The organism is Streptomyces sp. NPDC043867 (assembly GCF_056435845.1).
Window position 1 is genome coordinate 85,877 of sequence record NZ_JBWKDS010000022.1, and the last position, 56,424, is coordinate 142,300.

Below are 56,424 nucleotides of genomic sequence, written 5' to 3' on the forward strand. Positions count from 1 at the left end.
AACCCACCCCCACCCCCCCCCCCCCCTCCCCCCCCCCCCCCCCCCCCCCCCCCCCCCCCCCCCCCCCCCCCCCCCCCGGGCCGGTCTTCGGGCGTCCGTACGCCGTCGGCCCACCGGCAGGTCCGGCGGGCCTACCGGCAGCAGTCCGGGTCCAGTCCTGACGGGAGGCGTTCGCCGCTGAAGACCGCGCAGGTCGGCTCGTCGCCGCCGAGCGCGGCCACCGCGAGGAGCAGCGAGCCGGCCGTCCAGCTCGTCAGCTCCTCGGGCCAGATGGCCCCGTCCTCGAAGACGTAACCCGTCCAGTACAGCCCGGTCTTCGGATCGCGCAGGTGCTGGATGGACTGGAGTATCTCCAGGGCGCGGTCGGACTCCCCCACGATCCACAGCGCCAGCGCCAGTTCGGCCGACTCACCGCCGGTCACCCACGGGTTGGGGACCACGCAGCGCACGCCGAAGCCGGGCACGACGAAGCGGTCCCAGCCCTCCTCGATACGGGACTTGGCCTCGGCGCCGGTCAGCGCGCCGCCGAGCACCGGGTAGTACCAGTCCATCGAGTAGCGGCCCTTGTCGAGGAACCGCTCGGGGTGCCTGCGGATCGCGTGCCGCAGCGCGCCGACCGCCAACTCCCAGTCGGGCTGGGGTTCTTCGCGCTGTTCGGCGACGGCCAGCGCGCAGCGCAGCGCGTGGTGGATCGACGAACTCCCGGTCAGCAGGGCGTCGTCGACCGGTGTGCCGTCGTCCTCGCGCTTCCAGCCGATCTGCCCGCCGGGCTGCTGGAGCCGCAGCACGTACTCCACGGCCGCGTAGACCGCGGGCCACATCCGGTCCAGGAACGTGTCGTCGCCGGTGGCCAGGTAGTGGTGCCAGACACCGACGGCGATGTACGCGCAGAAGTTCGTCTCGCGGCCGCGGTCGGTGACCTCGTCGTGCTTCCCGTCGGCGTACGCCGCGTACCAGGAGCCGTCGGGGTTCTGGTGCCGCGCGAGCCACTCGTAGGCGCGCTCGGCCGCCTCGTGCTCCCCGGCCGCGTCGAGGGCCATCGCCGCCTCGGTGTGGTCCCAGGGGTCCAGGTGGTGGCCGCGGAACCACGGGATGGCACCGTCCGGGCGCTGCACCGCGAGGATCCCGCGCACCGTGGCGGCGGCCTCCTCCGCGGTGAGGACCCCGGGCAGGACGAGGTGTTCTGTCCGGGGCGTCGTCACGAAGCGTCCACCGCGGCGCTGCCGACGGGCAGGTGGGGCTTGGTCGCGTACGCCACGAAGCTCTTGCCGATCAGCGGGTTCAGCGCCTGCTCGGCGATCCGGGTGGCCAGCGGTTTCTTCATGATGTCCCAGACCAGCAGCTTGTGGTACGCCCGCACCGGCAGCGCCTTGTCGTTGTCGACGCCGAACGCGCACTTGAGCCACCAGTACGGCGAGTGCAGCGCGTGCGCGTGGTGGGTGCCGTACGGGCGGAGGCCGGCTCCCCTGATCCTGGCGAGCAGTTCGTCCGCGCGGTAGATGCGGATGTGGCCGCCCTCGACCTCGTGGTAGGCGTCGGACAGGGTCCAGCAGACCTTCTCGGGGCCGTAGCGCGGGACGGTGATCGCGATGCGGCCGCCCGGCTTCAGCACCCGGACCATCTCCGCGAGGACGCCCTTGTCGTCGGGGATGTGCTCCATGACCTCGGAGATGATCACGACGTCGAAGGACTCGTCGGGGAAGGGCAGTGCGAGGGCGTCGCCCTCCATGGCGGTCGCGGTCGCGCCCGCCGGGGCCTCGCCGGCCTCCTTCATCGCCGCGAACCACTTGGCGACCTCGCGGATCTCCTCGGCGTTCTGGTCCAGCGCCACGACCCGGGCGCCGCGCCGGTAGCACTCGAACGCGTGCCGGCCGGCCCCGCAGCCGAGGTCCAGTACGCGGTCGCCCGGGGCGAGCGGGAACCGGGAGAAGTCGACGGTCAGCACGTGGCCCTGCTTTCGCGATCGAGGGTGTCAACGGAGGGCGCGCAGGCGGCGCCCGCGGCGGCGGTCCCGCGGCCCGGGGCGGCGCCCGCCGCGCCGGCGATCGCCTCGCGGTAGCGGGCGACGGTGCCTTCGGCGGCGCGGGCCCAGGTGTAGTGCCGCAGCACCCGCTCCCGGCCGGCCAGGCCGAGCCGGACGCGCAGCGCGGGGTCGCCCAGCACCCGGCTCAGAGCGGCGGCCAGGGCCCCGGCGTCGCCGGGCGGCACCGCGAGGCAGGTCTCGCCGTCGGGGCCCGCGACCTCGGGGATCGCCCCGCCGGTCGTCGCGACGAGCGGCGTGCCCGTCGCCATGGCCTCGGCCGCGGGGAGGGAGAACCCCTCGTACAGGGAAGGCACACAGGCGACTTCGGCCGACCGTACGAGGTCGACGAGTTCGGCGTCGGAGATGCCCTTCACGAACTCGACGGAGCCGGCGAGGCCGTACCGCTCGATGGCCTGGGCGACGGGGCCGTCCTCGGCACGGCGGCCGACGACGACGAGGTGGGCGCCGGGGTGCTCGGCGCGCACCTTGGCGAGCGCCTCGACGAGGAAGACGAGACCCTTGAGCGGGACGTCGGCGCTGGACGTCGTGACGATCCGTCCGGGCACCTGCGGCACCGCGGGGTCGGGTGAGAAGAGGTCGGTGTCGGCGCCGATGTGGACGACGTGGATGCGGTCGTCGCGTACGCCGAGGTGGTCGACGATCTCCTGGCGCGAGGTGCCGGAGACGGTCAGCACGGACGGCAGCCGGCGCGCGACGCGCTTCTGCATGCGCGTGAACGCGTACCAGCGGCGCACGGAGGCGCGGCGGCGCCAGCCCTGGGCGGCGTCCAGGTCCAGCCCGCGGTCCACGGTGATGGGGTGGTGGATGGTGGTCACCAGCGGGGCGCCGACGTCACCCAGCAGCCCGTAGCCGAGGGTCTGGTTGTCGTGCACGACGTCGAAGTCGCCGCGGCGGGCGCGCAGATGGCGCCGGGCGCGCAGCGAGAAGGTCAGCGGCTCGGGAAAGCCGCCGGTCCACATCGTGCCGACCTCGAGGGCGTCGATCCAGTCGCGGTACTCGCCGCGGCCCGGGGTGCGGAAGGGGTCGGGCTGGCGGTAGAGGTCCAGGCTTGGCAGCTCGGTGAGGGAGAGTCCGCGCAGGTCCTCGCCCTCGTCGAGCACGGGGTAGGGCTGCGAGCCGATGACCTCGACGCGGTGGCCGAGCCGGGCGAGCTCCCGCGAGAGGTGCCGCACGTACACGCCCTGGCCACCGCAGAACGGGTTCCCCTTGTACGTGAGGAGCGCGATGCGCAGGGCTCGGCCGCCGTCGGCGGCAGGGTCCTCCTGGGGACCCGCCTCCATGGCCTCAGCGGTCACTCCCGGCCCCCTTCTCCCTGCACTGTCCCGCGAGATTACGCCGGGACGCTAATCTAGAACAAGTTTCAGACTTGATCGTTCAAGGAGCACTGAATCTACCGGCAGGTAGGACCGGCGTGAGCGGTGGATCAGGTGATTCACGCCACGGCGGAGCGGCCCGGTCGGCCGACTCGCGCAGGTGACCGCCCCGTTGGGGCGGTGCCGGGCGCTTGGGGAATGTCCGGTGCCCTGCCATGCTGACTCCTCGCTGCCCCTCGCCGAATGTCACGGAACGGGACTTATGCCTGCGGAAGCCAAGGCGGATGCCACCACCGCGCGGGACCTCGCGCGGCCCGCGAACCCGCGCGCCGCCGCGCAGCCCGCCGCGCCCCCGCTCACGGAGCGGCAGGAGGCGCGCCGCCGGCGCATCCTGCACGCGAGCGCCCAGCTGGCCAGCCGGGGCGGTTTCGACGCGGTGCAGATGCGCGAGGTCGCGGAGTCCTCGCAGGTCGCGCTCGGCACGCTCTACCGCTACTTCCCCTCCAAGGTCCACCTGCTGGTCGCCACGATGCAGGATCAGCTGGAGCACATGCACGGCACCCTCCGCAAGAAGCCGCCGGCCGGGGACACCGCGGCGGAACGCGTCGCGGAGACGCTGATGCGGGCCTTCCGGGCGCTCCAGCGGGAGCCGCACCTCGCGGACGCGATGGTCCGGGCGCTGACCTTCGCGGACCGCAGCGTCAGCCCGGAGGTCGACCAGGTGTCCCGCCAGACGACGGTGATCATCCTGGACGCGATGGGGCTGGACGACCCGACGCCCGAGCAGCTCTCCGCGGTCCGGGTCATCGAGCACACCTGGCACTCCGCCCTCATCACCTGGCTGTCGGGGCGCGCGTCCATCGCCCAGGTCAAGATCGACATCGAGACGGTCTGCCGTCTGATCGACCTGACGGAGGTCAGGGGGCCGGGCTCGGTGTGACCGCGCCGCAGCCCTTGCGGAATCCGTAGAACGAGACGCCGCTGAAGTCGTCCACCTCGCCCTCTTCGGCCGTCTTGCGCGCCGTGGGCAGTTCGGAGGTGAGGGCGTCGGCGTCCGCGGTGCCCGCGACGAGACTCACGTTCCACCCGCCCTTCACGAAGGACGCGGCCTGACCGCTCCCGTCCCGCCAGGTCTTCGCCTCCTGCTTCCAGTGCCGTGCCTTCATCTCGGCCGCCGCCGCGTCGACGGGTTCCCGGCCGGGCTTCCTCGCCGTACGGATCGTGACGCTCAGCTCGCAGACGGCGCGGCGCCCCTGGGAGAAGCCCTCGCCGTACTCGGCCCGGCGGAAACCCCCGGCGGCGACGGCTGCCCGGATGTCCTTCTCCACCGCGCCGCGGCTCATCAGGGACCCGCCCGTCCCGCGGGCCGTCGCGCTCTTCCCGGCCGCGCCGTCGCCGTGCGCACCGCACCCGCCCACCAGCACCGCCGCCATCGCTGCCGCCAGCACGGCCGACGCCGCTCTTCCCGCCCCGCGCATCGGTCTCCCCGTCTCGTGTCTCCGCACGTGGCGGAGTGTCGCACGGGCGTCGGCGGCGTCATTCCTCGGGTGGGAACACCGGCTCTCCCGAGCCCAGGACGGTGATCATGATCGCTTCGACCGGGCAGCCCTCCGCCGCCTCCAGGGTGCGCTCGTCGGCGTCGGTCTCCGGGCCGGCGGGGTGGGACTGCCGGCCGGCGTCGAGGCGGAAGGCGTCCGGCGCGAGGTGCGTGCACTGGGCCGAGCCGATGCAGACGGAGCGGTCGACCTCGACGTGCCAGCGGTCGCCCATCCCTACGCCTCCCAGCCGGCGGGCAGGTGGATCATCTTGTGCTCCAGGTACTCGCCGTAGCCCTCGGGGCCGAACTCCCGGCCCAGTCCGGAGTTCTTGTAGCCGCCGAAGGGGCCGAGCATGTCGAGGCTGAAGGTGTTGACGGAGTAGGTGCCGGTGCGGACCCGGCGGGCCACGTCGATGCCGTGCTCCACGTCGGCCGTCCAGACGCTGCCGCTCAGCCCGTAGTCCGAGTCGTTCGCGATCTTCACCGCCTCGCCCTCGTCGCCGTACGGGAGCAGGCAGATGACCGGCCCGAAGATCTCCTCGCGGGCGATGCGCATGGAGTTGTCGACGTCGCCGAAGAGGGTGGGTTCCACGTACCAGCCGCGTTCCAGGCCCGGCGGGCGGCCGCCGCCGGTGAGGATCTTGGCGCCCTCCTCCTGGCCGATGCGGATGTAGTCGAGGCTGCGCTGCTGCTGGCGCCGGGCGACCAGCGGCCCCACCTGCGTCGCCGGGTCCAGCGGGTCGCCGACCACCAGCGCGCCCGCCGCCGCCGCGAAGGCGTCCGCGAACTCGTCGTAGCGGGAGCGCGGCACGAGGATGCGGGTCTGCGCCACGCACGCCTGGCCGTTGTTCATCCAGGCCGCCGAGACGATGCCCGGCACGGTGGTCGCGAGGTCGGCGTCCGGCAGCACCACCGCCGCCGACTTGCCGCCCAACTCCAGGGTGACGCGCGTGAGACGGCGCGACGCGACCTCCATGACGCGCCGGCCGGCGGCGACGGAGCCGGTGAAGGACACCTTGTCGACGCCGGGATGCCCGACCAGGTACTCGCTCACCTCGCGGTCCGCCGGGAGGATCGACAGCACCCCCTCGGGCAGGCCCGCCTCCCGCGCGATCTCCCCGAGCAGGTACGCGTCCAGGGGCGATTCGGGGGACGGCTTCAGTACGGCGGTGCAGCCGGTCAGCAGCGCGGGGGCGAGCTTCGCGGCGGCCACGAACTGCGGTACGTTCCACGGCGCCACGGCCGCGACCACACCCACCGGCTCACGCCGGACGAGGATCTTCCCGAGGACGCCGTCGCGCGTCTCCTCGTACGTGAAGTCCCGGGCGACGGTGATCGCCGCGTCCCAGACCATCATCGCGCCGAGCGCCTGCGCGAGGACGCTCCAGGAGTACGGGGAGCCGTTCTCGGAGGAGATCACCCGGGCGATCTCCTCGTGGCGCAGCGCGATCCCGTCCTTGATCCGGGTGACGACCTCGATCCGCTCACCGAGCGTCATCCGCGGCCAGGGTCCTTCGTCGAACGCCCGGCGCGCGGCGGCGACGGCCCGGTCGACGTCCCGCGCCGAGGCGTGCGGCACCCGCCCGATGACCTCCTCCGTGTGCGGCGAGATCACCTCGATGACGTCCTCGCCCAGGGGATCCGTCAACTCCCCGCCGATGAACAGCTGTCCGTGTTCCACGAGCTCGGTCATGGCGACTACCCCTCCGGAGGACGCTTCCTGACGAGTCATCAGATAAGAGAACTGATACCAGTTCCGGCCCGATGAGTCCACGGAGCCCACACTCCCGGATCTCTGCGAGACCCAACCAGGTCTCCGTGCAGTCGACTTGGGCCACCATTGGAACTGGTTCTAGTTATAGTGGCCGGGACACGGCGACGGGGGGAAGCCCATGACGCAGGTGACCGATCACGGCGGGGGCGTACGGTCGATCAGGGTCCCCATCCCGGACAACCCCCTCGGCCACACGCTGGTGTACGTCGTGGACACCGACCGGGGGCCCGTCCTCATCGACACCGGCTGGGACGACCCCGCGTCCCTGGACGTCCTCAGCGCCGGGCTCACCGGCTGCGGCACCTCCGTCGCCGAGATCCACGGCGTGGTCGTCACCCACCACCACCCCGACCACCACGGTCTGTCCAACGCGGTGCGGGAGGCGTCGGGCGCCTGGATCGCGATGCACGCGGCGGACGCCTCGGTCGTCCGGCGGATGCGCGAGTACCGGCCCGAGCGGTGGTTCACGTACATGGCGGACAAACTGACGGCGGCCGGCGCCCCCGAGGCGCACGTGGCACCGCTGCGCACCGCCCGCCCCCGGGCGCTGCCCGGCCTCTCCCCCGCGCTCCCCGACCGCGAGATCGTCCCCGGCGACCTCCTCGACCTGCCGGGCCGCCGGCTGCGCGCGATCTGGACACCCGGCCACACGCCGGGCCACGTCTGCCTGCACCTGGAGGAGGACCATCCGGCACGGCTCGCGGGCCGCGGGCGCCTGTTCTCCGGCGACCACCTGCTGCCGGAGATCACCCCGCACATCGGCCTGTACGAGGACCCGGACGACGCCACGGTCACCGACCCGCTCGGCGACTACCTCGACTCCCTGGAGCGCGTCGGCCGTCTCGGCGCCGCCGAGGTGCTCCCCGCCCACCAGTACGCCTTCACCGACGCGGCGGCACGCGTCCGGGCACTGCTCGCCCACCACGAGGAACGGCTCACCGGGCTGCTCGGCCTGCTCCGCGTCCCGCTCACCGCATGGCAGCTGGCCGAGCGCATGGAATGGAACCGCCCCTGGGAGCGCATCCCGTACTCCTCGCGGAACATCGCCGTCTCCGAGGCCGAGGCCCATGTGCGCCGGCTGGTGAAGCTGGGCCGGGCGGAGACGGTACCGGGGAGCGATCCCGTCACCTACCGGGCCGTGTGACCGGCGCGGGGCCGCCCGCCTGCCGCCGGGGGGCGTACCGGGCGGCCCTCGGGCCGTGGGAGACGGCCGGTAGAGTGAGCGCGTCGTCATCACACCCGTACGGGGGGAAGCCGGTGCAATTCCGGCGCTGACCCGCAACCGTGAACCGTCCGCCGGACGGTGAGCCGGATCGCCTCGCGCGGGACGTGACCGGCTCGTGCCTGCGGCAGCCCGCCGCCGGCCGGCACCGTCGAGGGATACGGAGCCGGAGCCACCCGGTACTCCAGCGTGCCCGGTGCCGCCCGGCTCCCCGCAGGGAGAGTCATGTCTGTTCGCCGCACCGCCGCGGTACTGGCCGTCACCGCCGTGATCGGTACGGCGGTCGCACCCGCCGCCCTCGCCGACGACTCGTCCCCGTCCCCGTCACCCTCGCAGGCGATCCCCTCCGGGCTGTACGGCTCCACCGACCCCACCTACGACGGTGTCTGGCGGCAGTCGCTCACCTTGCTCGCCCAGCACACCGCGGGCGTGAAGCCCGCCCGCAAGGCCGTCGACTGGCTGACCGGACAGCAGTGCGCGAACGGTGCCTTCGCGCCCTACCGCGCCGACACGTCCGCCAAGTGCGACGCGAAGACGACGGTGGACACGAACAGCACCGCCGCCGCCGTGCAGGCGCTCGCCGCGCTCGGCGGCCACGCCGCCGGGACGGACAAGGCCGTCGCCTGGCTGAAGTCGGCGCAGAACAAGGACGGTGGCTGGGGCTTCGCCGCGGGCGGGGCCAGCGACGCGAACTCGACCTCCGTGGTGATCGGCGCGCTCGCCGCCGCGGGTGACCGGCCCGGGGACGTCACCAAGGGTGGCAGGTCCCCGTACGACGCCCTGCTGAAGCTGGCGGTCCCCTGCGGCGACGACGGCGGCGGTGCCTTCGCCTACCAGCCCGACAAGAAGGGCGCGCTCACGGCCAACGAGGACGCCACCGCGGCCGGTGTGCTCGGCGCCCTCGGCAAGGGGTTCGCGGCGCCGGCGGGCAAAGCGGCGGGCGGCTCGGCCTGCGCGGACGCTAAGACACCCACGCCCCGGGACGCGGCCCGCAACGGCGCGGTCCACCTCGCCGGCGCCCTGCACGGCACCCCCTACCTGAAGTCGGCGATGCCCGGCGCCAAGGACCAGCCCGACTACGGCAACACCGCGGACGCCGTCGTCGCGCTCGCCGCCGCGGGCCGCACCGGCGACACGGACAAGCCCCTGGCCTGGCTGGAGAAGAACTCCGGCGCCTGGGCGGCGAAGTCCGGGCCCGCCGCGTACGCGCAGCTGATCTTCGCGGCGCACGCCACCGGCACCGACCCGCGCGACTTCGGCGGCGCGGACCTGGTCCGGCAGCTCGGCGCGACCGGTCCGGCGACGCAGGCCTCCGGCCACTCGGACGGTCCCGGCACGGACCAGGGCGACCAGGGAGACAAGAAGAAGGACAGCGACGAGGACGGCGGGCTCGGCGTCTGGTGGATCGTCGGCGTGGGCCTCGTCGCCGGCGTCGGCGTGGGCTTCCTGATCAGCGGCCGCAACAGGAAGCGGCGGCCGTGACCCGGCGCGGCGGCGTCGCCGCGGTCCTCGCCCTGCTGCTGCTCGTGCTCGGCGGGGCGGGCGAGGCCGGGGCCGCCGGCTACCGCTACTGGTCGTTCTGGGACCTGACCGGCGGGACGTGGGCGTACGCCACCCAGGGGCCGTCGACGGCGCGGCCGTCCGACGGTGACGTGCAGGGATTCCGGTTCGCGGTGAGCGAGGACTCCTCGCGCGCGGTGAAGCCGCGCGGGGACGCGGACTTCGGGTCCATCTGCGCCGGCACGCCCGCCCGTGACGGCACGAAGCGGATCGCTCTCGTCCTCGACTTCGGTACGGCCGCGGACGCGCCGTCCGGTGAGACGCCGCCGCGGCCGCGTACCGCCTGCGCGCGGGTCCGTCCCGACGCGACGACGGCCGACGCGCTCGCCGCCGTGGCGAAGCCGTTGCGCTACGACAGCAACGCGCTGCTGTGCGCCATCGCGGGCTATCCGCGGGCCGGCTGCGGCGAACAGGTCGCGGCCGACGAGCCGGGCGCCTCCGCCCGCCCCCGCTCCGAGTCGGAGTCCGGCTCCGGGACCGGGACCGGGACCGGGTACGGGCACTCCGGCCCGTCGGTCGGGCTGCTCGCGGGTCTCGCGGCGGTCGCGGCACTGGGGGCGGCGGCGGTCTGGCAGGCCCGGCGCCGCCGACACTGACGTGAGGTGGAACCTGTGACGACGGACGAGCACGACCGTCCCGCGCCTGCCCCACGGAAGGACAGCCGCCCCGCGGCCGGGTCGACTCCAGCCAAGGACAGCCGCCCCACGGACGGCCGCGCTACGGAAGGGGCAGCGCCGACCGAGGACAGCCGCGCTGCGGAAGGGGCAGTTCCGGCCGCGCACGGCCACCTCGCGGGACGGTCTGTCCCGGCCGAGGACAGCCGCGCTGCGGAACGGCAGGCTGCCCAAGGCGAGGTCGGCCGCACCCCGGGACAGCCGGCCCCGGCCGAACACGTCCGCACCCCGGGGCAGTCGACCCCCGCCAAGGACAACCGCACTTCGGGACAGCGGGGTTTCCGGGGCGGGGACGGCCGCCGGGCGGAACGGCCGATGCGGCCCGAGAACAGCCGCCGCATGGACAGCTGCCCGCCGGGACAGTCGGCCCCGGCCGAACACGTCCGCACCCCGGGGCAGTCGGCCCCGGCCGAGGGCAGCCGGCCGTCGGAACGGCAGGCCGCCCGGGGTGGCCGTCTCCGCGGGCACGGTGCGGCGGCCGCGCAGTCGCACGGCACCGGCACGACGCCGGGCGACCCCACCGGGGCAGGCGCCCTGCCGGGCGGTCTTCCCCGGGGGCAGGTCACCGGTCCGGGCGTGCTCCGCCGTCGCCTGACGGCGGAGGCCAACCGTGGCAACGCCCTGCACCCGGGCGCCTGGTGGATCTGGGCCCTGGGCCTCGGCACCGCCGCCTCCCGTACCACCAACCCGCTCCTCCTCGCCCTGCTCGTCGGCGTCGCCGGCTATGTCGTGGCCGCCCGCCGCACCGACGCGCCCTGGGCCCGCTCGTACGGCGCGTTCGTGAAACTGGCCGTCGCCGTCCTGGCCGTCCGGCTGGCGTTCGCCGTGTTCCTCGGTTCCCCCGTCCCGGGTACGCAGGTCGTCGTCACGCTCCCCGAAGTCCCGCTGCCCGACTGGGCGCAGGGCGTCCGTATCGGTGGCCGGGTCACCGCGGAGGGCCTGGTCTTCGCCCTGTACGACGGCCTGAAACTGGCCGCGCTGCTCATCTGCGTCGGCGCGGCGAACGCGCTCGCGAACCCGGCGCGGCTGCTCAAGTCGCTGCCGGGCGCGCTGTACGAGGCCGGCGTCGCCGTGGTGGTCGCGCTGACCTTCGCGCCGCACCTGATCGCGGACGTGCAGCGGCTGCGCGCGGCACGCCGGCTGCGCGGCCGCCCGGACCGGGGTCTGCGGGGGCTGCTGCACGTCGGACTCCCGGTCCTGGAGGGCGCGTTGGAGCGTTCCGTGGCGCTGGCGGCGGCGATGGACGCGCGCGGCTACGGGCGGACCGCCGAGGTGCCGGCCGCCGTCCGCCGCACCACGTCCGCTCTCACCCTGGGCGGTCTGCTCGGCGTGTGCGCGGGCACGTACGGGCTGCTGACCGCCGAGGGCGGGAGCTACGGACTGCCCGTGCTCCTCGCCGGGCTGGCCGCGGCGCTCGGCGGCCTGGGTCTCGGCGGCCGCCGCTCCCCGCGCACGCGCTACCGGCCGGACGTCTGGGGCGCGCGGGCCTGGCTGGTGTCGGCGTCCGGGGTCGCGGTGGCCGCGCTGATGATCGTCGCGGCCTCGCACGACCCGGCGGCGCTGCACCCCGGGGTGGTTCCGCTGACCGCCCCCGCCCTTCCCCTGTGGCCGGCCGCCGCGATCCTGCTCGGCCTGCTGCCCTCCGTCCTCGCCCCGACCCCCAAGGAGTCCTCATGATCCGCTTCGCGGACGTCTCGGTGACGTACGAGGGGGCCGCGGGACCGACCGTCCAGGGGCTGGACTTCGAGGTCCCGGAGGGTGAACTCGTGCTGCTGGCCGGGCCGTCGGGGGTCGGCAAGTCGACGGTGCTGGGCGCGGTCAGCGGTCTGGTGCCGCACTTCACCGGCGGCGCCCTGCGCGGCCGGGTCACCGTCGCCGGGCGGGACACCCGCACGCACAGGCCGCGCGAACTCGCCGACGTCGTGGGCACGGTGGGCCAGGACCCGCTGTCCCACTTCGTCACGGACACCGTCGAGGACGAGCTCGCCTACGGCATGGAGTCGCTGGGGCTGGCGCCGGACGTGATGCGCCGCCGTGTGGAGGAGACCCTGGACCTGCTGGGCCTGGCCGGCCTGCGCGACCGTCCCATCGCCACGCTGTCCGGCGGGCAGCAGCAGCGGGTCGCCATCGGCTCGGTGCTGACACCGCACCCCGCGGTGCTGGTCCTCGACGAACCGACGTCCGCCCTGGATCCCGCCGCCGCGGAGGAGGTCCTCGCCGTCCTCCTGCGTCTCGTCCACGATCTCGGGACGACCGTGTTCCTGGCCGAGCACCGGCTGGAGCGGGTCGTGCAGTACGCGGACCGGGTGGTCCTGCTGCCCGCCCCGGGGGCCGCGCCGGTCCTCGGCACCCCGGCCGAGGTGATGGCCGTCTCGCCGGTGTGCCCGCCGGTGGTGGAGCTGGGCCGGCTCGCGGGCTGGTCGCCGCTTCCGCTGACGGTGCGCGACGCCCGCCGGGCGGCGGGGCCGTTGCGGGAGCGGCTCGCGGCCCGCACGCCGGCAGTTCCGGCGCCCCGGCGGGTGGCGGCTCCCTCCGTGGTGTCCCGAAGCCCCGGCTTCCTGCGCGGGCGCGGTTCTCTCACCCCGGCCGCCGCCCCGGCCGTGGTCGAGGGCCTGGCCGTCCGCCGGGGCCGGGTCGAAGCCCTGCGGAAGGTGGATCTGACGGCCGCCCCCGGCGAGACCATCGCGCTGATGGGCCGCAACGGCGCGGGGAAGTCGACGCTGCTCGGCGCCCTGGTGGGCCTGGTCGAGCCGGCCGCCGGATCGGTACGGGTGGGCGGTTCGGTGCCGCACCGCACCGCCCCGCGGGACCTCGTACGCCGCGTCGGGCTCGTACCGCAGGAGCCGCGGGACCTGCTGTACGCCGACACGGTGGCCGCCGAGTGCGCCGCGGCCGACCACGACGCGGGCGCCGAGCCGGGCACCTGCCGCGCGCTGGTCGGCGAGCTGCTGCCGGGCATCGGCGACGACACGCATCCGCGGGACCTGTCGGAGGGGCAGCGGCTGGCGCTCGCGCTGGCCGTGGTCCTGACGGCGCGTCCCCCGCTGCTGCTGCTCGACGAGCCGACCCGCGGACTCGACTACGCGGCCAAGGCCCGTCTGGTCGCCGTGCTGCGCACGCTGGCCGCCGCCGGGCACGCCATCGTGCTGGCCACCCACGACGTGGAGCTCGCCGCCGAACTCGCCCACCGGGTGGTGATCCTCGCCGACGGCGAGGTCGTCGCGGACGGTCCCACGGCCGAGGTGGTCGTGGCCTCCCCGTCCTTCGCCCCACAGGTGACGAAGATCCTCGCCCCGCAGCCCTGGCTCACGGTCGCCCAGGTCAGGGAGGCACTCGCGTGACCGGGTCCGAGGACATGGGCCGCCCGCAGGCCCGCGCCGTCCGGCTCGGCCCCCGCTCGGTGGCCGCGCTCGTCCTGGTCAGCGCGGTGGGCGTCGCCGGTTTCGGCTGGCCGCTCCTGGCCGGGCGGGGCTCCCGGGTCGGCGCGCACGCCCAGGACGCGCCCTGGCTCTTCGCGGGGCTCCTCGTGCTGCTCGTCGCGGTCGTCGCGGCGACGATCTCCGAGTCCGGGCTCGGCCCGAAGGCGGTGGCCATGCTCGGCGTGCTGGCCGCGACCGGGGCCGCGCTGCGGCCGATCGGGGCGGGGACCGCCGGCATCGAGCCGATGTTCTTCCTGCTGGTGCTGAGCGGCCGGGTCCTCGGGCCGGGGTTCGGCTTCGTCCTCGGGTCCGTGACCATGTTCGCGTCCGCCCTGCTCACCGGGGGTGTCGGGCCGTGGATGCCGTTCCAGATGCTCGCCATGGGGTGGTTCACGATGGGCGCCGGGCTGCTGCCGGGGCCCGACCGGCTGCGCGGCCGGGGCGAGCTGGCCCTGCTCGCCGGGTACGGGTGCCTCGCCGCCTTCGCCTACGGCACCGTCATGAACCTGATGGGCTGGCCGTTCCTGGACACCCTGGCCGCCGGCGTCGCCTTCGTCCCGGACGACCCGCTCCACACGAACCTCGTACGGTTCCTCGCCTACTGCGCGGCGACCTCGCTCGGGTGGGACCTGGGACGGGCGGTCGTCACCGTCGTACTGACCCTGACCCTCGGCACGCCCCTGCTGAAGGCGCTGCGGCGGGCCACCCGCCGGGCGGCCTTCGAGAGCCCGGTCACGTTTCTGCCGTGACGTCCTGCGGCCCGGGTCACACGGGCCGACCGCACCCGGTGACGCGCGCCCACGCTGTGTCAGTCCGGGGGTGAGCCGTCCCACAGGACCTTGGTCCTCTACGAGGCGGGGCCGTAGCCGGAGAGGGTGGCATGCACGCGTCGCCCAGCGCGCTGACCTGGGCTTTGAGAGCCAGGTCACAGAAGGTACTTGTCCTCCGCATGCGACCACCACTAGTAACAGGGGTCGTTGCGGACGCCTGCCGGGGCTGTTTCTCTGGAGGAGTCGCCAGGCGCCGACGTGCCCTCCCGGGCCGCGGCGCCGCCGTATGCCCCCGCCGCCTCCGCGTGGTTCCGGCATGCCGGCGCACCCCTGTCCCCGAAGAAAAGGTGCTTCGTGCCCGTCTCCGTCATCCGCCGCATCGCCTCCCCGAAGAAGGCCCTCACCACCGCCGCCGTGGCCGCCGCCACGACCGGCATGGTGCTGGCCGCGGCCCCCGCCCAGGCCGCGACCCCCTCGGTCTCCTCCGCCCAGTCGGTCGCGCACAAGATGATCCCGGACGCCGCGCAGTACAACGCGTTCAGCAAGATCGTCGAGCACGAGAGCGACTGGAACGTCACCGCCACGAACTCCTCGTCCGGCGCCTACGGTCTGGTCCAGGCGCTGCCCGGCAACAAGATGGCCTCCAAGGGCTCCGACTGGAAGACCAGCGCCGAGACCCAGATCAAGTGGGGCCTGGACTACATGAACGACCGCTACGGCAGCCCGGTCGGCGCCTGGAACTTCTGGCAGAGCCACGGCTGGTACTGACCGGCCCGGGCCGTCCCGGACGCGCATGCCGCGCGGCCCCTGCGGCACCCCCGTACGCGAAGGCGGCGGCCCCCGATCCCCGGGCCGCCGCCTCCGCCATGCCCCGGCCCCCGGGCCGCCGACCTCGCCGTACCCCGGCCGCCGGCCCGCCGCCCTGGCCCTGCCCCGATCCCCGGGCCATTGCCCTGCCCCGGCCGCCGGGCGGGGCGCGCGCGTCACAGCCGCTGGATGATCGTCCCCGTCGCCAGCGCCCCGCCCGCGCACATCGTGATGAGCGCGAACTCCCCGTCCCGGCGCTCCAGTTCGTGCAGTGCCGTGGTGATGAGCCGCGCCCCCGTCGCCCCGACCGGATGCCCGAGGGCGATCGCGCCGCCGTTGACGTTGACCTTCTCCAGGTCCTGCTCGAAGACCTGCGCCCAGCTCAGCACCACGGACGCGAAGGCCTCGTTGATCTCGACGAGGTCGATGTCCCTGAGCGACATGCCCGCCTTGCCGAGCACCGCCCGCGTCGCGTCGACCGGCCCGTCGAGGTGGTAGTGCGGGTCGGCGCCGACCAGCGCCTGCGCGACGACACGGGCGCGCGGCCGCAGCTTGAGCGCCCGCGCCATCCGCTTGGACGCCCACAGCAGGGCGCAGGCGCCGTCGGATATCTGCGAGGAGTTGCCCGCGGTGTGCACGGCGGTCGGCATCACCGGCTTCAGCCCCGCCAGTGCCTCCATGCTGGTGTCGCGCAGCCCCTCGTCCCGGTCGACCAGGCGCCACATGCCCTGCCCGGCCCGCTGCTCCTCCTCGGTGGTGGGCACCTGCACGGCGAACGTCTCCCGCTTGAACCTCTCCTCCGACCACGCGTTCGCGGCCCGCTCCTGGGAGATGAGCCCGAGCGAGTCCACATTCTCGCGGGTCAGTCCGCGGCGGCGCGCGATGCGTTCCGCCGCCTCGAACTGGTTCGGCAGGTCGACGTGCGCCTCCTCGGGGAAGGGCTTGCCCGGACCGTGCTTGGAGCCCGAGCCGAGCGGCACGCGGGACATCGCCTCGACCCCGCAGCTGATCCCGATGTCGATCACGCCCGCCGCGATCATGTTGGCCACCATGTGCGAGGCCTGCTGCGAGGAACCGCACTGGCAGTCGACCGTCGTCGCCGCGGTCTCGTAGGGCAGGCCCATGGTGAGCCAGGCGGTGCGCGCGGGGTTCATGGACTGCTCACCGGCGTGGGTCACCGTGCCGCCGACGATCTGCTCGACGCAGTCGGCGTGGATGCCGGTGCGGCCGAGGAGTTCGCGGTAGGTCTCGCCCAGGAGGTAGGCGGGATGCAGCGGGGCGAGCGCGCCGCCGCGCTTGCCGATGGGGGTGCGTACGGCTTCGACGATCACGGGTTCCGCGGCCATGGGTCGTCCTCTCCTAAGGGCCTGCCCGGCGGCCCGGCCCTGCTCACCCGCGCGGCGCGGGCGTCCCGGCCACCCGCCACGCTGAACTAGTACGCGTTCTAGTTCTGCGTGCAGTCTGCTGAGCGGAAGGTCCGCCCCGCAAGGGTCGTGCAGCGCCCGAAGTCGTGATCTGCCCTGATTCCGCCGGCAATTGGGAGCGCCCTGCCCCTTGCCTCTTGTAGAACCCGTTACTACCTTCACGGCAGTTCCCGGTTCCTGATGAACCGTCAGAAAATGGCCGGCACCGCAGTACGCGCCAGACCTGGAGTTGCCGATGTCCTGTCCAGCGCTGCCCGACGGATTCGACTTCACCGACCCCGACGTGCTGCACCACCGCGTCCCCCACCCCGAGTTCGCCGAACTGCGCCGGGTCGAACCGGTGCACTGGATCCCGCAGCGGCCCGGCATCGCGGGGTTCGACGACGACGGCTACTGGGCCGTCACCCGGCACGCGGACGTCAAGTACGTCTCCACGCACCCCGAGCTCTTCTCCTCCTGGGTGAACACCGCCATCATCCGCTTCAACGACCGTATCCAGCGCGAGCAGATCGAGGTGCAGCGGCTGATCCTGCTCAACATGGACCCGCCCGAGCACACCCGGGTCCGCCAGATCGTGCAGCGCGGCTTCACCCCGCGCGCGATCCGCGCCCTGGAGGACGCCCTGCGCACCCGCGCGGGACAGATCGTCGAGCGGGCGCTCGCGGACAAGGGCCCGGACGGCACCATCGACTTCGTCACCCAGGTCGCCAGCGAGCTGCCCCTCCAGGCGATCGCCGAACTGATCGGCATCCCGCAGGACGACCGGGCCAGGATCTTCGACTGGTCCAACAAGATGATCTCGTACGACGACCCGGAGTTCGCGATCAGCGAGGAGATCGGCGCCGAGTCGGCCACCGAACTCATCTCGTACGCGATGAACATGGCCGCCGACCGCAAGCAGTGCCCGGCGAAGGACATCGTCACCAGGCTCGTGGCGGCGGAGGACGAGGGCAACCTGGCCGCGGACGAGTTCGGCTTCTTCGTGCTGGTGCTGGCCGTCGCCGGCAACGAGACGACCCGCAACGCCATCACGCACGGCATGCACGCCTTCCTGACCCACCCCGACCAGTGGGAGCTCTACAAGAGGGAGCGGCCGGCCACCACCGCCGAGGAGATCGTGCGCTGGGCCACACCCGTCGTCTCCTTCCAGCGCACCGCGACCCAGGACGTCGAACTGGCCGGCAGCCGCATCAAGAAGGGCGACCGCGTCGGCATCTTCTACTCCTCGGCCAACAACGACCCGGACGTCTTCGACCGTCCCGAGGTCTTCGACATCACCCGCGACCCGAACCCGCACCTCGGCTTCGGCGGGGGCGGCCCGCACTACTGCCTCGGCAAGTCCCTGGCCACGCTGGAGATCGACCTGATGTTCCGCGCGGTCGCCGACGCGATGCCGGACCTGCGCGCGGCCGGTGATCCGCGCCGGCTGCGCTCCGCCTGGCTGAACGGTGTGAAGGAGCTGCGGGTCACCCCCGCCTGAGCGGCCTCCCCGGGGCCGGCCCGGGCCGACGGCCTCCCGGCGCCGCCGGCCCGACTCCGGGGAGGCGGGGACACCCCACGCCCCCGCCTCCCCGGGCAGCCACACACGGCCGGTGCGCCCGCGCTCGGTCCGCCTCCTTCACTGCGCCCGGCCGGTGCGCCCGCGCTCGGTCCGCCACCCCGTCACCGCACCCGGTCACCGCGCCCCGTCTCACCGCGCGCCGTCACCGCGCACCGGGCGGGTGTACACGACCGTCCGGGCGCCCCGCCTTCGCGGCCGTCCCCGGCCGGGCCCGCGTGGTCTCCCCGCCGGACAGGGCGGGGGCCCGCGGCCCGGACAGCAGATACGTCAGGCCGAACCCCGCGCCCACCACCACCGCGCCCCCGACCGCGTCCAGCACCCAGTGATTGCCGGTCGCCACGATCGCCGCCGCCGTGCCCAGCGGGTGCAGCAGCCCGAGGGCCTTCGTCCACCGCTTCGGGGCAAGCAGCGCGACCACGAGACCGCACCACAGCGACCACCCGAAGTGCAGGGAGGGCATCGCCGCGTACTGGTTGGTGAGCGCGGTCAGCGTGCCGTAGTCCGGCCGGGAGAAGTCCTGCACGCCGTGGACCGTGTCGATGATGCCGAACCCCGGCATCAGCCGCGGCGGCGCCAGCGGGTAGAGCCAGAAGCCGACGAGGGCGAGCACGGTGGTGAAGCCGAGTGCCGAGCGGGCCCAGCGGTAGTCGGCGGGACGGCGGGCGTAGAGCACGCCGAGGACGGTCAGCGGGACGAGGAAGTGGAACGACGTGTAGTAGAAGTCGAAGAACTCGCGCAGCCGGCCGGCTCGCACCACGGCGTGGTTGGCCCAGTGCTCGATGTCGACCCGCAGGAGGCGCTCCACCGCCAGGATCTGCTCGCCGTGCTGCTCGGCGACGGCCCGGCCGCCCGCGTTGGTGCCGCCGGTCGCGGCCAGCCTGACCTGCTGGTACGCGGCGTAGCCGACCCGGATCAGGAGCAGTTCGAGGAGCAGGTTCGGGCGGCTCAGCACCCGGCCGGGGAGAAGCGGCGGCGGGACCCGGCGGAACCGGGCGGGTACGGGCGGCGCGTACTCGGTGGGGACCGGGCTCCGGTAGTGGGGCGAGGCGGGGGACAGGAACGGGACGGCGCAGGCGGCGGCGAGTGCTGCCACCAGGACCAGGTTGTCGCGCAGGGGGTGGAGCAGCGTCACATCCGGCAGGACCGTCCGCGCGGGCAGCGTCGTCACCAGGACGATCGCCACCGGCCACAGGTACCGGTCCGAGGCCCTGCGGCCGACCCGGCCGACCACCGCGAGCAGCACCCACAGCAGCTGGTGCTGCCAGGTCGTGGGCGAGACCGCGACGGCGACGCAGCCGGTGATCGCCACGGCGAGCAGCAACTGCCCGTCGCGGGCGCAGCGCACCGCGCGACGGGTGCCGACGACGGCGACGGCCGCGCCGAGGACCAGGAAGAGACCGATCTCCAGGGGCCCTTGGAGGCCGAGGCGCAGCAGCGCGCCGTGCAGGGACTGGTTCGCGAGGCCGTCCGCGCGGCCGCCGAGTCCGACACCCGCCACATGGTGGACCCAGTAGGTGGACGAGTCGTGGGGCATCGCGGCCCCGGCGAGCACCGTGCAGGCGGTGAACGTGATCCCGGTGGAGACGGCCGCGCGTCCGCGTCCGGTGCACCACAGCAGGGGAACGAAGAGCAGCACGGCCGGCTGGAGGGCCGCCGCGACGCCGATGAGCACGCCGCTCGCCCCCTGCCCGCGTACGGCGAAGCAGCCGAGGAGGACGAGCAGGACCGGGAGGACGCTGGTCTGGCCGAGGTGGAGGGTGCTGCGCACCGGCAGCGACAGCACGAGCAGGCTGACGGCGACGGGGGCGGCCAGCAGCCGGGTCCGCCGGGTCACGGGCCGGGGCAGGGCGCGCGCCGCGACCAGCCCGAGCGCGACGACCAGCAGCAGCGTGCCGAAGGTCCAGCCCCAGCCCAGCGCCTGTTCAGCCGAACGAGTGAGGGGCTTGAGGACGAGTCCGGCGAACGGGGTGCCGGTGAAGCGGGTCGAGTCGTACAGGGAGTCCTTCGTGTGCAGGACGCCGTTCGGGCCGGCCCAGGTCTCCAGGTCCGTCAGGCGGTCACCCCTGGGGGGTGCGAGGACGACGGTGACCTGCCGCACGGCGAGCACGGCGGCGACCAGCCAGAGTCCGGCGCGGGCCGCTCCAAGCCGTGTCCGGGCGGTTCCGGCCGTCCCGGTGGCGACGGTCCGGGGGGTTTTGGCCGTCCCGGCGGCGAAGCCCTCGCCCGACGGTTCTCCGTGCTCCGCATTCGCCACTCCGCGCCTGCCTCCCGCCCCGCCGGATCCGGCGGTATGTCCCTCTCCGAACTCTATGAGGCTCTCGCCGCGTTCGTGGACAGACGCGGTCGATCCACCCGCTATCTGACTTATGCATGAGCATTGTCCGAATAGCGAGGGTGCGCGGAAGTCCGGTTCCACCGGGGTCCGCGACAAAGATCACAGAACGCCCTCCGGGCCGGCGCTCGCATGGGGGGCGTCCTGCCTGCTTATGCGGCATTCATGCGCGGTGTGCGGTCGCCCGGGTACGGCACGTAAGGGCAGGAACAGCCCCTATGGTCGCTTTTCGGCTCGCTTTCGCAGGAGCCGCGTCCCCGTCCCCGTCGAAAGGCAGGCGAGCGGAATCTTGCCCACCGTCTCCCCCCTCGCTCCCGTCGCATCCGCCGCACCACCGGGCCCCGGCCGCCCCGACGTCACCGTCACCGACCCGGCTCTGGTCAGGCGCGCCGTGAAGGCCGCCGCGCTGGGCAACGCGATGGAGTGGTTCGACTTCGGTGTCTACAGCTACATCGCGGTGACGCTGGGCAAGGTGTTCTTCCCGTCAGGCAACCCCACCGCGCAGCTGCTCTCGACCTTCGGCGCGTTCGCCGCGGCCTTCCTCGTCCGGCCCCTCGGCGGCATGGTCTTCGGGCCGCTCGGCGACCGCGTCGGCCGCCAGAAGGTCCTCGCCCTCACCATGATCATGATGGCGGCGGGCACCTTCGCGATCGGCCTCATCCCGTCGTACGCCACCATCGGCGTCGGCGCGCCCCTGCTGCTGCTCGCGGCCCGGCTGGTGCAGGGCTTCTCGACCGGTGGCGAGTACGCGGGCGCCTCGACCTTCATCGCCGAGTACGCGCCCGACCGCAGGCGCGGGTTCTTCGGCAGCTGGCTGGAGTTCGGCACGCTCGCCGGCTACATCGGGGGCGCCGGTCTGGTCACCCTGATGACCGCGCTGCTGTCCGACGGCGACCTGGTGGCCTGGGGCTGGCGCATCCCGTTCCTGATCGCGGGCCCGATGGGCATCATCGGCCTGTACCTGCGGATGCGGCTCGAGGAGACTCCGGCGTTCGCGGCGGAGCTGGAGAAGGCCGCGCAGAAGGAGCACGACCGCCCGAAGGTGCCGCTGCGCGAGATGGTCGCGGGCCAGTGGCGGGCGATGCTGCTCTGCGTGGGCCTGGTGCTGGTCTTCAACGTCACCGACTACATGCTGCTGTCGTACATGCCGAGCTATCTGACCAGCGAGCTGAAGTACGACGAGACGCACGGTCTGCTGGTCGTGCTCGGCGTGATGGCGCTGATGATGGTGGTGCAGCCCTTCGCGGGCGCCCTGACCGACCGGGTGGGGCGCCGTCCGGTGATCGCCGCCGGCTGCCTGGGCTTCCTCGCGCTGTCCGTCCCGGCCGTCCTGCTGATCCGCCAGGGCAGCCTGCTCGCGGTGGCTCTCGGCATGGGCGCCCTCGGCCTGCTCCTGGTCTGCTTCACCTCCGCGATGCCCTCGGCGCTGCCCGCCCTCTTCCCGACCCGGGTGCGCTACGGCTCGCTGTCCATCGGCTTCAACGTCTCCGTCTCGCTCTTCGGCGGGACGACCCCGCTGGTGGTCACGGCCCTGATCGGGGCGACCGGCAACATGATGATGCCCGCGTACTACATGATGGCCGCGGCCGTGATCGGCGGCGTGGCGGTGTGGTTCATGACCGAGTCGGCGGGCCGCCCCCTGCCCGGTTCCGCCCCGTCCGTGGAGCCCGCCGACCGAAAACCCGCTGACAATCACCACACGCGCGACTAGATTCGCCCGGGCACTAGTTAGCTCATCTAACTAGGCATACGAAAGGCGTGGTGCATGAGCGAGGCCCAGTCCTGGGACACGGTCGACGACTACTTCACCCAGCTTCTCTCCCCGCCCGACGAGGCCCTGACGGCGGCGCTCGCCGACAGCGAGGCCGCCGGACTGCCACCCATCAACGTCGCACCCAACCAGGGCAAGCTGCTCCAGCTCCTCGCCCAAATCCTGGGCGCCCGCCGGATCCTGGAGATCGGCACCCTCGGCGGCTACAGCACGATCTGGCTGGGCCGCGCACTTCCCGCCGACGGCCGACTGGTCACCCTGGAGTACGACGCCGGGCACGCCGAGGTCGCCCGCGGCAACCTCGCGCGCGCCGGCCTCGACAAGCTGTGCGAGGTCCGGGTGGGCCCCGCCCTCGAGTCGCTGCCCGCGCTCGCCGCCGAGCGCCCCGAGCCGTTCGACCTCGTCTTCATCGACGCGGACAAGGTCAACAACCCGCACTACGTCGAGTGGGCGGTGGAACTCACCCGCCCCGGCGGCCTGATCGTCCTCGACAACGTGGTGCGCGGCGGCCGGGTCACCGACGCGGGCAGCGACGACCCGAGCATCCGGGGCACCCGGGCCGCCCTCGAACTGATCGCCGGACACCCGAAGTTGAGCGGCACGGCGGTCCAGACCGTCGGCAGCAAGGGGTACGACGGCTTCGCGCTGGCCCGGGTGCTGGACTGACCGGTCGTCAGGCCTCGTGGTAGAAGCCGACGTTCACGCTGCGCGGGCCGGTGCGGTCCTGGATGACCAGCTCCCCCGAGCCGCCCCCGGGCAGTCTCGCCGTCCCGCCGTACGGCAGGGGCTGCGGCGGCAGACCCGCCAGCGCCAGGCGCACCTCGGACGAGGGGTCCGGGTGCGAGCCGCGCAGCCAGGTCACCTGCCAGGTGCCGTCCGGCCCGCACAGGAACTCCAGGTGGACCCGCGAGACGAACAGCCAGTCGTCGGGGGTGGCGAGCCGGCAGACGGCCTTGTCCCGGCCCACCCGCAGCACGGCGCCCGGCTCGCTGGGCGCCTCGGCCATCAGCATGCCGGCCGTCGCCCCGGCGTCCGCCCCGGAGACCGAGGCCATGGTGAGTTCGAGCACGTGCGCTCCTTGGAGGCTCAGCTGTCCGGTCCCTGCGCGGGCGTCGTCGACCACCGCCGACGCATGATAATTCGCCACGGGACCGGCCGGGTGGCATCCGGCACAATGGACTCATGACCGAGCGAAAGCCACCTGGTGTCAGCTTCGAGTCCTGGGTCGACAAGCAGATCCGCGAGGCGGAGGCCCGCGGGGAGTTCACCGAACTCGCGGGCGCGGGCCGCCCGCTGCCGGCGGTCACCGACGCCCCGTACGACGAACTGTGGTGGATCAAGCGGAAGATGGCCCGCGAGGGACTCTCGGTCCTGCCGCCGACGCTGGCTCTGCGCAAGGAGGCCGAGGACGCGCTCGCGGCGGCAGCGGCGGCCCCCTCGGAGGGGGCCGTCCGCCGGATCGTCGAGGCCCTCAACGCCAAGATCCGCGAGGTCATGTTCAAACCGCCGCCGGGACCCCCGCTCGGGCTCAAGCCGTACGACGTCGAGGAGATCGTCCGCGACTGGCGCGAGCGCCGGGAGAGCTGACCGGCGCACGTCGAGAGGCCGCGCCCCCGGGACATGGTCCGGGACGCGGCCTCTCGTGCGCCGTACGGGCGGCGCTGGCGCCAGCCGTACGGGTCGTGCGCCTCACGGGTCGTGCGTGTGCTCAGGTGTGCAGCAGCCGCTCCGCCATCTCGCGGTAGTCCCGCAGGGACAGCCGGAGCTGCTCGGTGTCGGTGGCCGTGCCCTTGCCCTCACCTGCGGACTGCCAGGCGGAACGGAGGGTGCGCCGACGCTCGGTGATCGCGTCGGTGAACCGCGCGGCGATCTCCTCCAGCACGTGCTCGGCCTCCTCCACGGACGTCCGTGGCTCGTCCACGAACCCGCCGACGGCGTGCTGGAGCCGCCGGGCGAGCTTGTCGGACTCCTCGTGCGCCAGCAGCGGGGCCCCGCTGCCCCGGCCCTCACCGGAAGCACCTTCGCGTGAGGTCACGCCGGCGCCCTCGCGGGCGGCGAGGCCCTCGCCCGCCGTGCGGCCTACGCCCTCCGTCGTGCCGACCCCTTCGCGCGGCGACCTGGTGCGGCCCTCGGCCGCCGTGCCGGCGCTCCGGCCGGTCCCCGTGGGGGTACCCGCGCCGTCCCGCCAGGCGGTCGCCGCGCCGTCGCGGTCCGCCTCCGTGCCGAGCCCCTCGCCGCGGGGCACCGCGCCGGCGCCACGCGCACCCGTCCCCGGGTGGGTCCCGCGGGTGCCCGTCGTCCCGTCGGCCTCGCGCGCCGCGGCCGTCTCCCGCGCCTCGGCGGTCTCCCGGCTCGTGGTGAGGTCACCGGTCACGCCCTGGTGGTCCGCTCGTCCGTCACGGCCGGGCGTCCCGGCCGCGGTGACATCGGCGCCCGGGCCCTCGGACCCTCGTGCCGTCCCCCGGCGCTCCGCGCCCTCGCCTCGTGTCACGTCTGCCATCTCGGTCAACTTCCCTTCGGGTGGCGCCGGTTGAGGGTCCACGGCGCGTGTGTGCGGTTGCCGGAACGATCCGTCTCCGAGTCGTCGGCGGCCGTCCTCGCACCGTTCGTGCCGTTGTCCGCGCGGTGCCGGACGTCGTCCTTGCGGCCGGGTGTCACCAGCTCCTCGAACAGGGCGCGGGCGTCGAGCATGGCCTCGCGCATCTCCTCGGTGGAGGTGCCGTTCCCGGCGGCGCCGTCGGCACTGCCGTGCGCCGCGCTGTGCACCCGCCGGTATCCGTGGACGTGGTGCGCGTGGTGCACGGAGAGGGCCTCGAGCTGCTCCTCGTAACGGCCGTGCTCGGGGAAGCCCCGCGCCCCGGCCAGTTCGCTGAGCAGCCGGTCCGCCTCGGCCACCGCTTCCCGCGGCGAGTCGACGAAGCGTTCCTGAGCGACGGCCCAGCGGGCCTCGTACTGCTCACGGGCCGCGGGCTCCAGGGGCCGCTCGCGCAGCGAACCGTGCCGCTTCACCCGCTCGGTGAGGTCTCGTTCGGCGGCCCGTTCGTCGCCGTCGTGCCGGGCGACGGCACGGTCGTACTCGGGGCCGAAGCGCCGCTGGAGGCTGCGCCCGCCCTGCGGCCTGCGGGCGAGCAGCTTCAGGACGACCGCGACAAGCGCCACGGCCGCCACAATCACGATCAATGTGATGATCACGCCTGTGGACATGGGTGCCTTCCGGAGTTTTCGACCCAACGGGCCGGTTCTGTGTTCGGGTTGCCCCGAAGCCGCTCCGCAAACGGTGCGCGCCCCGGCGTCGGCCCCAGGGCCCCTCCGCACAACCCCTCCGTCCCGACGCACGCCTCCGTCCCGGGCGCACGCCTCCGTCCCGGGCGCACGCCTCCGTCCCGACGCGCCGCTCGCTACCCGGCGCGTTCCGGTGCAGCCCGCACGGCCCGCCGTGCCCGCCGCACGGGGAAAACCGCTTGCGGACGGAGGACGGCACATCGCGACAATGACGGCCATGACCCGTACGCCCTCCCCGTGGACCGTCGCACCTGAACCCTTCGACTCGCCGGACGCCGCCGCGCTGTGGCGGGCTTACTACACGGAGGTCAGCGACCGCTGGTACCTGCTCCACGAGGGGCACCGCACCGACCCCGCCGAACTGGAACGGGAGATCGCCGCGGACGGCGGGGACTGTTTCGCGCCGCCCCGTGGAGTGCTGCTGCTGGCGCGGTACGCGGGCGAGCCGGCCGGCAGCGCGGGCGTGCGGCTGACGGGCGCGACGACGGCCGAGCTCAAGCGGGTCTTCCTCCGCGAGGAGGTGCGCGGCCGGGGCGGCGGCGCACTCCTGGTGCGCGCCGCCGAGGACGCGGCCCGCGCCCTCGGTGCCAAGCGGATCGTGCTCGACACCCGCGGCGACCTGGTCGAGGCCCGGACGCTGTACGCGCGCCTCGGGTACGAGGAGACGGAGCCGCACAACGACGAGGAGTACGCGGAGCACTGGTTCACGAAGGACCTGACCGGCTGACCCGTTCCACGAGGCCCGCGGACGCGCGGGCGCGGAGAGGCTCAGGCCACCCGGCGGTACGGGCGTCCCGGCGTCCCGTGCGGGCGCTCCGCGTCGGAGCCGCACATCTCGGCGGCCAGTTCCTCCACCAGCCGGATCAGGTCGGTGGGACGGTCGGGGCCCCACCAGTCGCCGAGCAGCTCGGCCAGGGACTCCTCGCGGGCCCGGGCCAGCTTGCCGGCCGCGGCACGTCCCTCGTCCGTAAGCACCAGCTCGACACCCTCACGGCGGGCCAGCCCGCGCTCCTCGATCTGGCGGGCCGCGGCGATCACGACGTCCAGCGGTACGGCGCTGTGCTCGGCCAGCACCGCCGGTTCCTCCCGGCCGTGCTTGCGGATGCGCAGCAGCAGCCAGCCGGCGGCCGGGAGCAGACCGACGCCCGCCCGCTCGGTGATCCGCACGTAGATCTCGCGCCGCCCCTCGCGGGTGCCGAGGACCGAGAGGGCCCGGCACACCTCGTCGTACGAGGACCGTTCGACCGGATTGCTGGCCAGCGTCTGTGTGGCGTCCGGTGCCGTGACGGAACCCCGCAGCCGGTCCTCGCGCAGGAACCAGGCGAGCACGAACCCGACCAGCGCGACCGGGGCGGCGTACAGGAAGACGTCGGTGATCGCCGAGGCGTAGGCGTGCAGGACGGGTGTCCGCAGCGTGGCCGGGAGCTCGGCGATGCCCTTCGGGTCGGCCTTGAGGGAGTCGACCCCGAGTCCCGGGGGGAGCTGCTGCCCGCTGAGCGCGGTGGTCAGCTTGTCGCCCAGCCGGCTCGCGAAGACCGTGCCGAAGATGGCCACGCCGAACGAGGCGCCGATGGAGCGGAAGAAGGTGGCGCCGGAGGTGGCGACGCCCAGGTCCTCGTACGGGACCGCGTTCTGCACGATCAGGACCAGGACCTGCATGACCAGGCCGAGGCCGAGGCCGAAGACGAAGAAGTAGGCGCTCATCTCGGCCGTGCCGCTGTTCTCGTCGAGCTGGTGGAGCAGGAGCAGTCCCAGGGTGGTGATGCCCGTGCCCGCGACGGGGAACACCTTCCAGCGGCCGGTGCGGCTGACGATCTGGCCGGAGACGGTGGAGGAGAGCAGCAGGCCGAACACCATGGGCAGCATGTGCACGCCGGACAGGGTCGGGGAGACGCCCTGGACGACCTGGAGGAACGTCGGCAGATAGGTCATCGCCCCGAACATGGCGAAGCCGACGACGAAGCTGATGACGGCGGAGAGCGTGAAGGTCCGTACGCGGAACAGCTTCAGTGGCAGGACCGGTTCCGCCGCCCTGTGCTCCACGGCCACGAAGGCGACCGCCAGGACCACGGCGAGCACCGCGGTCCCGACGAGCCGCGGCGAGGTCCAGCCCCAGGTGGTGCCGCCGAGCGAGGCCACCAGGATCAGGCACGTCGCCACGGCGGCGATGAGCAGGGTGCCCAGGTAGTCGATGACGTGGCGGGCGGCCCGGCGCGGGATGTGCAGGGCCGTGGCGATGACGGCGAGCGCGACCACGCCGACGGGCAGGTTGATGTAGAAGACCCAGCGCCAGCTCAGGTGCTCGGTGAAGAAGCCCCCGAGCAGCGGCCCGAGGACACTGGTCGCGCCGAAGACGGCACCGAACAGCCCCTGGTACTTGCCTCGTTCGCGCGGCGAGACGATGTCGCCGACGATCGCCATGGACAGCACCATCAGCCCGCCGCCGCCAAGGCCCTGGAGCGCCCGGAAGCCGATGAGCTGCGGCATGTTCTGCGCCATGCCGCACAGCGCGGACCCGATCAGGAAGATCACGATCGCCGTCTGGAACAACTTCTTGCGGCCGTACTGGTCGCCGAGCTTGCCCCACAGGGGTGTCGCCGCCGTCGAGGCGAGCAGATACGCGGTGACGACCCAGGACAGGTGTTCCAGCCCGCCGAGCTCGCTGACGATGGTCGGCAGCGCGGTCGACACGATGGTCTGGTCGAGGGCGGCCAGCAGCATGCCGAGCAGCAGCGCGCCGATCGACACGAGAACGCTGCCGTGCACATGGTCCTCGCCGGACACGCTCCCGTCCGCCACCGCCGCGTCGGTGCCCTGCGCGTCGCCGGTCATACGGATCTCCCTGGGCCCAGGCGTCTCGGTCATCTCCCATCGTGGTCGGTGTGACCGGTTATGGCCTGTTGAGTCCTCGCCCGGGCCGGGTATCCCGGGGTGCCGGGGGGACCCGTGAAGGCGGCCTGGATAGTCTCTGGAGGTCGTGAGGGGGAGGGACCACACGTGAGCGGATCCGAGGGACACGTCTGCCCGGAGTGCGGCACGCGCCGGGAGCCGGACGGGACTCCGTCCTGCGGCTGCACCCGGCGGGCGTCGGACGCGGCGCGTGACGCCCGTACGGCCGAGGCCGCGGCGGCGGAGGACTTCGACCCGCTGCGCATCCGTCCCTACGTGGAGCTCGGCACGGCCTCCCCCGGCGCCGGTGAGGACCCCGGCACCGAGCGCACGGGCCCCGCCGGGCCGAAGCCGCCGGACGCGTGGACGCGGGAGCCCGCCACGCGCGCCGTGCCCCTGCCGCCGGAGGGGCCGGCCGAGCGCACGATGCCGCTCACGGCGGCGACGCCCGTACCCGCTGCTGCTCCTGCTCCTGAGGACGTCCGGCTCTTCCAGGAAGCGGACCCCGGGCCCGGCACCCCGCCGCCCGGTGCTCCTCCGCCGGGCGACGAGCCGCCCCGGCGCCGCCGCCGCTCGGTGCTCCTGATGGCGGCCGGCGCGGCGGTGGCCGTCGTGGCCGTCGCCGGGCTGGCGAGCGGAGTCCTGTCCTACGACACACCCGAACGGGACGGCGCGCTGCCGGACGCGGTACGGGCGAGTGTGCCGCAGGAGCGGTCGGCCCCGGCCGCCGCGTCCCCGAGCCGGAGCAGGTCGTCCGCGCCCGCCTCCCAGGACCCCACGGCGTCGGAGAGCGCCGGCCCCTCGCCCTCGAAGTCGTCGAGCCCGTCGGCGACGCCGTCCCCGTCGAAGAGCCCGAAGGGGACACCGACGACCGCCCGCGCCACGGGTTCGGTACGGCCCCCGTCCGAGGCTCCGGACGAACACCGCGCCACCGTACTGCGCCGTGGCGACCAGGGCTCCGAGGTCACCGAACTCCAGTTGCGGCTGCGGCAGTTGGCCATCTACAACGGAGGCATCGACGGCACCTTCAGCCGTCAGGTCGAGGACGCCGTGCGCCACTACCAGTGGACCCGCGGGATCAGCTCCGACGAACTGGGCGTCTACGGCACGGCCACCCGCGCCCGCCTGGAGTCGGAAACCCCCCAGCCCTGACCGGCCGCGGGTTCTCCCCCGGCCCCCGTCCGCACGGGCCCGACAGACGACCGCCCGCACCGGGGGCCGGACGCCACGGCACACCGCGGGCGGGGCGAGCCGCACAGGACGACGGTGAGCGCCCGCCACACACGTCTGCACCGGCCACGGACGTCGGTCGCCGCACGGCGACCGGCGACCGGCGACCGATGATCGGCGCCCCGGCCTCACTCGAGCGGCGGTCCCGGCAACCCTCAGCCGATGTGCAGCCGGATCGACCCGTCCGCACCCGCCTCGACCCGCACCTGCGTGAGATCGTCGACCAGGGCATCGGGGCCGTGGACCGCGGCGCGGGGGCCGACCCCGACGACCCGCATCCCGGCGGCCCTGCCGGCGGCGATCCCCGCGCCGGAGTCCTCGAAGACGACGCAGTCCTCGGGCGCGACGCCCAGTTCGGCGGCGCCCTTGAGGAAGCCCTCGGGATCCGGCTTGCTCGCGCCGACCGATTCGGCGGTGATGCGCAGGCGGGGCAGCCCAAGCCCGGCGGCGGCCATCCGCGCGGTGGACAGGCCGACGTCGGCCGAGGTCACGAGCGCGTGCGGAAGCCCGGCGAGGGAGGCGAGGAACACCGCGGCTCCGGGCACCTCGACGACACCGTCCATGTCGGCGGTCTCCTCGGCGAGCATGCGGGCGTTGTCCGCGTGGTTCTGCTCCATGGGCCGGTGCGGCAGCAGGACCGCCATGGAGGCGTAGCCCTGGCGGCCGTGGACGACCTTCATGACCTCGTCCCCGTCGAGCCCGTGCCGGTCGGCCCAGCGCCGCCAGCAGCGCTCGACCACGGTGTCGGAGTTGACGAGCGTTCCGTCCATGTCGAGCAGGAGGGCGCGGGCGGTCAGAACGGTGGTGGCCGTCATCGGCATGCTCCAAGACGCGTGAGAGGGAGCCGCGCGGGGCCCCCGGGGACAAGGCGGCCCCGCCCGCCGGTCAGGGAGAACGGGCGGGAGCCACTTTGTTTCTTCACGATACAAAACAATGGACCTCTGGCGCCACCACGCCTGACCAGGGGCTTCGCCGGGCACCTGCGCGAGAGCCCGGGCCGGGACGCCGAAGGGAGGTGATTCCCCCGCGGTGACGGGCTCATCCGGTCACCGCCTCGTACAGGCTCCACAGGCCGAGGGCCAGCATCAGCAGCGCCGCGACCTTCGTGATGAGCGCGAGCGGCACCCGCTTCATCAGGGCCTTGCCGCCGACGATGCCGAGGCCGGCGACCGCCCACAGGGCGAGGACCGCGCCGAGACCGACGGAGAGCGGATCGTCGTACCGGGCGGCGAGGTTGGCCGTCATGATCTGGGTGAGGTCACCGAACTCGGCGACCAGGATGAGCATGAACCCCGCGCCCGCGACCTTCCAGAAGCTCTGGTTCGCGGGGTCGCGGACCTCCTCCTCGTCCTCGCCCTTCTTCATCAGCAGCACCGCGGCGCCGGCGAGGAAGAGCACACCCGTGAGCGCGTGCACGATCTGCTGCGGCAGCAGGGTCAGCACGCTGCCCGCCGCGACGGCGAGCGCCACGTGGACGGCGAAGGCGGCGGCGACGCCGGCGAAGACGTACGAGGCGCGGTAGCGCGTGCCGAGCACGAGTCCGGCGAGCGCGGTCTTGTCCGGCAGCTCGGCAAGGAAGACGACGCCGAAGACGAGCGCCGTCACGCTGAAGCTGATCAATGTTCCTCAATCGGTCGGGGCCGCCCCGCCGAGAGTGCTGTGCTGCGCTTGGACACCTCGGCACGGCAGCACACACGGGCACCCGCACGGGGACGCGCGGGCGGTGCACTGCTTGCCGAAGGTCTCGCTGGCCGGCCCCGCGCACGAGGTCTGCCTCCGGGCGCCGGCTCAGACGAGCTGAGCAGTATGTCGACGGTCCGGCGAAGAGCTACTCCCCTTCTGCGCCGTCCATCCTACGCGACGCCCGCGGACGCCCCCAGGGTCTTTGGTCCCGTCACGACCCTTGCTTTGTCATGTACGCGTCATTAACTTCTCACCCGACGCACATCTCCCGGAAACAAGCCGCCGCAAGCATGTGCTCGCTCGCCCCAACGGTCCTGCTCTGCAAGGGAGTTCGCATGCCAAAGGTCTACGCGCGTCGACGGCTGAGCATACTCGCAGCCGTCACCGGTCTGATAGCCATGGCCGGGATTTTCAACAGCCCGACGGCCTCCGCCGCTCTGCCCACCCCGGTCAGCGCCGCCACCGCCCGCAGCTACCTCGCCTCGCTCACCGTGGCGACCGAGGACCGCACCGGATACAACCGCGACCTCTTCCCGCACTGGATCACCGTCAGCGGGGCGTGCAACACCCGTGAGACGGTCCTGAAGCGCGACGGCACGAACGTCGTCACCGACTCCGCCTGCGCCGCCACCAGCGGCAGCTGGTACTCGGTCTACGACGGCGCGACCTGGACCGCCGCCTCCGACCTGGACATCGACCACCTGGTGCCGCTGGCCGAGGCATGGGACTCCGGCGCCGACAGCTGGACCACCGCGCAGCGCCAGGCCTTCGCCAACGACCTGACGCGCCCCCAGCTCATCGCCGTCACCGACAACGTCAACCAGGCCAAGGGCGACCAGGACCCCGCCACCTGGATGCCCTCACGGACCACCTACGCCTGCACCTACGTGCGCGCCTGGGTCCAGGTGAAGTACTACTACGACCTCTCGGTCGACAGCGCGGAGAAAAACAAGCTGTCCTCGGTGCTCAGCGGCTGCTGAGGGCCCGACACTTCCCGGGAACCCTGTCGCCGGTCTCCGTCGTTCCGTACCGTACGGGACGACGGAGGAAGGTGATCGCCGTGTCGGAGCTGCTCCTGGGCCCCCTGCTCAGGTTTGTCGACGACTCGTCCGCGACCGTATGGGTCGAGACGAGTGGTCCGTGTACCGCGAGGGTGCGGTGCGCCAAGGGTGCCGAGGGCGAGGCCCGCACGTTCCAAGTCGCCGGCCACCACTACGCGCTGGTGGTCCTCACCGCCCTCGAGCCGGGCACCGAATCGACGTACGAACTGCTGCTGGACGACACACCCGTCTGGCCGCCGCCCGACTCGCGCTTCCCGCCCCCGGCCATCCGCACCCTGGACCGGGACAGCGGGGACAGCGTGCGGGTCACCTTCGGCTCCTGCCGCTGGGCGGCGCCGCCCGGGGACGAGAAGGACCCCGTGGGCCCCGACGCCCTGGACACGCTCGCCGCGCGCCTGTCCTCCTCCCCGGAGGCGGAGCGCCCCGACGTGCTCCTCCTGCTCGGCGACCAGGTGTACGCGGACGAGACCTCCGAGTCCACCCGCCGCTGGATCGCCTCCCGCCGCGACCTGGACCAGCCCCCGGGCGAGCAGGTCGCGGACTACGAGGAGTACACCCGGCTGTACCACGAATCGTGGCGGGACTCCGAGATCCGCTGGCTGCTGTCCACGGTCCCCACCTGCATGATCTTCGACGACCACGACGTCATCGACGACTGGAACACGAGCGCGTCCTGGCTCGCCGACATCCGTGCCACGTCGTGGTGGCGCGAGCGCATCCTGGGCGGCCTGATGTCGTACTGGGTCCACCAGCACCTCGGCAACCTGTCCCCGGCCGAGCTGGCGGCCGACCCGCTCTACGCCGCCGTCCGCGCGACCTCCGACGGCACGGACGTCCTGCGGGAGCACGCCGCCCGGTCCGACGCCGAGCCGGCCTCGGTCCGCTGGAGCTACCGCCGCGACTTCGGCCGCGTCCGCGTGGTGATGCTGGACTCGCGGGCGGCCCGCGTCCTGGACGAGGTCAACCGCTCGATGCTGGACGAGGGCGAGGAGCGCTGGCTGCGGGAGCAGGTGCTGGACCGCCGCGACGCCTACGACCACCTCCTCATCGGCACCTCGCTGCCCTGGCTGCTCCCCCACCTCATCCACGACGCCGAGACGTGGAACGCCGGCGTGTGCCGGGGCGAGCGCGGGGCCCGCTGGGCGCGCATCGGGGAACAGGTGCGCAGGAAGGCCGATCTGGAGCACTGGGCGGCGTTCCCCGAGTCCTTCGAGGCGCTGCGCCGGCTGATCGCCGAGGCGGGAAGCGGCGAACAGGCCCCGGCCACGGTGCTCGTGCTCTCCGGTGACGTGCACCACGCCTATGTCGCCGAGCCCCTGTGGCCCGCCGACGCCACCCCGGACGCCCGGGTCCTCCAGCTGACCTGCTCCCCCGTCCACAACTCCATCCCCACGTCCATGCGGCTCGGTTTCCGCTTCGGCTGGAGCCGGACGGGACGCGCGATAGGGCGCCTGCTCTCCCGGCACGGACGTCTCGGCCGGCCCGCGGTGGACTGGCGCAGGATGGGCGGACCCTGGTTCGGCAACCAGCTCATGACCCTGACCCTGCACGGACGCGAAGCCCGGCTGCGCCTCGAACAGGCCCGCGCGGTCGAGGGCGCCGACGCCCGGCTGACGACGGTGGAGGAGTCCCGCCTCACCCCGCAATGAGCCCATTGCGCCCGGTTGCCCGGTGCGTTGTCCCGGATGCTCGTGAGGCATCCCACACCCGGCGCCGATCATCCGCTCCGGGCTCGGCTCCCACCCCGTACGACGGCATGATGAGGCAGACCGTCCGCTTCCGGCGGACGGTCTGCTGCCCTTGCGCCTCATACGCCCGGGAGTCACCCCCTTGTCTGCAGCACCCGCGGAAGCCGCGTACGCCTCCGTCGCCCTGATCGGCGCGGGTCCCCGCGGCACCAGCGTCCTGGAGCGTCTGTGCGCCTCCGCACCCGAACTGCTCCCACCTGGCGCGTGCCTGACCGTCCATGTCGTCGACCCGTCGCCGCCGGGTCCCGGCCGGGTCTGGCGGACCACGCAGCCGCCGGAGCTGCTGATGAACACCGTCGCCTCGCAGGTGACCCTCTTCACCGACGACAGCGTCGAGTGCGCCGGCCCGGTACGCCCCGGCCCCAGCCTGTACGCCTGGGCCGCCGACTCCGACGCCGAGGCGGGGCCCGGCCCCGACGACTACCCGACGCGGGCCCAGTACGGCCGCTATCTCGCGTGGGTCTTCGCCGAGACGGTCCGCGCCGCGCCGCCCTGCGTGCGCGTCGAGACGCACAGCGCCCGCGCCGTCCGCCTCGACGACGGCCCCGGCGGCCGGCAGACGGTCACTCTCTCCACCGGCAGGACCCTGCGGGACCTGTCCGCGGTGGTCCTCGCCCAGGGCCATCTGCCGGTGCTAGCGGACCCCGGGCACCGGCACCTGAGCGCGTACGCCGGCCGGCACGGGCTGCGCCACGTCCCGCCCGCCAACCCCGCCGACGTCGACCTCGCCCCGATCGCCCCCGGCGAACCGGTGCTGCTGCGCGGGCTCGGCCTCAACTTCTTCGACCACATGGCCCTGTTGACGACCGGCCGCGGCGGCCGGTTCGTCCGCACGGACGGGGGCCTGCGTTACCAATCCTCGGGCAACGAGCCCCGCCTGTACGCCGGTTCCCGCCGGGGGATCCCCCACCAGGCCCGCGGCGACAACGCGAAGGGACCGTACGGCCGCCACACCCCGCTGGTCCTCACCCAGGAGGTGATCTCCCGCTTCCGCAAGCGCGCGGACTCCGGGGAGGCGCCGGACTTCCTCACCGAGATATGGCCGCTGGTCGCCAAGGAGGTCGAAACGGTCTACTACGAGGGGCTGTTGCGGCGCCGGGGAACACCCGCACGGGCCGCCTTCCGGGACCGCTTCCTGGCCGGCGCGCACCGCGGCCCCCAGGAGGCGGCGCTGCTCGACGAGTTCGGCGTCCCGCACGCCGACCGCTGGTCCTGGGACCGGCTCTCCCGCCCGTACGGCCCGCGGTCCTTCACGGGACCGGACTCCTGGCGCGGCTGGCTGCTCTCGCATCTGCGCGCGGACGCCGGACAGGCCGCCCTCGGCAATGTCGACGGCCCGCTGAAGGCCGCCCTCGACGTACTGCGCGACCTGCGCAACGAACTGCGGCTGATCGTGGACCACGGCGGCCTGTCGGGCACCTCGCGCCGGGACCATCTGGACCGCTGGTACACCCCGCTCAACGCCTTCCTCTCCATCGGCCCGCCCCGGCGGCGCATCGAGGAGATGGCCGCGCTGATCGAGGCGGGCGTGCTGGACGTGGTCGGCCCGCGGACGGAGGTGCGGACCGAGGGCGGCAGGTGGGTCGCCCACTCCCCCGAGGTGCCGGGCTCGGCCGTCCACGCCACCACGCTCGTCGAGGCGCGGCTACCGGAACCGGATGTGCGGCGGACCGCGGACGAACTCCTCGCCGGGCTGCTGAAGTCGGGCCGCTGCCGCCCGCACACCGTCGACGGCTACGAAACCGGCGGGCTGGACGTGACCCCGCGCCCGTACCGGCTGATGGATCGTCAGGGGCAGCCGCACGCACGCCGGTTCGCCTTCGGTGTGCCGACGGAAGGTGTGCACTGGGTGACGGCGGCCGGGGCCAGGCCAGGGGTGGATTCGGTCACGCTGTCGGACGCCGACGCGGTGGCGAGGGCGGCGCTACATGCGACGGCCCCCGAAACGGAACCGGAAACGGAGCCTAAACCGAGGCCGAATGTTGAACTTGCAAGTATAGATTAGGTACGCCTAACCTTTGCTCACTCGGTTCCGTCCCCGAGACCGGTCCGTCCGCGGACCGGCCCCGACCGAAGGAGTCCCCCCACATGACCGGACGCCTCAACAGCGCCCAGCCCTATGCCATCGGCCTGTTCCGCATCGTCGTCGGCCTGCTCTTCGCCTGCCACGGCGCCGCCTCGCTCTTCGGCGTCCTCGGCGGCGCCGTGGGCGGCGGTTCCGTCCCCGCCGGCACCTGGCCTGGCTGGTACGCGGCCGTGATCCAGCTCGTCGGCGGCACCCTGGTACTGCTCGGCCTCGGCACCCGTGCCGCCGCCTTCGTCTCGTCGGGTTCGATGGCGTACGCGTACTTCGACGTGCACCAGTCGGCGGCCCTGTGGCCCATCCAGAACGGCGGCGAACTCTCCGCACTGTTCTGCTGGTCCCTGTTCCTGCTGGTCTTCACCGGCTCGGGCGCTCTCGGCCTCGACCGGCTCCTCGCGGGCCGCACCTCCCCGGCGGCCGACAAGGACACCGCGGGCCAGGCACCCGTCACGGCCTGACCCGTCGCACGCCGGCGCCCGCCCCCACCCCGGGCGGACGCCGGCGTCACCCGGCCCGCGGCAAGGGTGCATTGGCCACGGGCGTCGGCTTGGCAGCGGGTGCCGCCGCCGAGAGCGCGTGCGGCGCGGTCGCCGTCGCCGTCAGCGCGCCCACTGCGGGCCTGGGAGGGCCGGCTGTCGGCGCCACCTGCTTCGGCATCGGATACGGCGCGGGCGAACTGGGGGAGAAGGCCGCAACCAGCGCCCTGAATCAGACACCGCCAAGCAACAACCAGCAGACAGGAGCACTACATGTCGCACGCTCAGCTCCTGGCCAAGGGCGCCGGGGAGGGCACTCCCTCCTTCTGGATCATCGCTGTCGTCCTGGTCGTCATCGTCGGAGTGGCGCTCTTGATCAGCAAGGCCCGCAAGAGGTAGTTCGGTCCACGGAACACGGAGAAGGTGTGGCGGGGGGGGGGGGGGGGGGGGGGGGGGGGGGGGGGGGGGGGGGGCGGGGGGGGCGGGGGGAGGGGGGGGGGGGGGGGGGGGGGGGGGGACGGTCGGGACAAAACACCCCAAAGAGGGGCGTTCCTCCACACAAAAAAGGGAGGGGTTTTGCCCCCCCCCTGGCTTTTCCTTCCCCCCCCGGCCGCCCCGTTGCCCCGTAGCCACAGGGCCGTGACCGGTGCTCGCGCGGCGGGCCCGATGCTCGTCGCAGCCCCCGTATGGCCCTTGACGCCGGCGTACTCGGCGGCGACTCCGCCAGCGGGGTGACGACACATGCGCCCCCGTGGATCTCCTGTCACACCTCACGCGTACGCTCAATGGCTGTCACAGGCCGCCCTGCCGCTCCTCCCGACGTCGCGGCGTGGTCGTGCCCACGGGGGAGTCCAGGGGGAGTGTTCGGTGCTTGAGAGTGTGGGGCTGCTGACCGGCAGCCCATGGATCTACGCCGTGGTGGCCGTGTCCGTGCTGCTGGACGTCTTCCTGCCGGTCCTGCCCAGCGGAGTCCTGGTCATCGCCGCGGCCACGGCGGCCGCGGCGGGCACCGCGACGGGCGCGCGGGTCCCGCACGACGTGCCCGACATCCTGGCCCTCACCCTCTGCGCGGCGACCGCGTCGGTGCTGGGCGACATGGTGGCGTTCCGCCTCGCCAGGCGCGGCGGCGAACGCCTCGACCGCGCCATCGCCCGCTCCCGTCGGCTGACCCGCGCGCAGGAACGTCTCGGCGCCGCGCTCGCCCGGGGCGGCGGCGGCCTGGTCGTGATCGCCCGTTTTGCCCCCGCGGGCCGCTCGGTCGTCTCCCTCGGCGCGGGCGCCGCTCACCGCCGGGTCCGCGAGTTCCTGCCGTGGTCCATCCTCGCGGGCGTCGCGTGGGCCGCGTACAGCGTGGCCCTCGGCTACTTCGGCGGCCAGTGGCTGGGCGCCACCTGGCTGGCGACGGGCGTCTCCTTCGCGGCCCTCTGTGCCGCCGGAGCGGTGGCCGCGTTCCTGGTACGCCGCCCGGCGGTGCGGCGGTAGCAGCGCCCCACCGGCCCTGCCCCCGCCCACCGTCCCACCGGCCCTGCCCCCGCCCACCGTCCCACCGGCTGTGCCCCGGGCCGCCGTCCCACCCGGGCCTGCCCTCGCCAGCCGGGACAGGCCCGGGGCCCCGCCCCTGCTCGCCGCGCCCGCCCGGCGGAGCGATGCCGGGGGCACGGCACCCGGCACCCCAGGACGGGCAGGGCGGAGCCAGGGGGCGGGCGGGCGGCCGGAAGCCCGGCCACGGGACGCGCCCCCGGGAGCGGGGCGGCTCAGTGAGTCGCCGCCCGCCCGCGCACCTCCAGCCCCTCCAGCAATTCGGCCGTCGCCGCGGCGACGGCCTCCACGGCACGGTCGAAGACCTCGCGGTTGTGCGCGGCCGGCGCCCGGAAACCGGACACCTTGCGGACGTACTGGAGGGCGGCGGCCCGGATGTCCTCCTCGGTCGCCTCCTCGGGGAGTACGGGCGGACGGAGCGTCTTGATGCTGCGGCACATAGGTCCAGTGTCGCGCGCACGCGACCGTCCCCGCCCGGAAACGACGGCCTCTGTCCCCGCCCACCCTTCCGGTGAGATCATCCACGGCGAGGCGGCCACCGTCACGGGGCCGACCGACGAGAGGAATGACCACATGACGGACAACCATGCCCCGGACCGGAGCGCACCCCTGCCCACCAGCGCCGAAACCCCCGCTTCCCCGGCCGGGGACCGGCTGACGGTCGCGGTACTGGGCCCGGGCGGCGTGGGCGGACTCCTCGCGGCGCTCATGGCACGGGCCGGACACCGGGTGATCTGCCTGGCCCGGGACGAGACGGCACGGACGCTGCGCACCGGCGGCATCCGCGTGCACAGCGGCCCGTTCGGCGACTTCACGGCGCGGGTGGCGGCGGACACCGAGCTGCGCGAACCGGTCGACGCGTGCCTGATCGCCGTCAAGCACACGGCCCTGGACGAGGCCCTGGACCGCGTACCGCCGCACGCGCTCGGCGAGAACGGCCTGGTCGTACCGTTCCTGAACGGTGTGGAGCACCCCGCGGCCCTGCGCGCCCGCTACGGTGCCGCCCGGGTGGCCCCCGCCGCCATCCGGGTGGAGTCGACCCGCGTCGCCCCCGGTGTGATCGAGCACGGCAGCCCCTTCGCGGAGATCGACCTGACCGGGGACACGGTGCCGCGCGAACGTCTCGACGCGCTCGCCGGGGCCCTCGCGAAGGCGGGACCGGCCGTCCGGGTCCGGGACGACGAGGCGGCGACGCTGTGGGCGAAGATGTCTTTCCTGGCACCGTTCGCCCTGCTGACGACCCGTCACGGGCTGCCGCTGGGTGACGTACGCACCAGTCACCGCGCGGAGTTGACGGCGCTGGTCGAGGAGACGGCGGCGGTCAGCCGTGCGAGCGGCGCCCCGGCGGACCCGGCGCAGGCGCTCGCCCGTTACGACGCGTTCCCGCCCGACACCAGGTCCTCCATGCAGCGGGACGCGGAGGCGGGCCGCCCGCTGGAACTCGACGCGATCGGCGGCGCGTTGCTGCGCGCGGCGGAACGGTACGGGGTGTCCGTGCCGGTGGCGGCCCGGCTGGTACGGGAGCTGGCGGACACGGCTCGCTGAGCCGCGGTGGCCGGGGCGGCGGGGAGGCGGGGAGGCGGGGTTGGCGTTGACCCGGTGAAGCGGGGCTCAGCCCGCACCGCCCCCGTCGCCCACCCGTTCGCATGAAGTCACCGGAGGAACTCGCATCACAAAATCGAACAGGCGTACCATTGCCGCGTGGCAGCGACTCCCCATGACTTCCCGAGTGACCTCCTGGCCGGTCAGGAGGAGCTGCATCAGGTCCGGGCGGAGCTTCTGGCCCTGTTCAAGCGGCTCCCCTGGTCGGTGGAACCGCTGGACGGCTTCAGCGACGACAGCGGCTGGCGCAAGGTGGAGCGCCCCGCGTCCCCGGGCTGGACGGCCGACGACCAGGCCGAGGTGGAGAAACTCCGCCGACGCGAACGCGAACTGGCCGTCTTCGTGACCTGCCACCGCTTCTGGGGCCAGGTCGCGACCGCGGAAAGAGTCGACGCCCGGAGCAGACTGAAACACACCCGCGAGACCCCCGCCCGGGCCGCGGACTGACCACCGGACGCGGCGCGGCTGCGCCCCTCCAGCCGGGCGCCGGCGGTCTCAGCGCCGGTTGCGGCGCCCCAGCAGCATCGCCTGCTCGCTCTTGAGGCAGGTGAACCGGCCACGGGTGTACTCCCTCAGCTCCCGCCCCGGGAACGGTATGAGCGACAGGTGTTTCTCGTACCTGCCCGCGGCCCACTGCGCGGCGGTGATCTCGTATCCGGCGACATGCGCGCAGAGCTGGAGCAGGACGGGGGGCATCTCCTCCTCGATGAGGAGATCGGCCTTGGTGACCACCACGTCGCGCATGGCCCGGATGTTGGGGATGAAGACGGTGGTGGCCCAGGTGCGCCACCGGGCCAGCTCCTGCTCGGTGGGAGGTGTGTCGTGGTGGAAGGGATCGCGGCCGTCGGGGCGGGCGTACGTCTCCGCGAAGGCGTCGTAGGCGCGGCTGTTGGCTTCCATCAGCGCGAAGAGGGGACCGTAGAAGTCGCTCAGCTGCATGTTGACCCGCGCCAGCCGGGCCTGCCTCTGCGCCAGTCGCAACCCGTTGAGATAGGTCGCCAGGTAGCCGATGAACGCCAGCCCGACGGTCAGGATCACTGTGGCCATGAGGGTCGATGGTAGGGCTCGACCACGAACACCGGATCGCGAAGGGCCCCGGCACTGGCGCCGGCCCACGTACGCCGAAGACCCCCGGCCGTGCTCGACCGGGGATCTCCTGCCTGGTGGGCGCGGAGGGTCTCGAACCGCCGGCATCCGCCTTGCAGTTCGGCTTCTCGACCTATCTGAAGCCTTGGCGCCTTCACTGGTCCTCTGCGCTTGACCGCTCAAGGCCGCCTGCGTGCGCTGCCGTTGATGTCAACTGGGGATGTCAGGTTGGATGGCGCGATGAAGCGCATCGAGGCAGAGCTGTTCACTGACGGTGGCAACGACGCGGTTGTTCGCCTGCCCGATCGGAACTTCCCCGGGGTGCTGATGCAGGGCGATTCCCTTCACATCCTTCGCAGCGAGCTGGCCGAGGTAGTGGCGGCGTGCGAGCGTGGCGACCTTGCCGAGGCTCAGGACTCCGCCGGCCTTCTTCTGGCAGGCCTCGACGCCCTGCTGACGCGCTACGCGGATGCGTTGCATGAGCACGGCATCTCGCGACCGTACTGAGCTGGGGTGACTAGGGACAGCCGTCGGCGTTGCCACTCTGCGAAAGGTCACGACTGGCCACACTGAGGCGGCGGTATCCGGCCTTAGGTGAAGCGACCCCCGCGCGGACCATCCGGCACGTGAGTGGCACGGCGGCGAAAAGTCGCTGAGAAAGATCAAGGCCCAGGTCTCCGGCTTCGCACCGGTTGACCTGGGCCTTGGTCATGTCCTGAACCTGGTGGGCGCGGACGGTTTCGAACCGCCGACATCCGCCTTGTAAGGGCGGCGCTCTACCGCTGAGCTACGCGCCCAGGACGAGTCGACAGCCTACATTGCCCCAGGGCCTGTCCTGCAAACCCGTGTACGGGGTCGGCGGGGGGTTATCCCCACCCCTCTTCCGGGAGTGGCCCGGATCCTCCCGCGGGCCCTGGATCCGTACGGTCGAAGGGCGTCGGAGGAGCGTGTGCCCGAACGGCCCGGCGCGCGTCGACGTTCGCCTCAGGGGGAGATCCACATGACCCGCATGACCTGCCCGACCCGCACAGCGCGCACCCGGAGTACCCGCAGTACGGGCAGCACGCGGCGCGTCCGGACGGCTGCGGCGTCCGCCGCAGTCGTCGCCCTCGCCGCGGCGCTCTCCGCCTGCGGTGCCGACGCCGCGGACGACGCACGGCCCGACCACCGCTCGTTCGCCCTGCACGGCCGCACCCTGACCGTCGACTCGGACGACTCCGCGCTGGAGCTCGTGGTCGCGGACTCCGACGAGGCCGACGAGGTCGAGGTCACCCGGTGGTTCGAGGGGAGCGTCGTCATGGGCGAGGGCCCCGGGGTCACCTGGACCATGCGGGACGACCGGCTCGTCCTGCGGATGAAGTGCTCGGGCGTCGTCGCCGACTGCTCCGCCAGGCACCGGATCGAGGTGCCGCGCGGGATCGCCGTCACCGTCGAGGACGGCGACGGGAGCGTGACGGCGAAGGGGTTCGAGGAGCGGCTCGGCATCCGTACGTCGGACGGTTCCGTCCGCGTGACGGACTCCGCCGGCCCGCTGGACCTGCACAGCGGCGACGGTTCGATCACCGCCCTCGGCGTCGGCTCGCGCCGCGTGCGCGCCACCACCGGGGACGGCTCCGTACGGCTCGAACTGGGCGTCGTACCGCAGCTGGTGGAGTCCCGCAGCCAGGACGGTTCCATCACGATCGGGCTGCCCCGCGAGACGTACCGGGTGACGGCCGGGAGCGACGACGGTGCCGTGGACGTGTCCGTGCCCCGTGACGACAAGAGCCCCCACGTCGTGTCCGCCCGCACCGGCGACGGGAAAGTCACGGTACGAACCGCGAACTGATGAGCCCGTGTGTTCGTCCCTATCGGGTGGGAGAATGACACCGGGTAGCGGATGACAGCACGGGAGAGGGATGTGACGGCGACACCTTCGCAGCCGTACACGCCGTATGTGCCAGGTGCGGAGCAGACACGCCGTCGCCCTCCGAACCCCCGGACCGGCCGCGCCGGGGGAACGCCGCGCGGCTCCGGTGTCCCCCGCGCCGCCAGGGACACACTGACCCTGGTCGCGCTGCCGCTGCTCGCCGTGCTCGCCCTGCCGGCCGCCTTCGCCGGTGGCGGCACGCGGCGCTGGTTCGGGGGCCGCTCGGAGAGCCAGCGGGCCGAGGCACAGGCCGCGAAGGACGCGGCGGCCGCCGCCTTCTACGAGCTCGACACCGCCCAGCGCGATCTGCGGATCTCGATAGAGACCATCCGGGCCGTCGACGACTCCCCCGCGGCCCGTCGCGCGGTCTCCGACTTCGAGGCGCTCGGCCGGCGCATCGACGAGGCCAGCCACCAGTACATCAACGCCGTCGACGCCCACGACCTGGACCACGACGACCTGGAGGCGTCGGCCGCCGCGCAGGCCCGCACCGAACTCACCGCCGCCAAGGACGAGCTGGGCCGGGTCAAGCAGGACCTGGACCGTTTCGGCCAGGGCCTCGAGCCGCTGCTCGGCAAGGCCGAGACGCAGCTCGCCCGGCTCGCCCCGGCCGTCGAGCGCGCCCGCCAGGCCCTGCTCGCCACCTCGAACGCCCTCGACGCCGTGCGCGGCTCGAAGCTGAAGGCCGACGATCTCGCGGCCCGGCTCGCCGCCCTCGGCCCCGAGCTGACCAGACTCAACCAGGGCGCGGGACAGCACGGCGTACCCGAGACGCTGGAGCGCGCCGAGCGGGTCGCACGCGAGGCCGAAACGGTACGGGCCGAGGCGCAGCGGCTGCCCGAGCGGGCCGCCGAGATCGACCACCGGCTCGTCTCGCTGCGCACCCGCGCGGAGGCACTGACCACCCGGTCCGGGCAGGTCGAGCCGGTCCTCAGCGAGCTGCGGCGCCGGTTCACGGCCGCCTGCTGGCAGGACCTGCAGCACGTGCCGGACCAGGCCGGGGAGAACGTGCGGCAGGCGGAGCTGAAGCTGAAGGAGGCGCAGGCGGCGCGTGACGACCAGCGCTGGCCGGACGCGACCTCGCTGCTGTCCACGGTGCGGGCGCTGCTGAACCACACCGACGAGGCCGTCTCCGCGGCCGGTGACCGGCTCCGGCGGCTCAACGCCGTCGCGAAGGACCCGCAGCACGAGATCGACCGCACCCGCTTCGCGATCCGTGACGCGCAGCGTCTCGCCATGACGGGCCGCAACACACCCGACCCCCGGCATGCCCGCCCGCTCGACGAGTCGGTGGCCCGCCTGGACCGTGCCGTCGCCTCGCTGGAGAGCCGCCACCCCGACTACTGGCACTTCCTCACGGAGACGGAGGCGGTCCGGCGGACGGTGGCGGAGGTGGTCGGGCGGATCCGTGAGGAGCGCGGAGGCGGCGCGTGAGGCGTCGTGCGGTGCGCTGCCGCCGGACGCGTGAGGAGTTGCCGCGCGCCACCGCCGGAGGTACGGGTCCTCTCCTCGGTCCGGGATCGGGCAACGGGTTTTTTTCCTTGCGGTGACTGGGGTCCGCGGCCCGCTTTCCGGCGATCGGGGCCGCCTGATGTTGCCGGTGCCGGTCCTGCGGGCGGATCCTTGGGATACGTACACCTCCGCTGACGGCCGAGGGAGGCGAACATGGCCACACAAACACTTCATTCGGGGTCGAGGCGTCGCATCCGGTTCGACGAGCATCTTCCGGTCGACCACCATCTCAGCAGGTTCTACCGGGTCGGCGCCGGGCTGATGGGACTCGTCCTGCTCGCCTTCGGCGTCCTGGGCCTCATCGACAAGATCGGGTTCTTCGACACCCGCGGCGACACGGTGGCAGGCCTCAGCACCAACGGCGCGCTGAGCGTCATCTCGATCTGCGTCGGACTGCTGCTCTTCGTCGGCATGGTGATCGGCGGGAACTTCGCCTCGACGGTCAACATGATCGTCGGCGTTCTGTTCATCCTCAGCGGCTTCGTGAACCTGGCGCTGCTCGACACCGACAACAACTTCCTCGCCTTCCGCATCCCGAACGTGCTGTTCAGCTTCGTGGTGGGCGTCATGCTGATGTTCTTCGGCATGTACGGGAGAGTCGGTTCCGCTCTGCCGCACGACAACCCGTACTGGCGCTCCCGCCATCCCGAACAGGCGGAGACCGAGGACCGGGTGCGGGACGGGATCCACGCGGCGGAGGGGACACAGAGGCGACGCGGGCACCTCGCGCCGGGGCGCGGCGGTCAGGCCGGGGGCGACTCGGACTCCGGTCCCGGCCGGCCCTGAGTTCCCGGCCCGGGTGTGGGGTCCGGCCGCAGCGTGACCAGGGGGCGGTCGCGGCGCCGCATGGGCTCGGGACCGGCCGGCTTCAGCTCCGGCTCCGGGGCCCGGCGAGGGGCGGCGCCGGTTAACCTGTGCGCATGCCTCGCTACGAGTACCGCTGCCGGACCTGCGGCGACACCTTCGAACTGAGCCGCCCGATGGCGGAGTCCTCCGCCCCCGCGGCCTGCCCCTCCGGTCACGACGACACGGTGAAGCTCCTGTCGACCGTCGCGGTCGGCGGCTCCGCCTCGGCCTCCGCACCGGCGCCCCAGGCGGGCGGCGGTGGCGGCTGCTGCGGCGGGGGTTGCTGCGGCTGAACCGGGCGAGGGCGCACCGGGAGGATCGGCCCACAGAGCCAACGGGCGTGTTCCTTCACGGGTGCTCGCCCACTGGTGCCTCGCCCACGGGTGTTCGCCCGGCGAGCCTCGCCCACGGGTGTTCGCCCGGCGAGCCTCGCCCACGGGTGTTGGCCCGGCGGACGCCTCGCCCACTGGTCTTCACCTACGGGTGTGTGCCTGCGGGTGTCCCCCACCGCGGCTGTTCAGGCCGGCCGGGGGCCCTCGCAGGCGGCGAGGAACTCCCGGAGGATCCGCTCCCCCGCGGCGACACCGAGTTCCGGGAGAGCGGTGATCGCGGGGGCGGTCCAGCCGGCCTCGGCGAGTTCGCCGTGCCCGGGACGCCAGCCCCGGTCGGCGGCGAGCAGCAGATCGGCGTCGAGGAGCGAGTCACCGGCGGCCAGCGTGCGGGCGGCGCCGGTGCGGCGGGCGACCTCGCGCATGGCCGCGCTCTTGGTGAGCGGCTTGGGAACGGCGTAGATCTTGCGGCCCTGCAGGGAGACGGTCCAGCCACGGTTCTCGGCCCACACGGCGAGTTCCTTCACCCAGTCCTCGGGGAGCAGTTCGCGCTCGACGACGAGGTAGACGAAGAGGTCCTCGGCGACGCGGTGCTTGCGGACCCAGAGGGGGTCCGACGTGGCGGCCATGTGCTCGCGCACCTCGGTGAGGGAGGCGCATTCGTTCGTCAGGCGTTCGGTGACCCGGGCGTGCCAGTCGGGGTCGGAGACGCCGTCGACGAGCAGGTGACCGCCGTTGGCGCAGATCGCGTACCGCGGGGCGGGGCCGGGGAGGCTGATGCGCCGGTACTGCTCGCGGGTGCGGGTGGTGGTGGGCACGAAGAGGGCGGTGGCGCCGAGTTCGGTGAGGAGACCGGCGGCGGTCTCGGTCATGTACGACAGCGGCTTGCCCTCGTAGATCTCGACGCAGAGCAGCCGGGGGGCCTCGGCGTCGGGCACGGCGAGGGAGAGCGCGGCGGTGGAGTAGATGAGGGTGCGGTCGAGGTCGCTGGCGACGAGCACCTGGGGCGGGGCCATCAGGCGGTCACCGTCCGGCCGTCGGCGCCGGTCGCCCCGCGGGTGAACTTGGGGTGGATCAAGCCCACGCAGGTGTAAGGGAGTTCGGCGACCTCTTCGACGGGGACGCCGCGCTGTTCGGCGAGCAGGCGTACGTGGTCGAGGTCGGCGCCGGCTCCGGCGCGGGCGAGGATCTTCCAGGGGACGCGGCGCAGCAGGACGCGGGTGGTCTCGCCGACGCCGGGCTTGACGAGGTTCACGTCGTGGATGCCGTACTCCTCGCTGATCCGCTCCACGGCGGCCCAGCCCTCCCAGGTCGGGGCGCGGTCGGCGGCGAGCAGGTCCTTGGCCTGTGCGTCGACCGCGTCGCAGACGTCGGGGAAGTGGGCGGCGACGGCGTCGAGGAAGTCGGCGGAGACGTCGGCGGCGGCGAGTTCGCGGTAGAACTTGGCGCCGTGGTAGTCGTGTTCGCCGACGAGGTCGGCGCGCAGGACGGTGCGGGAGATCAGCCCGGAGACGGTCGAGTTGAGGCAGGCGGAGGGGATGAGGAAGTCCTCGCGGGTGCCGTAGGTGCGGACACAGGCGCCGGGGTCGGCGAGCACGGCGATCTCCGGGTCGAATCCGGTGATGCCGTCGGACGCCTCGAACTCCTCGACGGCCTGGGCGAGTTCGCGGGTGATGGCGCCCTTGCCGGTCCAGCCGTCGACGAACACGACGTCGGCGGGGTCGTGGTGGGCGGCCAGCCAGCGCAGGGCGTTGGCGTCGATGCCGCGTCCGCGCACGATGGAGACGGCGTAGTGCGGGAGGTCGAGTCCGTGGCGGTACTGGGCCCAGCGCCGCATGAGGACGCCCACGGGTGTGCCGGCGCGGGCGAGGGAGACGAGGACGGGTCTGGGTGAGCGTTCGGCGAGCACCAGTTCGGTGACGGCGCCGACGGCCAGGGCGATGCGGGCGGCCGAGGTGCCGAGGGCCGCGTGGAACAGCTCCTGGTACTGCTCGCTGGGCTGGTACTCCACCGGCAGGGACTCCGCGTAGTGCGCGCCCCCGCTCTGGATCGCCTCCTCGCGTTCCTCGGTGGGAGCCTCCAGACGGACGTCCGAGAGGTCCTGGAGCAGCCAGCCGACGTCGTCCGGTGCGTACGAGGAGAAGGCGGGGCCGCGGAGGGGCGCGGGGAGCATGAGGGGCCTTTCGGTGGCGGTGTGCCGCGGGGCCGTGTGCGGCGCGGCACCGGAGGCGGTCGCCGGCGACGGGACGTGGGAGGGGACGACGGCGAGCAGGACGGCGGGGGTGTGCGCGCCGAGCTGGGCCAGCAGTCCGTCGGGGGCGTGCAGCTCGGGGGTGTCGGCGGCGGAGTCGACGACGGCGACGACGGCGTCGAATCCGGCACCGGCGACGTTGTAGGCGTAGCGCGGGCCGGGTCCGTCGTCGGGGTGGTCGTGGGCGGGGAAGACGAGGCGGGTGCGTATCGCGTAGCCGGGGTCGTCGACGGCGAGGACGGGTGAGCGGGTGGTGGTGGAGTACCGCACCTCGGCGTCCGTGGCCTGCTCCAGTTCCCGCGCCAGCCGCAGCGGGGCGTACATCAGCTCCTCGAAGCCGAGCACGAGGACGCGCCGGGCGCCGTCGGGCAGGGCGCCTGCGATCCGGGCGGCCATGGCGGGCAGCGCGTCCTCCAGGCGTGTGCGGTGCCCGGGGGTGAAGCCGTGGCGGCCGCCGTCGGGTACGCCCTGCGGCCAGCCGAGGGCGACGCGACGGACGTCGCCGGTGCGCTCGGGGGTGTGGAAGGCGGGGGTGGCCGGCTCGTGGGCGGCGACCAGCGCCTGCCCCTTCTCCAGGACGCCGTCCGGGAGGACGACCGTGCCGGAGGCGGCGGTGACCAGGTCGATACGGGCGCCGATCTCGCGGCCGAAGTCCTCCAGGCGTCCGAGGTCGGCGGCGGAGCGCAGGTCGACCAGGGCGACGACGACGTACCGCTCGCGCGGGTAGCGCTCGTGCAGGGCGCGGACGGTGTTCAGGACGGTGTTGCCGGTGGAGAACTCGTCGTCGACGAGGACGAGCGGGCCGGGGCCGGCGAGCAGCCGCGGGTCCTCGGGGAGGAGCAGGTGGGAGGTGGCGTGGGAGTGGGACTCCTCGAAGCCGCCCGCCCGTGCGACGCCCGGGACGGGGCGGCGGGTGGAGTGGAGGTAAGGGGCCACGCCGATGCCGTCGGCGACGCAGTGGCCGAGGCCGGTGGCGGTCTCCGCGTAGCCGAGGACCACGGCCGTGGGCGCCTCGTCGCCCAGCAGTTCGCGGACGCGCCGGCCGAGCGCGAAGCCGTACCCGTGGACGAGGGAGGGCGACTGCGGGACGTGTTTGCCGAGCACGTTCGAGACGAGGAGGTGCGCCCGCTTGGGGTTGCGCCGCAGCGCGAGTCCCAGCAGGCCGGGCAGCTTCTCGTCACCGACGAGTTCGACCCCGAGCCGCCGTGCGACCCAGGTCCCCGTCCACTCCACGTTGTTCATCGATTCCTTGTTGGTTCGGGTTGGTCCGGCCGCCCGGCCGGTCCGGGCGGCTGGTGGTCCGGGCGGCTGCGGATTCGGGCGGCCGGCCGGTCCTCGCTGCTTCAGGAGCAGAGTCCGGCGGCGAGCAGTTCCACGAAGCCGATGTCCTCGTTGGCGACGCCGAAGACCTCGGCGCGCTGGAGGGTGCGTTCGGCCCAGGCGCGGTGCGGCTTCACCTCGTTCATCTTGTTCGTGTACGCGGAGCGGAGCACCCCGCCGCCGCACCGGTCGGGCCGCAGGATGTCCTTGGCGTCGCTGTACTCCTCGTGACTGACGACGGACAGCGCGTGCACGGGCAGGACGTGCGAGGGGTGGATACAGGTCTTGCCGAGGAGGCCGTTGGCACGGTCGAGGGCGATCTCGCGCAGCAGGCCGTCCATGTCGTGCTCGATCAGGGTGGCGCGCAGGTGCTCGGCCGCCGGGGTGAAGGGGCTGCGGCGCAGCTGTGGCTTGAACATGCGCTCCTGGAGCCGGAAGTACTCCCAGACGGGTCCGGTCACGGTGAATCCCGTGCCGTCGGCGCGGCCGAGGACGTTCACCACGTCGGCGATGACGGAGGCGACGATCTGGACGTCGTAGGCCGTCATGTCGGGCGGGCGGCGCAGTCCGTACGCGGAGCAGAAGTCGGTGACGCCGAGGCGCAGCGCGAGGACTCTCTCGCGGTACTTGTCGACCGTGCGGTAGATCCCCTCCAGGGTCTCCCGGCGGCTCTCCAGGTGGAGCAGCTCGGGCGACTCCAGGACGGGCATGGCGAACAGGCGCCGTCCGCTCGTCGCCTCGGCCTCGGTGAGGGCCTCCAGGTAGGGGGTGCCGCGCTCCTCGGTGAACTTGGGCAGGACGAATCCGGACAGCAGCCGGATGGCGGGGCCGAGCCGCCGGACGAGGTCCGGGATCTGCTCGGGGGCGCGGACGCGCACGAACAGCAGCGGGAGCGCCGGTTCGGGCCGTCCGGCGAGGTCGGTGAACTGCCTGACCAGGTTCTCCTCGCCGTACGCGACATCCGCGTCGTCGATCGAGTCCTCCAGGCACAGCACCATGGAGACCACGCCGCGCCCGGACTGCTTGACGATGTCGTCGGCGAGCTGCGGCCGGGTGGCCGGGCTGTAGAGGGTGGCGCCGAGGGCCGCGGCGAGGACGTGGGCCGGGGATTCCGCGCTGAAGTCGCACGGCTCCCGGTGGAAGAGGCGCTGGCGCTCCTCAGGGGCGATGTGCCCGAAATGACGCATGGGTCTCCCCTGTGGCGGCTGGACGGCCTGACGTGATGTGGCCGGTAATAGTACGTAGATATCCATGACGGCAGTTCCCAGCGAGCATGAAGTTCTGGTAACCCAGCTGTGTCCGATGCCTGCTGTTCCTGTACGGAAGCCGAGTACCCCGCGTTGTCGTGACCAGGCCCGAGGGGGCAGGATGACCGCATGACGCACGCGATGCTGAAGGGGTCGAACGTCCCGCTGGACGCCACAGCGGTGCGTGCCGTGCTGCGCTGGGCTCCCGGGCAGGGCGTTCCGGACGTCGATGCCTCGGCGCTGCTCCTCGGCCCCGACGGTCGTGTGCGATCCGACGAGGATTTCGTCTTCTACAACCAGCCCCGGCACCCGTCGGCCAAGGTCTGGCGGCTCGGCAAGAAGCGGGTCCCCGAGGGACTCACCGACACGATCCAGACGGATCTCGCGGGTGTCGAGTCCGCGGTCGGCCAGATCCTGCTGGTCGCCTCGGCGGACGGGGTCACCTTCGACCGCGTGCGCGACCTGCGCATCCTGCTGTACGACGCGTCGGTCGCCGAGGGTGAGCCGCTGGCGTACTTCGACATCAGACCGGAGACCGGCGCGGAGACGGCGCTGATCTGCGGGGAGCTCTACCGGCGCGGCGAGGGCTGGAAGTTCCGGGCGCTCGGCGAGGGCTACTCGAACGGTCTGCAGGGCCTCGCGACCGACTTCGGCATCTCGGTGGACGAGTCGGAGCCCGACTCCGCGTCCGAGGAGACGTGGGCGGCGCCGCCGGGTTCCGCCGAGGAGACGTGGGCGGCGCCCGCCGCGCCGCCCGAGACGTCGGTTCCGCTGCCGCCGGAGCACCCCGCGCCGGTGCCGCAGCAGGCCTCGCCGTCCGCCCACGGCTATCCCCCGGCGCCCGCGCGGCAGCCCGCGTACGGCTATCCGCAGCCGGCCCGGCCGGCGGACGAGTCGGCGTACGGCTATCCGCAGCCGCAGACGGCGGCCGTCGAACCGCCCGCGTACGGCTATCCGCAGCCCGTCGGGCCGGTACCGGACCCGGACTTCGAGCTGCCTCCGCAGGGCCCTCAGTTCATCGGCCGCTGACCGGCGCGTCGCCGGGCCCGGTGCCGTCTTCCGCTGAGCACCACGCACCCGGCGCGGCGCGTGGTGCTCACCGGCCGGCCTTCGACTTGTAGCCGCGGCCCCACTGCAGGCCCCAGCCGTACAGGCGGTCCAGTTCGGCCTGGAAGCCGTACACGAATCTGACCTCGCGGCGCACGGTCAGCTCGCCCTTGTTGTTCTCGATCATCACGACGGCGCAGGACCGCGCCTGCGGGTGGCGCTCGTCGAGGCCGATCTCGATCCGGGGGCCGTTGCTCGGGTAGAGGGTGACGATGGCGTGCGTACGGTCGAAGGCGGGGGTCTGGTCGTAGATGTAGACGAAGACGAGCAGCCGTTTGATGTCGTCGCGGTGGTCGAGGTTGACGAAGATCGTCTCGCCGGATCCGGAGCCGAAGCGGTCGTCGCCGCTCAGTTTCACGTACGGCGGGGCGTTCAGTTCGCCGAAGAAGCCGCCCAGCGGCTGGACCACGCCCTTCGAGCCGTCCGTGAGCTCGTACATGCAGCCCAGGTCGAGGTCGACGTTGACCATGCTCTGGGTGTGCGCCTGGACCACTTCGGGCTTGAACGCCTGGAAGGGGTGGCGCAGCAGGCTGCCGCGCTCGGGCCCGCCGATGTCGGAGGTGCGCATCCGCCAGGACAGGTTGACGCGCAGGTTGCCGGTGGCCGCGCCCTGCTGGGTGAGCGAGACCTGGCGGTGCCGCTTGGTCAGTTCGATGGCGTTGGTGGACGCGCTGCCCGAGTCGAAGTCCGCCGACCGGCCGCGCCACAGGTCTTCCCAGAAACTCATTCCGCCCCCACATGCCTGATTCGTACGTCGTGCCCCTGACGTCCCCGCCCCGCGCGCGGTGTCCGTGCGGCGCCGGTGACGTCCGCGTGGACCATGCCGTGCGGGGCGGCACCGAGGACGCGTCCTCGGTGCCGCCCCGCACAGAGCGTTCCTCATCGGGCGGGGTGTCAACCCCTCGGCCCGGTGCGCGTGTCAGACCCCGGACGAGACCTCAGTCTTGTCGTCCGAGCCCTGGCCTTTTCCCTCGGCGGCCGCGAGCGCCTTGTTGCGGCGCACGGAGGACCAGAAGGACCAGGCGATCAGGATGACGCCGACGAGGCCGGTGATGACCTCGTGGATCTGGTACTGGATGGTGACCAGCAGGATCACGGCGAGGGCGCCGATCGCGTAGTGCGCGCCGTGCTCCAGGTAGACGTAGTCGTCGAGGGTGCCCTGGCGGACCAGGTAGACCGTCAGCGACCGGACGTACATGGCGCCGATGCCGAGGCCGAGGGCCATCAGCACGATGTCGTTGGTGACGGCGAAGGCGCCGATCACACCGTCGAAGGAGAAGGACGCGTCCAGGACCTCGAGGTAGAGGAACATGAAGAACGCGGCCTTGCCGGCGAGGACCACCGCCGACGGCTTCTTGCCGGTCTGCCTGGCCGCTTCCTCGGCCTCGTGCTCGCGCTCCTCCTCTTCCTCGAGCTTGTCCTCGAAGTAGCCGGAGAGGCCACCGACGATCATGTACGTGATCAGGCCCGCGATGCCGGAGATCAGGACCGTCTCCGCCTTGTCGGCGTGCGCTCCGCCGTGCTGGTGGGCGTGGGCCGCGAAGGTCATGGAGGTGATCAGCAGGGCGACCAGCGCGATGCAGACCGACAGCATGTCGACCTTGCCGAGCTTGGCCAGCGGGCGCTCCAGCCAGTTCAGCCACTTGATGTCCCGGTCCTCGAAGATGAAGTCGAGGAAGATCATCAGCAGGAACATGCCACCGAAGGCGGCGATCGCCGGGTGGGCGTCGGTCACCAGCTGCTGGTACTGGTCCTTGTCCGTCAGCGCGAGGTTGACCGCCTCGATCGGGCTCTTCTTGGCGGTCACCGCCACGATGACGACGGGGAAGACGAGCCGCATGCCGAAGACGGCGATCAGCACACCGACCGTGAGGAAGATCTTCTGCCAGAAGGCACTCATCTTCTTCAGGATTCCGGCGTTGACCACCGCGTTGTCGAAGGACAGCGAGATCTCGAGGACGGACAGGATCGCCACGATGCCGAAGCCGGTCCACCCCCCGTAGAGCACCGCCGCGACCAGACCGAGTGCGGTGACCGCAAACGACCAGCCGAAGGTTTTCAGAAGCACTGGCTACCCAATCGTGTATTGGGGGCGCCCCCAAGCGGAGCCTGGAGGAAGGTTTTCCCCGTGCCGTACTCGGCTTTACCTGATGTTGACCTCGAAGTGTAGAGCGCGGTCCGCTCGGTCGGCACGGGCGGGCCCCGCAACCGCCTAGGAGACGTTGACCCCGAAGTCCAGAGCAATGCCCCGCAGACCTGACGCGTACCCCTGCCCGACGGCACGGAACTTCCACTCGTCGTTGTAGCGGTAGACCTCGCCGAAGATCATCGCGGTCTCCGTGGAGGCGTCCTCGCTGAGGTCGTAGCGCGCCAGTTCCTGGCCGTCGGCCTGGTTGACGACGCGGATGAAGGCGTTGCTGACCTGGCCGAAGGTCTGCCCGCGGTTGTCGGCCTCGTGGATCGAGACCGGAAAGACGATCTTGTCCACGGTGGCGGGGACCTTGGAGAGGTCGATCAGGATCGACTCGTCGTCGCCCTCGCCCTCACCGGTGAGGTTGTCACCGGTGTGCTCCACCGAGCCGTCGGGGCTCTTGAGCTGGTTGTAGAAGACGAACCACTCGTCCCCGAGCACCCGGCCCGCGTTGCACAGCAGCGCGCTGGCGTCGAGGTCGAAGGGGGCTCCGGTGGTGGAGCGCGCGTCCCAGCCGAGCCCGACCATCACCTGCGTGAGGTTGGGTGCGGCCTTGGAGAGGGAGACATTGCCTCCCTTGGCGAGCGTGACGCCCATGATGCTGGTCCTCCCCGAGATGGAACTTCAGTTGTCCGGCGGTCCGGCGCCGCTGTCGAGCGCGTCCGGCGCCGCACTCGAAGTGTGCGGCGCCGGACGGGTGAGCCCAGGACCCCCCGCGGGGCCCGCTGTCGGCTCAGACGTTCACGCCGAAGTCCTGCGCGATGCCGCGCAGGCCCGAGGCGTACCCCTGGCCGATGGCGCGGAACTTCCACTCCGCGCCGTGGCGGTACAGCTCGCCGAAGACCATCGCGGTCTCCGTCGAGGCGTCCTCGGAGAGGTCGTAGCGCGCGATCTCCGCCTCGCCCGCCTGGTTCACGACGCGGATGAACGCGTTGCGGACCTGGCCGAACGACTGCTGGCGGTTCTCGGCGTCGTAGATCGAGACCGGGAACACGATCTTCTCGACGTCGGCCGGGACGGCGGCGAGGTTGACCTTGATCTGCTCGTCGTCGCCCTCGCCCTCACCGGTGATGTTGTCGCCGGTGTGCTCGACGGAGCCGTCCGGGCTCTTCAGGTTGTTGAAGAACACGAAGTTGGCGTCACTGCTGACCTTGCCCTCCGCGTTCGTCAGGATGGCGCTGGCGTCGAGGTCGAAGTCGGTGCCGGTGGTGGTACGGACGTCCCAGCCAAGACCGATGATGACCGCGGTCAGGCCGGGCGCCTCCTTCGACAGCGAGACGTTGCCGCCCTTGCTGAGGCTGACTCCCACGAGTCCTCCCAAATGGTGTCCAGGGGCGGGGAGCCCCGTCGTGCGTCGGTATCGGATCAACGTGTCGATCCTAGTGACGGGTTCCCGTACCCTGCAGGGCTTGGGGCCGAAGAATCACAGGGTGTCGAGCGCCCTGACGTACTCGTTCAGGTCACGTGCGTCCGGCAGACCGTTGACGACGGTCCACTGGACGACGCCGTCCCTGTCGATGATGAAGGTGCCGCGCACGGCGCAGCCCTTGTCCTCGTCGAAGACGCCGTACGCGCGCGAGACCTCGCCGTGCGGCCAGAAGTCCGACAGCAGCGGGTAGTCCAGGCCTTCCTGCTCGCCGAAGACGCGCAGGGTGTGGATGGAGTCGTTGGAGACGGCCAGCACCTGCGTGTCGCGGTCGGTGAAGCGGGGGAGCTCGTCGCGCAGCGCGCACAGCTCACCGGTGCACACGCCGGTGAACGCGAACGGGTAGAAGAGCAGCACCACGTTCTTCTCGCCGCGGAAGTCGGACAGCCGCACCGTGGCGCCGTGGTTGTCCTTGAGTGCGAAGTCCGGGGCCTTGGTGCCGACCTCGATCGCCATAGTCACACGCATCCCTTCCAGGGGGCCGTTCGGGTGACGACCAGCCTACGCAGGGATCCGCCCGGGGGCAGGACGGCCCCGCACACGTTGCTGCGGGCAGCACTAGCTACTGCCCCGAGGGAGAGAAAAAAGCGGAGTTCAGCGCTTCGACTTGGCCGCCTTCGGCGTGGCCAGCCGGCTGCCGCTCCAGTCCTTGCCCACGCTGACGGTCTTGGTCTGGGACAGACCCGCGGTCGTCGCGGCTTCGGCGATGTCGCTCGCCTCGACGTAGCCGTCGCGGCCGGTCTTCGGCGTCAGCAGCAGGATCGTGCCGCCCTCTTCGATGTACGTGGTGGCGTCCACCAGCGCATCCGTCAGGTCGCCGTCCTCGTCGCGGAACCACAGCACCACGGCATCGGCGACGTCGTCGTACTCCTCATCCACGAGCTCGCTGCCGATGACTTCCTCAATGGCCTCGCGGAGCTCCTGGTCGACGTCGTCGTCGTAGCCGATCTCCTGGACCACCTGCTCGGGCTGGAACCCCAGCCTGGCGGCAGGGTTCGTCCTCTCCTCCGCGTGGTCCGCGGTCGCGCTCACGGGTTGCCTCCTGATCATGTTTCGTTAGGGGTCTTCCCCCGGCTCGTTTCAGGAGCTGGGAGAAGTCTTCAGCCACGCGCGTGCGCGAGGCATTGGCCGTAGTCCACACGGGCGGGACGGATCGCGCAAGTACCCGGCCGTCGAGACCGCCGAAACGGTGACGATCCCGGCCGTGTCGACGCAACTCCAGGCATGCAATCACAGGCACGCGTGACGCACACCACGCTCTTCTGCCCGGTTTGCGAATTAGGGACCCTCCGAGGGTACGGGAGTCGAATGGCTTTGCGGAACGCGTGCCGGGCTGGGCGTATCGTTGCGATTCGGCCCGACCCGCCCCGACCTGGCTGGACGAACGTGATGGTTACCT

At 72.8% G+C, this 56,424-nt stretch carries 53 protein-coding genes and 1 tRNA gene; 28 read left to right on the plus strand and 26 right to left on the minus strand.

Annotated features, from left to right (window positions below):
• Positions 1-131: 131 nt before the first annotated feature.
• The 3 genes from AC069T_RS22280 to AC069T_RS22290 are packed head-to-tail and all read right to left on the minus strand — an operon-like array spanning position 132 to position 3,339.
• Entirely contained in the window at positions 132-1,202 is a 1,071-nt protein-coding gene (locus AC069T_RS22280; RefSeq protein ID WP_478784384.1) for a prenyltransferase/squalene oxidase repeat-containing protein, read from the minus strand.
• Entirely contained in the window at positions 1,199-1,945 is a 747-nt protein-coding gene (locus AC069T_RS22285) for a class I SAM-dependent methyltransferase (protein ID WP_478784385.1), read from the minus strand. The genes AC069T_RS22280 and AC069T_RS22285 overlap by 4 nt, the downstream gene beginning before the upstream one ends.
• Positions 1,939-3,339, minus strand: coding sequence for a glycosyltransferase family 4 protein (locus AC069T_RS22290; protein WP_478784386.1), 1,401 nt, complete (start codon positions 3,337-3,339; stop codon positions 1,939-1,941). Before AC069T_RS22290 ends, AC069T_RS22285 begins: the two co-directional genes overlap by 7 nt.
• A gap of 280 nt (positions 3,340-3,619) precedes the next feature.
• Here AC069T_RS22290 and AC069T_RS22295 point away from each other — a divergent pair, with 280 nt between their 5' ends.
• On the plus strand, positions 3,620-4,297 hold the full coding sequence (locus AC069T_RS22295) for a TetR family transcriptional regulator (protein ID WP_478784387.1): 678 nt from the start codon (positions 3,620-3,622) through the stop codon (positions 4,295-4,297).
• On the opposite strand, the gene AC069T_RS22300 is transcribed toward AC069T_RS22295, so the two are convergent.
• The 3 genes from AC069T_RS22300 to AC069T_RS22310 all read right to left on the minus strand — a co-directional run bounded on the left by AC069T_RS22300 (position 4,275) and on the right by AC069T_RS22310 (position 6,587).
• A complete protein-coding gene (locus AC069T_RS22300) occupies positions 4,275-4,805 on the minus strand; it encodes a hypothetical protein (RefSeq protein ID WP_478784388.1) in 531 nt (176 codons plus the stop codon). The genes AC069T_RS22295 and AC069T_RS22300 overlap by 23 nt on opposite strands.
• Positions 4,806-4,893: 88 nt before the next feature.
• Complete coding sequence (locus AC069T_RS22305; RefSeq protein WP_476751789.1) at positions 4,894-5,127, minus strand: ferredoxin; 234 nt, start codon at positions 5,125-5,127, stop codon at positions 4,894-4,896.
• A gap of 2 nt (positions 5,128-5,129) precedes the next feature.
• Positions 5,130-6,587 carry an aldehyde dehydrogenase gene (locus tag AC069T_RS22310; protein ID WP_478784389.1) on the minus strand — a complete coding sequence of 486 codons (1,458 nt, stop codon included), beginning with the start codon at positions 6,585-6,587 and terminating at the stop codon, positions 5,130-5,132.
• A 199-nt stretch (positions 6,588-6,786) separates the two neighbouring features.
• Between AC069T_RS22310 and AC069T_RS22315 the strand changes: the two genes are divergently transcribed.
• From AC069T_RS22315 to AC069T_RS22345, 7 genes are all read left to right on the plus strand, one after another.
• Complete coding sequence (locus tag AC069T_RS22315) at positions 6,787-7,812, plus strand: MBL fold metallo-hydrolase (RefSeq protein WP_478784390.1); 1,026 nt, start codon at positions 6,787-6,789, stop codon at positions 7,810-7,812.
• A gap of 303 nt (positions 7,813-8,115) precedes the next feature.
• Positions 8,116-9,372, plus strand: coding sequence for a prenyltransferase/squalene oxidase repeat-containing protein (locus tag AC069T_RS22320; RefSeq protein ID WP_478784391.1), 1,257 nt, complete (start codon positions 8,116-8,118; stop codon positions 9,370-9,372).
• Positions 9,369-10,046 carry an SCO2322 family protein gene (locus AC069T_RS22325; protein WP_478784392.1) on the plus strand — a complete coding sequence of 226 codons (678 nt, stop codon included), beginning with the start codon at positions 9,369-9,371 and terminating at the stop codon, positions 10,044-10,046. Before AC069T_RS22320 ends, AC069T_RS22325 begins: the two co-directional genes overlap by 4 nt.
• Before the next feature lie 393 nt (positions 10,047-10,439).
• Positions 10,440-11,801 (plus strand): energy-coupling factor transporter transmembrane component T, encoded by a 1,362-nt coding sequence (locus AC069T_RS22330; RefSeq protein ID WP_478784393.1) that lies wholly within the window; start codon positions 10,440-10,442, stop codon positions 11,799-11,801.
• Positions 11,798-13,465, plus strand: a complete 1,668-nt coding sequence (locus tag AC069T_RS22335) for an ABC transporter ATP-binding protein (protein ID WP_478784394.1) — start codon at positions 11,798-11,800, stop codon at positions 13,463-13,465. The genes AC069T_RS22330 and AC069T_RS22335 overlap by 4 nt, the downstream gene beginning before the upstream one ends.
• A gap of 14 nt (positions 13,466-13,479) precedes the next feature.
• Complete coding sequence (locus tag AC069T_RS22340) at positions 13,480-14,292, plus strand: ECF transporter S component (protein WP_478784436.1); 813 nt, start codon at positions 13,480-13,482, stop codon at positions 14,290-14,292.
• A 375-nt stretch (positions 14,293-14,667) separates the two neighbouring features.
• The gene (locus AC069T_RS22345) at positions 14,668-15,081 is read left to right on the plus strand and encodes an aggregation-promoting factor C-terminal-like domain-containing protein (protein ID WP_478784395.1); all 414 of its coding nucleotides are present in this window, start codon (positions 14,668-14,670) and stop codon (positions 15,079-15,081) included.
• 215 nt (positions 15,082-15,296) lie between these two features.
• Here the strand turns inward: AC069T_RS22345 and AC069T_RS22350 are convergent, their stop codons facing one another.
• Positions 15,297-16,466 carry a steroid 3-ketoacyl-CoA thiolase gene (locus AC069T_RS22350; RefSeq protein WP_478784396.1) on the minus strand — a complete coding sequence of 390 codons (1,170 nt, stop codon included), beginning with the start codon at positions 16,464-16,466 and terminating at the stop codon, positions 15,297-15,299.
• A 313-nt stretch (positions 16,467-16,779) separates the two neighbouring features.
• Between AC069T_RS22350 and AC069T_RS22355 the strand changes: the two genes are divergently transcribed.
• Positions 16,780-18,024: a cytochrome P450 gene (locus AC069T_RS22355; RefSeq protein ID WP_478784397.1), complete on the plus strand. Its 1,245-nt coding sequence runs from the start codon at positions 16,780-16,782 to the stop codon at positions 18,022-18,024.
• 223 nt (positions 18,025-18,247) lie between these two features.
• Here AC069T_RS22355 and AC069T_RS22360 read toward each other — a convergent pair whose 3' ends face one another.
• On the minus strand, positions 18,248-20,359 hold the full coding sequence (locus AC069T_RS22360) for a bifunctional glycosyltransferase 87/phosphatase PAP2 family protein (RefSeq protein ID WP_478784398.1): 2,112 nt from the start codon (positions 20,357-20,359) through the stop codon (positions 18,248-18,250).
• 367 nt (positions 20,360-20,726) lie between these two features.
• On the opposite strand from AC069T_RS22360, the gene proP reads away from it, so the two are divergent.
• Both proP and AC069T_RS22370 read left to right on the plus strand, forming a co-directional pair.
• The gene (proP, locus tag AC069T_RS22365; RefSeq protein WP_478784399.1) at positions 20,727-22,148 is read left to right on the plus strand and encodes a glycine betaine/L-proline transporter ProP; all 1,422 of its coding nucleotides are present in this window, start codon (positions 20,727-20,729) and stop codon (positions 22,146-22,148) included.
• A gap of 54 nt (positions 22,149-22,202) precedes the next feature.
• Positions 22,203-22,874, plus strand: a complete 672-nt coding sequence (locus AC069T_RS22370) for an O-methyltransferase (RefSeq protein ID WP_478784400.1) — start codon at positions 22,203-22,205, stop codon at positions 22,872-22,874.
• 7 nt (positions 22,875-22,881) lie between these two features.
• On the opposite strand, the gene AC069T_RS22375 is transcribed toward AC069T_RS22370, so the two are convergent.
• Positions 22,882-23,277, minus strand: a complete 396-nt coding sequence (locus AC069T_RS22375) for a hypothetical protein (protein ID WP_478784401.1) — start codon at positions 23,275-23,277, stop codon at positions 22,882-22,884.
• A gap of 113 nt (positions 23,278-23,390) precedes the next feature.
• On the opposite strand from AC069T_RS22375, the gene AC069T_RS22380 reads away from it, so the two are divergent.
• Positions 23,391-23,795, plus strand: a complete 405-nt coding sequence (locus AC069T_RS22380) for a DnaJ family domain-containing protein (RefSeq protein ID WP_478784402.1) — start codon at positions 23,391-23,393, stop codon at positions 23,793-23,795.
• A gap of 121 nt (positions 23,796-23,916) precedes the next feature.
• Here AC069T_RS22380 and AC069T_RS22385 read toward each other — a convergent pair whose 3' ends face one another.
• Positions 23,917-24,708: a hypothetical protein gene (locus AC069T_RS22385; RefSeq protein WP_478784403.1), complete on the minus strand. Its 792-nt coding sequence runs from the start codon at positions 24,706-24,708 to the stop codon at positions 23,917-23,919.
• A gap of 5 nt (positions 24,709-24,713) precedes the next feature.
• Entirely contained in the window at positions 24,714-25,412 is a 699-nt protein-coding gene (locus tag AC069T_RS22390; protein WP_478784404.1) for a hypothetical protein, read from the minus strand.
• Positions 25,413-25,707: 295 nt separating this feature from the next.
• Here AC069T_RS22390 and AC069T_RS22395 point away from each other — a divergent pair, with 295 nt between their 5' ends.
• Complete coding sequence (locus AC069T_RS22395; protein WP_478784405.1) at positions 25,708-26,217, plus strand: GNAT family N-acetyltransferase; 510 nt, start codon at positions 25,708-25,710, stop codon at positions 26,215-26,217.
• Positions 26,218-26,258: 41 nt separating this feature from the next.
• Here the strand turns inward: AC069T_RS22395 and AC069T_RS22400 are convergent, their stop codons facing one another.
• Entirely contained in the window at positions 26,259-28,322 is a 2,064-nt protein-coding gene (locus AC069T_RS22400; RefSeq protein WP_478784406.1) for an MDR family MFS transporter, read from the minus strand.
• Between the two features lie 165 nt (positions 28,323-28,487).
• Here AC069T_RS22400 and AC069T_RS22405 point away from each other — a divergent pair, with 165 nt between their 5' ends.
• Positions 28,488-29,531, plus strand: coding sequence for a peptidoglycan-binding domain-containing protein (locus tag AC069T_RS22405; RefSeq protein ID WP_478784407.1), 1,044 nt, complete (start codon positions 28,488-28,490; stop codon positions 29,529-29,531).
• A gap of 233 nt (positions 29,532-29,764) precedes the next feature.
• Here the strand turns inward: AC069T_RS22405 and AC069T_RS22410 are convergent, their stop codons facing one another.
• Positions 29,765-30,430, minus strand: a complete 666-nt coding sequence (locus tag AC069T_RS22410; protein ID WP_478784408.1) for an HAD-IA family hydrolase — start codon at positions 30,428-30,430, stop codon at positions 29,765-29,767.
• A gap of 217 nt (positions 30,431-30,647) precedes the next feature.
• Positions 30,648-31,229: a TMEM165/GDT1 family protein gene (locus AC069T_RS22415; RefSeq protein ID WP_478784409.1), complete on the minus strand. Its 582-nt coding sequence runs from the start codon at positions 31,227-31,229 to the stop codon at positions 30,648-30,650.
• 398 nt (positions 31,230-31,627) lie between these two features.
• On the opposite strand from AC069T_RS22415, the gene AC069T_RS22420 reads away from it, so the two are divergent.
• The 6 genes from AC069T_RS22420 (at position 31,628) to AC069T_RS22445 (ending at position 38,142) form a co-directional block, all read left to right on the plus strand.
• Complete coding sequence (locus AC069T_RS22420; RefSeq protein ID WP_478784410.1) at positions 31,628-32,272, plus strand: HNH endonuclease family protein; 645 nt, start codon at positions 31,628-31,630, stop codon at positions 32,270-32,272.
• 80 nt (positions 32,273-32,352) lie between these two features.
• On the plus strand, positions 32,353-34,002 hold the full coding sequence (locus AC069T_RS22425) for an alkaline phosphatase D family protein (protein ID WP_478784411.1): 1,650 nt from the start codon (positions 32,353-32,355) through the stop codon (positions 34,000-34,002).
• Positions 34,003-34,183: 181 nt separating this feature from the next.
• A complete protein-coding gene (locus AC069T_RS22430) occupies positions 34,184-36,106 on the plus strand; it encodes an FAD/NAD(P)-binding protein (RefSeq protein WP_478784412.1) in 1,923 nt (640 codons plus the stop codon).
• A gap of 83 nt (positions 36,107-36,189) precedes the next feature.
• On the plus strand, positions 36,190-36,642 hold the full coding sequence (locus tag AC069T_RS22435) for a DoxX family protein (RefSeq protein WP_478784413.1): 453 nt from the start codon (positions 36,190-36,192) through the stop codon (positions 36,640-36,642).
• 291 nt (positions 36,643-36,933) lie between these two features.
• Entirely contained in the window at positions 36,934-37,059 is a 126-nt protein-coding gene (locus AC069T_RS22440; RefSeq protein WP_478784414.1) for a hypothetical protein, read from the plus strand.
• Positions 37,060-37,527: 468 nt separating this feature from the next.
• The gene (locus tag AC069T_RS22445) at positions 37,528-38,142 is read left to right on the plus strand and encodes a DedA family protein (RefSeq protein ID WP_478784415.1); all 615 of its coding nucleotides are present in this window, start codon (positions 37,528-37,530) and stop codon (positions 38,140-38,142) included.
• 272 nt (positions 38,143-38,414) lie between these two features.
• Here AC069T_RS22445 and AC069T_RS22450 read toward each other — a convergent pair whose 3' ends face one another.
• Positions 38,415-38,639: a DUF2277 domain-containing protein gene (locus tag AC069T_RS22450; protein ID WP_358854348.1), complete on the minus strand. Its 225-nt coding sequence runs from the start codon at positions 38,637-38,639 to the stop codon at positions 38,415-38,417.
• 133 nt (positions 38,640-38,772) lie between these two features.
• Here AC069T_RS22450 and AC069T_RS22455 point away from each other — a divergent pair, with 133 nt between their 5' ends.
• Together AC069T_RS22455 and AC069T_RS22460 are read left to right on the plus strand one after the other, a co-directional pair.
• On the plus strand, positions 38,773-39,744 hold the full coding sequence (locus tag AC069T_RS22455; RefSeq protein ID WP_478784416.1) for a ketopantoate reductase family protein: 972 nt from the start codon (positions 38,773-38,775) through the stop codon (positions 39,742-39,744).
• Between the two features lie 156 nt (positions 39,745-39,900).
• A complete protein-coding gene (locus AC069T_RS22460; RefSeq protein WP_478784417.1) occupies positions 39,901-40,248 on the plus strand; it encodes a hypothetical protein in 348 nt (115 codons plus the stop codon).
• A 48-nt stretch (positions 40,249-40,296) separates the two neighbouring features.
• Here AC069T_RS22460 and AC069T_RS22465 read toward each other — a convergent pair whose 3' ends face one another.
• Positions 40,297-40,848, minus strand: a complete 552-nt coding sequence (locus tag AC069T_RS22465; RefSeq protein ID WP_478784418.1) for a hypothetical protein — start codon at positions 40,846-40,848, stop codon at positions 40,297-40,299.
• A 279-nt stretch (positions 40,849-41,127) separates the two neighbouring features.
• Between AC069T_RS22465 and AC069T_RS22470 the strand changes: the two genes are divergently transcribed.
• The gene (locus AC069T_RS22470) at positions 41,128-41,394 is read left to right on the plus strand and encodes a DUF6959 family protein (protein WP_478784419.1); all 267 of its coding nucleotides are present in this window, start codon (positions 41,128-41,130) and stop codon (positions 41,392-41,394) included.
• Between the two features lie 215 nt (positions 41,395-41,609).
• Here AC069T_RS22470 and AC069T_RS22475 read toward each other — a convergent pair.
• Positions 41,610-41,684 (minus strand) — tRNA-Val (locus AC069T_RS22475).
• Between the two features lie 203 nt (positions 41,685-41,887).
• Between AC069T_RS22475 and AC069T_RS22480 the strand changes: the two genes are divergently transcribed.
• From AC069T_RS22480 to AC069T_RS22495, 4 genes are all read left to right on the plus strand, one after another.
• A complete protein-coding gene (locus AC069T_RS22480; protein ID WP_478784420.1) occupies positions 41,888-42,715 on the plus strand; it encodes a DUF4097 family beta strand repeat-containing protein in 828 nt (275 codons plus the stop codon).
• A 72-nt stretch (positions 42,716-42,787) separates the two neighbouring features.
• Positions 42,788-44,230: a hypothetical protein gene (locus AC069T_RS22485; RefSeq protein ID WP_478784421.1), complete on the plus strand. Its 1,443-nt coding sequence runs from the start codon at positions 42,788-42,790 to the stop codon at positions 44,228-44,230.
• A 231-nt stretch (positions 44,231-44,461) separates the two neighbouring features.
• Positions 44,462-45,094 carry a DUF4383 domain-containing protein gene (locus AC069T_RS22490; protein ID WP_478784422.1) on the plus strand — a complete coding sequence of 211 codons (633 nt, stop codon included), beginning with the start codon at positions 44,462-44,464 and terminating at the stop codon, positions 45,092-45,094.
• Between the two features lie 134 nt (positions 45,095-45,228).
• Positions 45,229-45,447 (plus strand): FmdB family zinc ribbon protein, encoded by a 219-nt coding sequence (locus AC069T_RS22495; RefSeq protein ID WP_478784423.1) that lies wholly within the window; start codon positions 45,229-45,231, stop codon positions 45,445-45,447.
• 224 nt (positions 45,448-45,671) lie between these two features.
• On the opposite strand, the gene AC069T_RS22500 is transcribed toward AC069T_RS22495, so the two are convergent.
• The 3 genes from AC069T_RS22500 to AC069T_RS22510 form a co-directional block, all read right to left on the minus strand.
• Complete coding sequence (locus tag AC069T_RS22500; RefSeq protein ID WP_478784424.1) at positions 45,672-46,499, minus strand: HAD family hydrolase; 828 nt, start codon at positions 46,497-46,499, stop codon at positions 45,672-45,674.
• Positions 46,499-48,976: a phosphoribosyltransferase gene (locus AC069T_RS22505; protein WP_478784425.1), complete on the minus strand. Its 2,478-nt coding sequence runs from the start codon at positions 48,974-48,976 to the stop codon at positions 46,499-46,501. Before AC069T_RS22505 ends, AC069T_RS22500 begins: the two co-directional genes overlap by 1 nt.
• 101 nt (positions 48,977-49,077) lie before the next feature.
• Positions 49,078-50,241 carry an HpcH/HpaI aldolase/citrate lyase family protein gene (locus tag AC069T_RS22510; protein ID WP_478784426.1) on the minus strand — a complete coding sequence of 388 codons (1,164 nt, stop codon included), beginning with the start codon at positions 50,239-50,241 and terminating at the stop codon, positions 49,078-49,080.
• A 189-nt stretch (positions 50,242-50,430) separates the two neighbouring features.
• Between AC069T_RS22510 and AC069T_RS22515 the strand changes: the two genes are divergently transcribed.
• The gene (locus tag AC069T_RS22515) at positions 50,431-51,330 is read left to right on the plus strand and encodes a TerD family protein (protein ID WP_478784427.1); all 900 of its coding nucleotides are present in this window, start codon (positions 50,431-50,433) and stop codon (positions 51,328-51,330) included.
• Positions 51,331-51,397: 67 nt separating this feature from the next.
• Here the strand turns inward: AC069T_RS22515 and AC069T_RS22520 are convergent, their stop codons facing one another.
• From AC069T_RS22520 to AC069T_RS22545, 6 genes are all read right to left on the minus strand, one after another.
• Positions 51,398-52,135, minus strand: a complete 738-nt coding sequence (locus AC069T_RS22520) for a TerD family protein (protein ID WP_478784428.1) — start codon at positions 52,133-52,135, stop codon at positions 51,398-51,400.
• 192 nt (positions 52,136-52,327) lie between these two features.
• Positions 52,328-53,476, minus strand: coding sequence for a DUF475 domain-containing protein (locus tag AC069T_RS22525; protein WP_478784429.1), 1,149 nt, complete (start codon positions 53,474-53,476; stop codon positions 52,328-52,330).
• Between the two features lie 144 nt (positions 53,477-53,620).
• Entirely contained in the window at positions 53,621-54,196 is a 576-nt protein-coding gene (locus AC069T_RS22530; RefSeq protein ID WP_478784430.1) for a TerD family protein, read from the minus strand.
• 136 nt (positions 54,197-54,332) lie between these two features.
• Entirely contained in the window at positions 54,333-54,908 is a 576-nt protein-coding gene (locus AC069T_RS22535) for a TerD family protein (RefSeq protein WP_121403257.1), read from the minus strand.
• Positions 54,909-55,022: 114 nt separating this feature from the next.
• Positions 55,023-55,481: a peroxiredoxin gene (locus AC069T_RS22540; protein ID WP_358854330.1), complete on the minus strand. Its 459-nt coding sequence runs from the start codon at positions 55,479-55,481 to the stop codon at positions 55,023-55,025.
• A gap of 138 nt (positions 55,482-55,619) precedes the next feature.
• Complete coding sequence (locus AC069T_RS22545; RefSeq protein ID WP_183116860.1) at positions 55,620-56,057, minus strand: DUF3052 domain-containing protein; 438 nt, start codon at positions 56,055-56,057, stop codon at positions 55,620-55,622.
• Positions 56,058-56,424 lie beyond the last annotated feature (367 nt).

Bases quoted from the DNA above. Each gene is read 5' to 3' on its own strand.
- AC069T_RS22295 (WP_478784387.1), top strand. From the start codon at position 3,620: ATGCCTGCGGAAGCCAAGGCGGATGCCACCACCGCGCGGGACCTCGCG.
- AC069T_RS22305 (WP_476751789.1), bottom strand. From the start codon at position 5,127: ATGGGCGACCGCTGGCACGTCGAGGTCGACCGCTCCGTCTGCATCGGC.
- AC069T_RS22310 (WP_478784389.1), bottom strand. From the start codon at position 6,587: ATGACCGAGCTCGTGGAACACGGACAGCTGTTCATCGGCGGGGAGTTG.
- AC069T_RS22315 (WP_478784390.1), top strand. From the start codon at position 6,787: ATGACGCAGGTGACCGATCACGGCGGGGGCGTACGGTCGATCAGGGTC.
- AC069T_RS22320 (WP_478784391.1), top strand. From the start codon at position 8,116: ATGTCTGTTCGCCGCACCGCCGCGGTACTGGCCGTCACCGCCGTGATC.
- AC069T_RS22330 (WP_478784393.1), top strand. From the start codon at position 10,440: ATGCGGCCCGAGAACAGCCGCCGCATGGACAGCTGCCCGCCGGGACAG.
- AC069T_RS22335 (WP_478784394.1), top strand. From the start codon at position 11,798: ATGATCCGCTTCGCGGACGTCTCGGTGACGTACGAGGGGGCCGCGGGA.
- AC069T_RS22340 (WP_478784436.1), top strand. From the start codon at position 13,480: ATGGGCCGCCCGCAGGCCCGCGCCGTCCGGCTCGGCCCCCGCTCGGTG.
- AC069T_RS22350 (WP_478784396.1), bottom strand. From the start codon at position 16,466: ATGGCCGCGGAACCCGTGATCGTCGAAGCCGTACGCACCCCCATCGGC.
- AC069T_RS22355 (WP_478784397.1), top strand. From the start codon at position 16,780: ATGTCCTGTCCAGCGCTGCCCGACGGATTCGACTTCACCGACCCCGAC.
- AC069T_RS22370 (WP_478784400.1), top strand. From the start codon at position 22,203: ATGAGCGAGGCCCAGTCCTGGGACACGGTCGACGACTACTTCACCCAG.
- AC069T_RS22380 (WP_478784402.1), top strand. From the start codon at position 23,391: ATGACCGAGCGAAAGCCACCTGGTGTCAGCTTCGAGTCCTGGGTCGAC.
- AC069T_RS22385 (WP_478784403.1), bottom strand. From the start codon at position 24,708: ATGGCAGACGTGACACGAGGCGAGGGCGCGGAGCGCCGGGGGACGGCA.
- AC069T_RS22390 (WP_478784404.1), bottom strand. From the start codon at position 25,412: ATGTCCACAGGCGTGATCATCACATTGATCGTGATTGTGGCGGCCGTG.
- AC069T_RS22395 (WP_478784405.1), top strand. From the start codon at position 25,708: ATGACCCGTACGCCCTCCCCGTGGACCGTCGCACCTGAACCCTTCGAC.
- AC069T_RS22400 (WP_478784406.1), bottom strand. From the start codon at position 28,322: ATGACCGGCGACGCGCAGGGCACCGACGCGGCGGTGGCGGACGGGAGC.
- AC069T_RS22410 (WP_478784408.1), bottom strand. From the start codon at position 30,430: ATGCCGATGACGGCCACCACCGTTCTGACCGCCCGCGCCCTCCTGCTC.
- AC069T_RS22420 (WP_478784410.1), top strand. From the start codon at position 31,628: ATGCCAAAGGTCTACGCGCGTCGACGGCTGAGCATACTCGCAGCCGTC.
- AC069T_RS22435 (WP_478784413.1), top strand. From the start codon at position 36,190: ATGACCGGACGCCTCAACAGCGCCCAGCCCTATGCCATCGGCCTGTTC.
- AC069T_RS22440 (WP_478784414.1), top strand. From the start codon at position 36,934: ATGTCGCACGCTCAGCTCCTGGCCAAGGGCGCCGGGGAGGGCACTCCC.
- AC069T_RS22450 (WP_358854348.1), bottom strand. From the start codon at position 38,639: ATGTGCCGCAGCATCAAGACGCTCCGTCCGCCCGTACTCCCCGAGGAG.
- AC069T_RS22455 (WP_478784416.1), top strand. From the start codon at position 38,773: ATGACGGACAACCATGCCCCGGACCGGAGCGCACCCCTGCCCACCAGC.
- AC069T_RS22465 (WP_478784418.1), bottom strand. From the start codon at position 40,848: ATGGCCACAGTGATCCTGACCGTCGGGCTGGCGTTCATCGGCTACCTG.
- AC069T_RS22470 (WP_478784419.1), top strand. From the start codon at position 41,128: ATGAAGCGCATCGAGGCAGAGCTGTTCACTGACGGTGGCAACGACGCG.
- AC069T_RS22480 (WP_478784420.1), top strand. From the start codon at position 41,888: ATGACCCGCATGACCTGCCCGACCCGCACAGCGCGCACCCGGAGTACC.
- AC069T_RS22490 (WP_478784422.1), top strand. From the start codon at position 44,462: ATGGCCACACAAACACTTCATTCGGGGTCGAGGCGTCGCATCCGGTTC.
- AC069T_RS22495 (WP_478784423.1), top strand. From the start codon at position 45,229: ATGCCTCGCTACGAGTACCGCTGCCGGACCTGCGGCGACACCTTCGAA.
- AC069T_RS22500 (WP_478784424.1), bottom strand. From the start codon at position 46,499: ATGGCCCCGCCCCAGGTGCTCGTCGCCAGCGACCTCGACCGCACCCTC.
- AC069T_RS22505 (WP_478784425.1), bottom strand. From the start codon at position 48,976: ATGAACAACGTGGAGTGGACGGGGACCTGGGTCGCACGGCGGCTCGGG.
- AC069T_RS22510 (WP_478784426.1), bottom strand. From the start codon at position 50,241: ATGCGTCATTTCGGGCACATCGCCCCTGAGGAGCGCCAGCGCCTCTTC.
- AC069T_RS22515 (WP_478784427.1), top strand. From the start codon at position 50,431: ATGACGCACGCGATGCTGAAGGGGTCGAACGTCCCGCTGGACGCCACA.
- AC069T_RS22520 (WP_478784428.1), bottom strand. From the start codon at position 52,135: ATGAGTTTCTGGGAAGACCTGTGGCGCGGCCGGTCGGCGGACTTCGAC.
- AC069T_RS22530 (WP_478784430.1), bottom strand. From the start codon at position 54,196: ATGGGCGTCACGCTCGCCAAGGGAGGCAATGTCTCCCTCTCCAAGGCC.
- AC069T_RS22540 (WP_358854330.1), bottom strand. From the start codon at position 55,481: ATGGCGATCGAGGTCGGCACCAAGGCCCCGGACTTCGCACTCAAGGAC.